At 61.4% G+C, this 56,109-nt stretch carries 56 protein-coding genes, 4 tRNA genes and 1 pseudogene (2 of these 61 cut by a window edge); 17 read left to right on the forward strand and 44 right to left on the reverse strand.

Annotated elements, in window-relative coordinates; genetic code table 11:
- From kdsB to HU806_RS11765, 6 genes are all read right to left on the reverse strand, one after another.
- Positions 1-701, reverse strand: partial view of a 3-deoxy-manno-octulosonate cytidylyltransferase gene (gene kdsB / locus HU806_RS11740; RefSeq protein ID WP_186611532.1) — the 5' portion only. The gene continues 64 nt to the left of window position 1, outside the view; the window shows 701 of its 765 coding nt (coding positions 1-701); the start codon lies at positions 699-701; its stop codon lies off the left edge, out of view.
- Positions 698-883 (reverse strand): Trm112 family protein, encoded by a 186-nt coding sequence (locus HU806_RS11745; protein WP_007945752.1) that lies wholly within the window; start codon positions 881-883, stop codon positions 698-700. Before HU806_RS11745 ends, kdsB begins: the two co-directional genes overlap by 4 nt.
- Before the next feature lie 22 nt (positions 884-905).
- The gene (lpxK, locus tag HU806_RS11750; RefSeq protein ID WP_186611533.1) at positions 906-1,916 is read right to left on the reverse strand and encodes a tetraacyldisaccharide 4'-kinase; all 1,011 of its coding nucleotides are present in this window, start codon (positions 1,914-1,916) and stop codon (positions 906-908) included.
- Complete coding sequence (gene pocB / locus HU806_RS11755; RefSeq protein ID WP_186611534.1) at positions 1,916-2,344, reverse strand: flagellar polar localization protein PocB; 429 nt, start codon at positions 2,342-2,344, stop codon at positions 1,916-1,918. The genes lpxK and pocB overlap by 1 nt, the downstream gene beginning before the upstream one ends.
- Positions 2,341-2,976, reverse strand: a complete 636-nt coding sequence (gene pocA, locus HU806_RS11760; protein WP_186611608.1) for a flagellar polar localization protein PocA — start codon at positions 2,974-2,976, stop codon at positions 2,341-2,343. The genes pocB and pocA overlap by 4 nt, the downstream gene beginning before the upstream one ends.
- Before the next feature lie 95 nt (positions 2,977-3,071).
- Complete coding sequence (locus HU806_RS11765) at positions 3,072-5,318, reverse strand: DNA internalization-related competence protein ComEC/Rec2 (protein ID WP_186611535.1); 2,247 nt, start codon at positions 5,316-5,318, stop codon at positions 3,072-3,074.
- Between the two features lie 144 nt (positions 5,319-5,462).
- On the opposite strand from HU806_RS11765, the gene HU806_RS11770 reads away from it, so the two are divergent.
- A complete protein-coding gene (locus tag HU806_RS11770) occupies positions 5,463-5,978 on the forward strand; it encodes a DUF2062 domain-containing protein (RefSeq protein ID WP_186611536.1) in 516 nt (171 codons plus the stop codon).
- A gap of 71 nt (positions 5,979-6,049) precedes the next feature.
- On the opposite strand, the gene HU806_RS11775 is transcribed toward HU806_RS11770, so the two are convergent.
- The 3 genes from HU806_RS11775 to HU806_RS11785 all read right to left on the reverse strand — a co-directional run bounded on the left by HU806_RS11775 (position 6,050) and on the right by HU806_RS11785 (position 8,515).
- Positions 6,050-6,829 (reverse strand): ABC transporter permease, encoded by a 780-nt coding sequence (locus tag HU806_RS11775; RefSeq protein WP_186611537.1) that lies wholly within the window; start codon positions 6,827-6,829, stop codon positions 6,050-6,052.
- A complete protein-coding gene (locus tag HU806_RS11780; RefSeq protein ID WP_186611538.1) occupies positions 6,826-7,758 on the reverse strand; it encodes an ABC transporter ATP-binding protein in 933 nt (310 codons plus the stop codon). Before HU806_RS11780 ends, HU806_RS11775 begins: the two co-directional genes overlap by 4 nt.
- A 133-nt stretch (positions 7,759-7,891) precedes the next feature.
- A complete protein-coding gene (locus HU806_RS11785; protein WP_186611539.1) occupies positions 7,892-8,515 on the reverse strand; it encodes a glutathione S-transferase family protein in 624 nt (207 codons plus the stop codon).
- Between the two features lie 296 nt (positions 8,516-8,811).
- On the opposite strand from HU806_RS11785, the gene HU806_RS11790 reads away from it, so the two are divergent.
- From HU806_RS11790 to HU806_RS11810, 5 genes are all read left to right on the forward strand, one after another.
- Entirely contained in the window at positions 8,812-11,259 is a 2,448-nt protein-coding gene (locus HU806_RS11790) for an acyl-CoA dehydrogenase (RefSeq protein WP_186611540.1), read from the forward strand.
- A gap of 88 nt (positions 11,260-11,347) precedes the next feature.
- The gene (locus HU806_RS11795) at positions 11,348-11,755 is read left to right on the forward strand and encodes a PA2817 family protein (protein ID WP_186611541.1); all 408 of its coding nucleotides are present in this window, start codon (positions 11,348-11,350) and stop codon (positions 11,753-11,755) included.
- A 360-nt stretch (positions 11,756-12,115) separates the two neighbouring features.
- Positions 12,116-13,339, forward strand: a complete 1,224-nt coding sequence (locus tag HU806_RS11800) for a type II and III secretion system protein family protein (RefSeq protein ID WP_186611542.1) — start codon at positions 12,116-12,118, stop codon at positions 13,337-13,339.
- 56 nt (positions 13,340-13,395) lie between these two features.
- Entirely contained in the window at positions 13,396-14,109 is a 714-nt protein-coding gene (locus HU806_RS11805; RefSeq protein WP_186611543.1) for a tetratricopeptide repeat protein, read from the forward strand.
- 21 nt (positions 14,110-14,130) lie between these two features.
- Entirely contained in the window at positions 14,131-14,400 is a 270-nt protein-coding gene (locus HU806_RS11810; RefSeq protein ID WP_186611544.1) for a DUF3613 domain-containing protein, read from the forward strand.
- A 241-nt stretch (positions 14,401-14,641) separates the two neighbouring features.
- On the opposite strand, the gene HU806_RS11815 is transcribed toward HU806_RS11810, so the two are convergent.
- The 12 genes from HU806_RS11815 to HU806_RS11870 form a co-directional block, all read right to left on the reverse strand.
- Positions 14,642-15,607, reverse strand: coding sequence for a type II secretion system F family protein (locus HU806_RS11815; RefSeq protein WP_186611545.1), 966 nt, complete (start codon positions 15,605-15,607; stop codon positions 14,642-14,644).
- Positions 15,608-15,634: 27 nt separating this feature from the next.
- A complete protein-coding gene (locus HU806_RS11820) occupies positions 15,635-16,621 on the reverse strand; it encodes a type II secretion system F family protein (protein ID WP_186611546.1) in 987 nt (328 codons plus the stop codon).
- The gene (locus HU806_RS11825; protein WP_186611547.1) at positions 16,618-18,060 is read right to left on the reverse strand and encodes a TadA family conjugal transfer-associated ATPase; all 1,443 of its coding nucleotides are present in this window, start codon (positions 18,058-18,060) and stop codon (positions 16,618-16,620) included. Before HU806_RS11825 ends, HU806_RS11820 begins: the two co-directional genes overlap by 4 nt.
- A gap of 3 nt (positions 18,061-18,063) precedes the next feature.
- A complete protein-coding gene (locus HU806_RS11830) occupies positions 18,064-19,284 on the reverse strand; it encodes an AAA family ATPase (RefSeq protein WP_186611548.1) in 1,221 nt (406 codons plus the stop codon).
- On the reverse strand, positions 19,278-19,772 hold the full coding sequence (locus tag HU806_RS11835; protein WP_186611549.1) for a TadE family protein: 495 nt from the start codon (positions 19,770-19,772) through the stop codon (positions 19,278-19,280). The genes HU806_RS11830 and HU806_RS11835 overlap by 7 nt, the downstream gene beginning before the upstream one ends.
- On the reverse strand, positions 19,772-20,236 hold the full coding sequence (locus tag HU806_RS11840) for a TadE/TadG family type IV pilus assembly protein (RefSeq protein WP_186611550.1): 465 nt from the start codon (positions 20,234-20,236) through the stop codon (positions 19,772-19,774). The genes HU806_RS11835 and HU806_RS11840 overlap by 1 nt, the downstream gene beginning before the upstream one ends.
- Positions 20,237-20,244: 8 nt before the next feature.
- A complete protein-coding gene (locus HU806_RS11845) occupies positions 20,245-21,561 on the reverse strand; it encodes a TadE/TadG family type IV pilus assembly protein (RefSeq protein WP_186611551.1) in 1,317 nt (438 codons plus the stop codon).
- Between the two features lie 71 nt (positions 21,562-21,632).
- Positions 21,633-22,448, reverse strand: coding sequence for a Flp pilus assembly protein CpaB (gene cpaB / locus HU806_RS11850; protein ID WP_186611552.1), 816 nt, complete (start codon positions 22,446-22,448; stop codon positions 21,633-21,635).
- Positions 22,449-22,463: 15 nt separating this feature from the next.
- The gene (locus tag HU806_RS11855) at positions 22,464-23,792 is read right to left on the reverse strand and encodes a DUF8689 domain-containing protein (RefSeq protein ID WP_186611553.1); all 1,329 of its coding nucleotides are present in this window, start codon (positions 23,790-23,792) and stop codon (positions 22,464-22,466) included.
- 2 nt (positions 23,793-23,794) lie between these two features.
- Positions 23,795-24,325: an A24 family peptidase gene (locus tag HU806_RS11860; RefSeq protein WP_186611554.1), complete on the reverse strand. Its 531-nt coding sequence runs from the start codon at positions 24,323-24,325 to the stop codon at positions 23,795-23,797.
- Positions 24,326-24,351: 26 nt separating this feature from the next.
- Positions 24,352-24,546, reverse strand: a complete 195-nt coding sequence (locus HU806_RS11865; protein WP_186611555.1) for a Flp family type IVb pilin — start codon at positions 24,544-24,546, stop codon at positions 24,352-24,354.
- 154 nt (positions 24,547-24,700) lie between these two features.
- Entirely contained in the window at positions 24,701-24,895 is a 195-nt protein-coding gene (locus HU806_RS11870; RefSeq protein WP_008070254.1) for a Flp family type IVb pilin, read from the reverse strand.
- Positions 24,896-25,196: 301 nt separating this feature from the next.
- On the opposite strand from HU806_RS11870, the gene HU806_RS11875 reads away from it, so the two are divergent.
- Positions 25,197-26,066 carry a response regulator transcription factor gene (locus HU806_RS11875; protein WP_186611609.1) on the forward strand — a complete coding sequence of 290 codons (870 nt, stop codon included), beginning with the start codon at positions 25,197-25,199 and terminating at the stop codon, positions 26,064-26,066.
- Positions 26,067-26,131: 65 nt separating this feature from the next.
- On the opposite strand, the gene HU806_RS11880 is transcribed toward HU806_RS11875, so the two are convergent.
- The 4 genes from HU806_RS11880 to HU806_RS11895 form a co-directional block, all read right to left on the reverse strand.
- Positions 26,132-26,207: transfer RNA gene (locus HU806_RS11880), tRNA-Gly, on the reverse strand.
- A 3-nt stretch (positions 26,208-26,210) separates the two neighbouring features.
- Positions 26,211-26,286: transfer RNA gene (locus HU806_RS11885), tRNA-Glu, on the reverse strand.
- A gap of 105 nt (positions 26,287-26,391) precedes the next feature.
- Positions 26,392-26,467, reverse strand: a tRNA-Gly gene (locus tag HU806_RS11890).
- Between the two features lie 2 nt (positions 26,468-26,469).
- Positions 26,470-26,545, reverse strand: a tRNA-Glu gene (locus HU806_RS11895).
- A 371-nt stretch (positions 26,546-26,916) separates the two neighbouring features.
- On the opposite strand from HU806_RS11895, the gene HU806_RS11900 reads away from it, so the two are divergent.
- On the forward strand, positions 26,917-27,675 hold the full coding sequence (locus tag HU806_RS11900) for a VHS/ENTH/ANTH domain-containing protein (RefSeq protein ID WP_186611556.1): 759 nt from the start codon (positions 26,917-26,919) through the stop codon (positions 27,673-27,675).
- Positions 27,676-28,082: 407 nt separating this feature from the next.
- Here the strand turns inward: HU806_RS11900 and HU806_RS26825 are convergent, their stop codons facing one another.
- The 4 genes and pseudogenes from HU806_RS26825 to HU806_RS11915 form a co-directional block, all read right to left on the reverse strand.
- Positions 28,083-28,964 (reverse strand): methyl-accepting chemotaxis protein, encoded by an 882-nt coding sequence (locus HU806_RS26825; RefSeq protein ID WP_527251146.1) that lies wholly within the window; start codon positions 28,962-28,964, stop codon positions 28,083-28,085.
- 27 nt (positions 28,965-28,991) lie between these two features.
- Positions 28,992-30,050: pseudogene (locus tag HU806_RS26830) on the reverse strand (methyl-accepting chemotaxis protein); the annotation flags it as partial.
- Positions 30,051-30,160: 110 nt separating this feature from the next.
- Entirely contained in the window at positions 30,161-31,558 is a 1,398-nt protein-coding gene (locus tag HU806_RS11910) for an aminotransferase-like domain-containing protein (protein WP_186611558.1), read from the reverse strand.
- Between the two features lie 197 nt (positions 31,559-31,755).
- Positions 31,756-32,517 (reverse strand): SDR family oxidoreductase, encoded by a 762-nt coding sequence (locus tag HU806_RS11915; protein WP_186611559.1) that lies wholly within the window; start codon positions 32,515-32,517, stop codon positions 31,756-31,758.
- Between the two features lie 226 nt (positions 32,518-32,743).
- Here HU806_RS11915 and HU806_RS11920 point away from each other — a divergent pair, with 226 nt between their 5' ends.
- A complete protein-coding gene (locus HU806_RS11920; protein WP_186611560.1) occupies positions 32,744-33,748 on the forward strand; it encodes an NADP-dependent oxidoreductase in 1,005 nt (334 codons plus the stop codon).
- A 54-nt stretch (positions 33,749-33,802) separates the two neighbouring features.
- On the opposite strand, the gene pyrF is transcribed toward HU806_RS11920, so the two are convergent.
- Complete coding sequence (pyrF, locus tag HU806_RS11925; RefSeq protein ID WP_186611561.1) at positions 33,803-34,501, reverse strand: orotidine-5'-phosphate decarboxylase; 699 nt, start codon at positions 34,499-34,501, stop codon at positions 33,803-33,805.
- 285 nt (positions 34,502-34,786) lie between these two features.
- Here pyrF and HU806_RS11930 point away from each other — a divergent pair, with 285 nt between their 5' ends.
- Both HU806_RS11930 and HU806_RS11935 read left to right on the forward strand, forming a co-directional pair.
- Positions 34,787-35,548 carry a response regulator gene (locus HU806_RS11930; protein ID WP_186611562.1) on the forward strand — a complete coding sequence of 254 codons (762 nt, stop codon included), beginning with the start codon at positions 34,787-34,789 and terminating at the stop codon, positions 35,546-35,548.
- A complete protein-coding gene (locus tag HU806_RS11935; RefSeq protein WP_186611563.1) occupies positions 35,548-36,597 on the forward strand; it encodes a sensor histidine kinase in 1,050 nt (349 codons plus the stop codon). The genes HU806_RS11930 and HU806_RS11935 overlap by 1 nt, the downstream gene beginning before the upstream one ends.
- 8 nt (positions 36,598-36,605) lie before the next feature.
- Here HU806_RS11935 and HU806_RS11940 read toward each other — a convergent pair whose 3' ends face one another.
- The 8 genes from HU806_RS11940 to HU806_RS11975 all read right to left on the reverse strand — a co-directional run bounded on the left by HU806_RS11940 (position 36,606) and on the right by HU806_RS11975 (position 42,823).
- Positions 36,606-37,643, reverse strand: a complete 1,038-nt coding sequence (locus HU806_RS11940) for an AI-2E family transporter (RefSeq protein ID WP_186611564.1) — start codon at positions 37,641-37,643, stop codon at positions 36,606-36,608.
- A gap of 62 nt (positions 37,644-37,705) precedes the next feature.
- Positions 37,706-38,524, reverse strand: coding sequence for a DUF4892 domain-containing protein (locus tag HU806_RS11945; protein ID WP_186611565.1), 819 nt, complete (start codon positions 38,522-38,524; stop codon positions 37,706-37,708).
- Positions 38,525-38,653: 129 nt separating this feature from the next.
- Positions 38,654-39,505, reverse strand: coding sequence for an alpha/beta hydrolase (locus HU806_RS11950; protein ID WP_186611566.1), 852 nt, complete (start codon positions 39,503-39,505; stop codon positions 38,654-38,656).
- Entirely contained in the window at positions 39,502-40,293 is a 792-nt protein-coding gene (locus tag HU806_RS11955) for an alpha/beta fold hydrolase (RefSeq protein WP_186611567.1), read from the reverse strand. Before HU806_RS11955 ends, HU806_RS11950 begins: the two co-directional genes overlap by 4 nt.
- 184 nt (positions 40,294-40,477) lie before the next feature.
- Complete coding sequence (locus tag HU806_RS11960; protein ID WP_186611568.1) at positions 40,478-40,921, reverse strand: hotdog fold thioesterase; 444 nt, start codon at positions 40,919-40,921, stop codon at positions 40,478-40,480.
- 52 nt (positions 40,922-40,973) lie between these two features.
- The gene (gene sixA, locus HU806_RS11965; RefSeq protein WP_186611569.1) at positions 40,974-41,426 is read right to left on the reverse strand and encodes a phosphohistidine phosphatase SixA; all 453 of its coding nucleotides are present in this window, start codon (positions 41,424-41,426) and stop codon (positions 40,974-40,976) included.
- Positions 41,423-41,770 carry a DUF4389 domain-containing protein gene (locus HU806_RS11970; protein WP_186611570.1) on the reverse strand — a complete coding sequence of 116 codons (348 nt, stop codon included), beginning with the start codon at positions 41,768-41,770 and terminating at the stop codon, positions 41,423-41,425. The genes sixA and HU806_RS11970 overlap by 4 nt, the downstream gene beginning before the upstream one ends.
- A gap of 27 nt (positions 41,771-41,797) precedes the next feature.
- Complete coding sequence (locus tag HU806_RS11975; protein ID WP_186611571.1) at positions 41,798-42,823, reverse strand: NAD(P)H-dependent glycerol-3-phosphate dehydrogenase; 1,026 nt, start codon at positions 42,821-42,823, stop codon at positions 41,798-41,800.
- Positions 42,824-43,022: 199 nt separating this feature from the next.
- Between HU806_RS11975 and HU806_RS11980 the strand changes: the two genes are divergently transcribed.
- The 5 genes from HU806_RS11980 (at position 43,023) to fabB (ending at position 49,975) form a co-directional block, all read left to right on the forward strand.
- Positions 43,023-45,146 (forward strand): TonB-dependent receptor domain-containing protein, encoded by a 2,124-nt coding sequence (locus HU806_RS11980; RefSeq protein WP_186611572.1) that lies wholly within the window; start codon positions 43,023-43,025, stop codon positions 45,144-45,146.
- The gene (locus HU806_RS11985; protein ID WP_186611573.1) at positions 45,147-46,079 is read left to right on the forward strand and encodes an ABC transporter substrate-binding protein; all 933 of its coding nucleotides are present in this window, start codon (positions 45,147-45,149) and stop codon (positions 46,077-46,079) included.
- Entirely contained in the window at positions 46,076-47,977 is a 1,902-nt protein-coding gene (locus HU806_RS11990; RefSeq protein ID WP_186611574.1) for an ATP-binding protein, read from the forward strand. Before HU806_RS11985 ends, HU806_RS11990 begins: the two co-directional genes overlap by 4 nt.
- 250 nt (positions 47,978-48,227) lie before the next feature.
- Positions 48,228-48,743 carry a 3-hydroxyacyl-[acyl-carrier-protein] dehydratase FabA gene (gene fabA / locus HU806_RS11995; protein ID WP_003204400.1) on the forward strand — a complete coding sequence of 172 codons (516 nt, stop codon included), beginning with the start codon at positions 48,228-48,230 and terminating at the stop codon, positions 48,741-48,743.
- 11 nt (positions 48,744-48,754) lie between these two features.
- The gene (gene fabB, locus HU806_RS12000; protein WP_186611575.1) at positions 48,755-49,975 is read left to right on the forward strand and encodes a beta-ketoacyl-ACP synthase I; all 1,221 of its coding nucleotides are present in this window, start codon (positions 48,755-48,757) and stop codon (positions 49,973-49,975) included.
- 72 nt (positions 49,976-50,047) lie between these two features.
- On the opposite strand, the gene HU806_RS12005 is transcribed toward fabB, so the two are convergent.
- Together HU806_RS12005 and HU806_RS12010 are read right to left on the reverse strand one after the other, a co-directional pair.
- Positions 50,048-50,512, reverse strand: coding sequence for a DUF3859 domain-containing protein (locus HU806_RS12005; protein ID WP_186611576.1), 465 nt, complete (start codon positions 50,510-50,512; stop codon positions 50,048-50,050).
- 209 nt (positions 50,513-50,721) lie between these two features.
- The gene (locus HU806_RS12010) at positions 50,722-51,738 is read right to left on the reverse strand and encodes an amidohydrolase family protein (RefSeq protein ID WP_186611577.1); all 1,017 of its coding nucleotides are present in this window, start codon (positions 51,736-51,738) and stop codon (positions 50,722-50,724) included.
- A 121-nt stretch (positions 51,739-51,859) separates the two neighbouring features.
- Between HU806_RS12010 and HU806_RS12015 the strand changes: the two genes are divergently transcribed.
- The gene (locus HU806_RS12015) at positions 51,860-52,720 is read left to right on the forward strand and encodes a pirin family protein (protein WP_186611578.1); all 861 of its coding nucleotides are present in this window, start codon (positions 51,860-51,862) and stop codon (positions 52,718-52,720) included.
- A gap of 58 nt (positions 52,721-52,778) precedes the next feature.
- Here the strand turns inward: HU806_RS12015 and HU806_RS12020 are convergent, their stop codons facing one another.
- The 4 genes from HU806_RS12020 to HU806_RS12035 all read right to left on the reverse strand — a co-directional run.
- Positions 52,779-53,507: a dienelactone hydrolase family protein gene (locus HU806_RS12020; RefSeq protein ID WP_186611579.1), complete on the reverse strand. Its 729-nt coding sequence runs from the start codon at positions 53,505-53,507 to the stop codon at positions 52,779-52,781.
- A 68-nt stretch (positions 53,508-53,575) separates the two neighbouring features.
- Positions 53,576-55,480, reverse strand: a complete 1,905-nt coding sequence (gene htpG, locus HU806_RS12025) for a molecular chaperone HtpG (RefSeq protein ID WP_186611580.1) — start codon at positions 55,478-55,480, stop codon at positions 53,576-53,578.
- Between the two features lie 87 nt (positions 55,481-55,567).
- Positions 55,568-56,029 (reverse strand): PaaI family thioesterase, encoded by a 462-nt coding sequence (locus HU806_RS12030; protein WP_186611581.1) that lies wholly within the window; start codon positions 56,027-56,029, stop codon positions 55,568-55,570.
- Positions 56,026-56,109 carry the final stretch of a PaaI family thioesterase gene (locus HU806_RS12035; protein WP_186611582.1) on the reverse strand. 393 nt of this gene lie beyond the right edge of the window, so the window shows 84 of its 477 coding nt (coding positions 394-477); its start codon lies off the right edge, out of view; it ends in the stop codon at positions 56,026-56,028. Before HU806_RS12035 ends, HU806_RS12030 begins: the two co-directional genes overlap by 4 nt.

The raw sequence follows: 56,109 nt of genomic DNA on the forward strand, positions 1-56,109 counted from the left end.
GCGATCAGTGCATCGGCCACGTGGATTCGTACGCCGTGCCACAGGGCACGCAACTGTTCCAGCGCTTCGGTGTTTTCCAGCCAGCACGGTCCCCAGGCCACGAAGTCGTGGAGGAAGCCGGCGCGGTAGGCGTAGATGCCGATATGGCGGCGGTACGGCACGCCTTCGGGCATCACGTCGCGGCTTTGCGCGAAAGCATCCCGCGCCCAGGGCAATGTCGCGCGGCTGAAGGTCAAGGCCAGGCCATTGAGGTCGCTGATCACCTTGACCACGTTGGGATTGAACAACGCTTGCACGTCGTCGATCGGCTCAGCCAGGGTCGCCATGCGCGCTTCGGGATGGGCCGCCAGGTTAGCCGCGACCTGATCGATCACGCTGGGCGGGATCAACGGCTCGTCGCCTTGTACGTTGACCACGATGGCGTCGGGCTCAAGGCCCAGTTTCGTGGCGACTTCCGCCAGGCGATCGGTGCCGGAATTATGATCTTCGCGGGTCAGCACCACTTCGGCGCCAAACGCCTCGCACGCTTCGACGATGCGCGCATCGTCGGTCGCGACCACCACGCGCTGGGCGCTGCTTTTGCTGGCCTGTTCCCAGACGTGCTGGATCATCGGCTTGCCGGCGATCAACAGCAACGGCTTGCCCGGCAGGCGCGTCGAGGCGAAGCGCGACGGAATGACGACGGTGAAGGCTGTGGTCATTTATCCAGGCGCTCGTCAGTGGTCAGGGTGCGGGCCTCGGTCTCGAGCATCACCGGGATGCCGTCCCGAATCGGATAGGCCAGGCCGGCACCCTTGCTGATCAGCTCAGTCTTGTCGGCGCTGAGCTTGAGCGGGCCTTTGCAAACTGGGCAGGCCAGAATATCGAGCAACTTGGTGTCCATGGTTTTCCCCTGGTAAAGATTTCTAAGGCAAGAGCCGATCCGGCAACAGGCGCATCAACTGCGTATCGAGCCAGGCCGCGAAGGCTGGCGACGGTGCGGCGTCCACCGCCAGGTACCACCAGTGTGGCTCGGCGAAGGCACGGCACTTGACCGCGTCCTTTTCCGTCATGACCACTGGCAGGGCTGGCGTGAAATTCAAGGCCTGGGCACTGTATTCGGCGTGATCGGCAAACCCGTGCGGTATAGGCCGCCAGTGTAGCGTTTCGAGGGTCTTGAAGAAACGCTGCGGATTACCGATACCGGCCACCGCGTGCAAGGCCTGGCCGGCTGGAAAGTGGTCGAGCGGGCGCCGTTCTCCACTGGCGAGGTTCACCAGGGCGGTGGGCCGCAATTCGAAGCCGAAGCCGTCTTCGCGGTCGGCGCCGGCGCCGTTGTACAACACCGCATCGACCGATTGCAGGCGTTCGACCGGTTCGCGCAACGGACCGGCCGGCAGGCACCGGCGGTTGCCGAGGCCGCGGGCGTTGTCGATCAGTACCAGTTCAAGGTCCCGGGCCAGGCGGTAATGCTGCATGCCGTCGTCGGACAGGATCAGGTCCAGCGGTTCGGCTTCCAACAGCGCGCGGACTGCGCGACTGCGATCAGGGTCGATCATCAACGGCACCCCGGTGCGCTGGACGATCAACAGCGGCTCGTCACCCGCGATGTCGGCGCCCTGCTCGGCCTGGACCCGCCAAGGCAGTTGCGGCGGCTTGGCACCATAGCCACGGCTGACCACGCCAACCCGCAAGCCGCTGCGCTGGCAATGTTCGATCATCCACAAGATCAACGGCGTCTTGCCGGTGCCGCCAACGGTAATATTGCCGACCACGATCAGCGGCACGGGCGGTTGGTAGATCTCGCCGTCGCCCGCCAGGAAGCGTTCGCGCTTGCTCACCACCACACGTCGATACAGCCATTCCAGCGGTCGCAACAGCGTCAGGGCCGGGTGACCTTCGTACCACGCGGCAAGCAATCGATCGGACATGGCCATCAGGGTGCCGGCGCCGCCTCGACCGTCGTCATGCGCAGGTGGCTGAAGCCGAGCTTGCCGGCTGCGTCCATGGCAGTGATAACGGATTGGTGAGGGGTCTTGCCGTCGGCGCTGATGGACAACGGCAGGCTGGTGTCACCGCCGGATTCCTTCTGCAGGGCCTCGATCAGGCTCGCCAGGTCGCTTTTGGGCAGCAAATGGTTATTCACCGAGAACGCGCCTTCGGCGCTGATGGTGACTTCCAGGTTCTTCAACTGCTGGTCTTCGGCGGGCGAACCACTGACCGCTTGCGGCAGTTCGACCTTGAGCTGGGTCTCCCGGGTGAACGTGGTAGTCACGACGAAAAACAGCAGCAGGATGAACACCACGTCGATCAGCGACGCGAGATTGATCTCGATGTTTTCCCGTGGTTTGCGGCGGAATTTCACTGCTTGCCCCCGGCCAGGTCCACGTCACGGTCGCCCTGCACCACCTCGACCAGCTTGATGGCTTCCTGCTCCATGCCCACCACCAACTCGTCGACGCGGCGTTGCAGGAATCGGTGGAAGAACACGGCTGGGATACCGACCATCAGGCCTGCGGCGGTGGTGATCAGGGCCTTGGAAATACCCCCTGCCAACACCGCGGCGTTGGTGGTCATGCCAGAGCCGGTAAAGGCACTGAAAATATCGATCATGCCCAGCACCGTGCCCAGCAGGCCCAGCAATGGGGACATGGCCGCGATGGTACCCAGGGCGTTGAGGTAGCGCTCCAGATCATGAATGACCCGCGCGGCAGCTTCTTCAATACATTCTTTCATGATCTCGCGACCATGCTTGGAGTTTGCCAGGCCCGCCGCAAGAATCTCTCCCAAAGGCGAACTGGCTCGCAGCTCCTTGAGCTTGTCCTTGTTCAGTTGTTTGTCCTTGATCCAGACCCAGACCTGCCCGAGCAGATGCTCCGGGGTCACGCGACTGGCCCGCAGGGTCCACAGGCGTTCGGCAACGATACCCAGTGCCGCGATGGAACTCAGAATGATCGGCAACATCATCCAACCGCCGGATTTGACCAATTCCCACACAGTGACTGCCCCCTCGAAAAAGTGCGCCACTTTATCATACAGACTCGCCGTGCAGACCCGTCCGGCCGACAACACGGCAAGAACGATGAGCCAGATCAATGCCGCGTCGATGGGCCAGCGGGTGGCGGCTCACGCCAGTAGCGACGCTCGCCGGCCTGGATGTGCGCCGGCCCGAACGCGCCCAGTTGCAGACGAATGGCACCCTGTTCGGCACTGTCATAGATTGTCATGCCCAACCTTCGATACCGCTCGATCACCCACGGATGTGGATGGCCGAATGCATTGTTTCGACCTCGGGAGATCAATACCGAATGAGGCTGCAGGCGCGTCAGCAACGCCATCGACGATGAGCTGCGGCTGCCATGATGCGGAGACGCCAACCATTGGGTCGGTACCCCCAGCGGACCGTCGAGCAAGGCGCGCTCGGCAGGGGCATCGATGTCGCCCGTCAGCAACAACCGCTCGCCGCCGGCCTCCACCAGCAAGACGCAGGACGTCTGGTTACTCTCGACAGCCGACGCCCATCGCCACAGCTCGAACCTGACCCCGTCCCATTCCCAGCCCTCACCGCTATCGCACGGGCCCGCCTGCAGATCGACGGGCAGCGCAGCGGGGTCGCCGCTGATCACCCGAGTCGTCGGCAGCCCGTTGCGGACGGCGCGAGCACCGCCAGCGTGATCTGCATCCGCGTGGCTGAGCAACATCAGGTCCAATCCGTGCACGCCGAGTTTGCGCAACGTCGGCACCACCACACGTTCGCCCGCATCGGCGTCGCCAAAGCGCGGCCCCGCGTCATATAGCAAGGCATGGCGACGGGTGCGCACCAAGACCGCCAGCCCCTGGCCAACGTCCAATTGCCAGATTTCGGCCTGCCCCCGGGGCACTTCTTCCCGTGGAGGAAAAACGATCAGCAACAGCATCGGCCAACCCAGGATCCGCAACGGCAGGCCCTTGGGCAACAGCAGCAACAAAGCACCGAGCGTCGAAAGGGCCCAAGCCCACAACGGCAAGGCGAGAGGTGCCCAAGCCGGTATTCGCCCGGCTGCCAGGGCTAGCCCCTTGAATAGCAGATCGAGCAATCCACCGGCGATCCATAAAAGGCTTTCACCCATGAACGGGACCGGCAGCAACGCCGTGCCAAGCAGCGCCGCAGGCAATACCAACAGGCTGATCCAGGGCACCGCCAGCAAGTTGACCAACGGACCGCTGAGACTGACCGGCAAACCCAGTATCAGTAACAACGGGCAAAGGCCGAGCGCAATCAGCCACTGGGCGCGGGTCCAGGTCTGCCACCAGCGCCACGGCCCCAGGCGAGCGCCAAAAGTGAACATCAATATGGCCACGGCGGCAAACGATAACCAGAACCCTGGCCGCAAGCTCGCCAGCGGGTCCAGCACCAGCACTCCAACGAAGGCCAACAGCCAAGCCCACCAAGGCTTCGCTTGTCGGAAGCGCAAGCGCCACAACAGCACCAGCCCGATCATGGCGCAAGCCCGCCGCACCGGCACCTCGAACCCGGCGAGCAAGCCGTAACCCAGGGCAGCGGCAAAAGCCAGCGCACAGGCCCAGGGCAACCACGGCAGACGCGACGGCCATGCGCCATAACGCGCCGCGCCGGCCACCAGCAGATAAACCAGGCCGGCAAGCAAGCCGATATGCTGTCCGGAGATCACCAGTAAATGGACAGTGCCGGTGTCTTGCAGCACCTGCCAATCTTCCCGGGTCAGACCGGCACCGTCGCCGAGAACCAACGCCATCAGCGCGCCGGAGCGACCCTGGGCATCGACTTTTGCCAGCGCCTGGCGCACCCCATCGCGCCAGGCGCCTTGGGCCGGCTGCACCAGCCAACCATCCTTGACCGAGCCGGTCGCGCCAATGCCCCGGCTCAGCAACCATGCTTCATAGTCGAAGCCGTGGGGATTGAGCAGCCCGGCGGGCCTTTTGAGCTTGACCGCCAGGCGCCATCTTTCACCGCTGTTGACCGCCGGCCCGTCGTACCAGGCCAGGCGCATCAACGTCGGCAAGCGTGTGCGTCGGGATTGAGCGTCGGCCAGTTCGAAACGCACCACGCCATCACTCTGTTGCGGCAAGCCGACGACACGCCCCTCGACCCAGCGGGTCTCACCCTCCAGCGCGGCGGGTAACCGGTCGTCCAATGCAAGCTGCGCCGAGAAACAGGCCCAAGCCAGCCCGAGGAAAAAGAAGCCCACCGGGTAAAGGCGAAATGGCAACACCATCAATGCCAATATCGACATGGCTGCGATCAGCCACAGCGGCGGCAATACCGGTAGAAAAATCGGCGCCAGCAGCCCCAATGCAAGCGCGACCATTGCTGTGCGCATAAGCTCATCCTTGAGAGTTCTCTCTCAGGCTTAGCTGGTTCATGGCACCGCGCGCGTTATCAATTGTCACAAAGTCTGAATCTGCCGGCCGTAGAATCCGGACATACTTGCGACCTGACTGCTTTGATCCCACCGAGAAGCCTTATGCCCCGGCGCCTATTCAAACGTTACATGCCTGACCCAGCGAGCATTCGGGAACACAAGTCCTTACGCTTTCTCGGTACTCTGCTTCACGATCCCAACCTTTGGCACCTCAATCGCCATTCAGTGGCACGGGCGATGGCCGTCGGCCTGTTCGCCGCGTTTCTGCCGATCCCTTTGCAAATGCTGCTGGCCGCGGCGCTGGCCGTCACGGTGCGTGGCAATATTCCGATTGCGGTGAGCCTGGTCTGGTTGACCAACCCCATCACGATGCCTGCGGTGTTCTTCTGCACTTATCAAACCGGTGCCTGGCTGATGGACGTGCCAGCCCGGACGTTGCCGGATGAGCTGACCTGGGAGTGGATCACTAACCAGTTGTCGACATTGTGGCAGCCGTTTTTGCTGGGGTCTGTGGTGACGGGATTGGTGCTTGGTGCGTTGGCGTATTTTGTCACCATGGCGTATTGGCGATGGTGGGTTGCCAGGCAGTGGCGGCGGCGTAAGAAAAGCCGGATGTGAAATGCAAAAGGCCTCCAACAATTGGAGGCCTTTTCGTTCCGCTCGAGACGGTGGCGCATGAAACTACCGACTCAGGTCCGCATCCCCCGCCCACTCACCAACAACCGCGCACACCCCACATAAAGCACCACAGTCGCCACCACCATGAACGTAATCGCAATGCTGATGCGAATGTCCGAAACCCCAAGGATCCCGTAGCGGAAAGCGTTGACCATGTGCAGCACCGGGTTGGCCAGCGACACGGTCTGCCAGAACGGTGGCAGCAGGGAGATCGAGTAGAACACTCCGCCCAGGTAGGTCAATGGCGTGAGCACGAAGGTCGGGATGATAGAAATGTCATCGAAGTTGCGCGCAAACACGGCGTTGATGAAACCCAGTAGCGAAAAGATCGTCGCAGTCAGTACCACAACCAGGATCGTCAACCCCAGGTGATGCACTTGCAGGTCGGTGAAGAACAGTGACAACAGCGTCACGATCAAACCCACCGCCAGCCCTCGCAGCACGCCGCCCAAGGTGAAGCCGATCAGGATCGTGTGAGGCGAAACCGGCGAGACCATCAGTTCTTCGATCGAGCGCTGGAACTTGCTGCCGAAGAAACTCGACACGACATTGCCATAGGAGTTGGTGATCACCGACATCATGATCAGTCCAGGCACGATGTAGTCCATGTACGTGAAGCCGCCCATGTCGCCGATCTGCCGGCCGATCAGGTTGCCGAAGATGACGAAGTACAGAACCATCGTGATGGCCGGCGGCAGCAACGTTTGCGGCCAGATTCGCATGAAGCGTCGGACTTCTCGGTAGACGATGGTATTGAGAGCGATGAGGTTGGGGCGCAATTCGGAACTCATACCGCCACCTTCGCCAGGTTTTTCTCCACCAGGGACACGAACAACTCCTCAAGGCGATTGGTTTTGTTACGCAGGCTCAGCACTTCGATGTTCTGCAGGGCCAATTGGGTGAACAACCCGGTGATACCAGCGGCTTTGTCGACCTGGACTTCCAGTGTGTGGCGGTCCACCAACCGGGCGGGATAGCCAACGAGCTGCGGCACGACATTCAGGTCATGCTTGAGGTCGAGCAGGAAGGTTTCCACATGCAACTGGCCCAGCAACTGGCGCATGCTGGTGTTTTCGACGATGGTGCCGTGGTCGATGATGCCAATGTTGCGGCACAGCTGCTCGGCTTCTTCCAGGTAGTGCGTGGTGAGGATGATGGTGATGCCTTTCTGGTTCAGCTCGGTCAGGAAGGTCCACATCGAACGGCGTAGCTCGATGTCCACACCCGCGGTCGGTTCGTCGAGGATCAGCAGGCGCGGCTCATGCACCAGCGCGCGGGCAATCATCAGGCGCCGCTTCATGCCCCCGGACAACGAACGGGACGGCACGTCGCGCTTGTCCCATAACCCTAGTTGGGTCAGGTACTGTTCGGCGCGCTCATTGGCGACCTTCGGCGGGATGCCGTAGTAACCGGCCTGGGTCACGACGATGTCGAAGGTCTTTTCGAATTGGTTGAAATTGAATTCCTGGGGCACCACGCCAATGCAACGCTTGAGCGCGGCGGGTGAGCGGTCCAGGTCATGACCGAAGACATTTACCGTACCGCCGGTCTTATTCACCAGGGTAGAAAGAATACCGATGGTGGTGGACTTGCCTGCACCGTTGGGGCCAAGCAAGGCGAAGAAATCACCTTCGGCAACGTCCAGATCGATACCACTCAGGGCCTGGAAACCGTTGCCGTAGGTTTTGGTTAACTGCCGTATGGACAGAGCGGAACTCATATCGGATTACGCACCAAGAAGGGGAGGAGAAAAATAGATAAGGGCATGCGGCGAGCAATACAACCACGGCGCACGAAGGCAATGGTGCGTGGCGTCGCCGCACAAGTACAGTGAAGTGTGTCGATAGTAAGTATTAAGTCAACGCGGTCATGACGGCTTTTCGATAGGCTGGACGCTGCGTAAGCCGTGCGTACCAGGCCTTCAGGTGCGGCAGGTCGGCGCGCTCGATAGGCATCTCGAACCAGGCATAAATGAAGCTGCCCAAGGGAATGTCGCCGATGCCGATTTCATTACCCGAGAGGTAAGGCTGTTCGGCCAAGACCTGCTCCACCATTGCCAGCAAGTCGCCGCATTCCTTGATTCCTGCGTTGATGGCCGCCCAGTCCTGTTGCTCGGGTGGAGTGCGCAACACGCCCCAGAATACCGTGCGAAACGGGGCAGCGAAGCTGGACGTGGTCCAGTCCATCCATTTTTCAGCCCGGGCTCGGGCCTGAACGTCAGCGGGGTACCAGGCCGAACCCGGGGCATGACGAGCTGCCAGATAACGGACGATGGTGTTGGATTCCCAGAGCACGAAGCCGTCCTCCTCGATCATCGGGACGCGGCCATTGGGATTCTTCGCACGGTACTCAGGCGTGTCCACCACACCGAACGCCCCGCCCGCGTCGATGGCCTGGTAAACCAGGCCCAGCTCTTCGGCGCACCATAACGCCTTGCGCACGTTCGATGAATTCTTCCGGCCCCAGATCTTCAGCATCACGGCTTCCTCATTGGATAAATGCCGCAGCAGCATACGCCGGATCAGCCGTGACTCAAATCGCCCTGCAGGTTCCCAATCCATAACAGCCCTGGCTCGGCGATAACGACGTTTCGGCCAGACAATGGCGTTTTCTCACGCTGGCAACGAACGATTTCCCACGGCTGTTGCCAACCAGACTGGCGCAATGTGTCGAGGGTTTCCCACGAAATCAATCACATCGCGCCTACCGCCGGTTTTGCAGGGGCCGTCTAAGCTCTGAAGGTCGGTTTGCCTTGGTTCACGGAGGATCACTTATGCTGTTGTTGTGGATACTGGTGCTGGTCGTTGGGATAGCCTGGCTGGCGCACCGTCGCACCGCCCCGCTGCCCGCGCTGGGCATCGTCGCGGTCTATTTGCTCGTCATGGGTGCTTCCAGCCGCGCCCCCGGTTGGCTGATGCTGATTCTGTGGCTGGCGCTCGCCGTCGTCGCTGCCCCGCTGTTGCTGCCAGACCTGCGCCGCAAATATTTCAGCGCGCCGATGTTCGACTGGTTCCAGAAGACCTTGCCGCCCATGTCGCAGACCGAACGCGATGCCATCGACGCCGGCACGGTGTGGTGGGACGGCGAACTTTTCAGTGGCCGCCCGAACTGGGACATGTTGCTGGCCTACCCCAAGGTGCAATTGACCGAAGAAGAGCAGGCATTCCTCGACGGCCCTACCGAAGCGCTTTGCGCAATGGTCAGCGACTGGCAGATCGGCCAGGCCATGGACCTGCCACCGCAGGCCTGGGCCCATATAAAGGAACACGGTTTCTTCGCGCTGATCATCCCCAAGGAATATGGCGGCAAGGGATTCTCCGCCTATGCCCATTCCCAGGTGGCGATGAAACTGGCGACCCGCAGCGGCGACCTGGCCTCCACCGTGATGGTCCCCAATTCCCTCGGCCCGGCCGAACTGCTGCTGCACTATGGCACCGATGAACAACGCAACCATTACCTGCCGCGTCTGGCCCGTGGTGACGATATTCCCTGCTTCGCCCTGACTGGGCCACTGGCCGGCTCCGACGCCGGAGCGATGCCCGACACCGGCATCATTTGCAAGGGCGAATGGGAAGGCAAGGAAACCCTGGGCCTGCGCTTGAACTGGGAAAAGCGCTACATCACCCTCGGCCCGGTCGCCACCCTCCTCGGCCTGGCCTTCAAGGCCTACGATCCTGACCACCTGCTCGGCGACGAAGAGGACCTCGGAATCAGCCTGGCGCTGATCCCGACGAATACACCCGGCGTCCAGATCGGTCGCCGTCACCTGCCCCTCGGCGCCGCCTTCATGAACGGGCCGAACTGGGGCAAGGACGTGTTCATCCCGCTGGACTTCCTCATCGGCGGCCAGGCCATGCTCGGCAAAGGCTGGATGATGTTGATGAATTGCCTGTCGGTCGGACGCTCGATTTCCCTGCCCGCGGTAGGCACCGGCGCGGCGAAGTTCACCAGCCTGGTGACAGGCCAATACACTCAGGTGCGTGAACAATTCAACGTACCGTTGGCCGCCTTCGAAGGTATCCAGGAGGCCATGGCGCGGATTGGCGGCAACGCCTGGTTGATGGACGCCGCGCGCATGCTGACCGCCAACGCGGTAGACCTCGGCGAGAAACCCTCGGTGCTGTCGGCGATCCTCAAGTATCACCTGACCGAACGCGGTCGCGAGTGCATCAGCCACGCCATGGACGTGCACGGCGGCAAGGGCATCATCATGGGCCCGAACAATTACCTGGGCCGCAGCTGGCAAGGCGCGCCGATTTTCATCACGGTCGAAGGGGCGAACATCCTCTCGCGCAATCTGATGATCTTTGGCCAGGGTGCCATCCGCTGCCACCCGTTTGTACTCAAGGAAATGGCCCTGGCGACCCGTGAAGATAAGGACCAGGCGCTGATCGAATTCGATGGATTGCTGCTCAAGCACATCGGTTTTGCGCTCAGCAACGCCGCCAGCACCCTGGTGCTGAACCTGGGCCTGGGACATTTTGACAATGTGCCGGGCAATGCCTTGAGCCAAGGGTATTTCCGCGCCCTCAATCGGCAGGCGGCAGCATTCGCCCTGCTGGCGGATTTGAGCATGATGTTGCTCGGCGGCGAACTCAAACGTCGCGAACGCCTGTCCGCACGCCTGGGGGATGTGTTGAGCAACCTCTACCTGGCATCCGCGGCGCTCAAGCGTTACCACGACCTCGACTCGCCAGACCATATGGCGCCGCTGTTCCAATGGGCCATGGAAGAAAGCCTGGGCCAGTCGGAGCGGGCGTTGGACGAACTGCTGGCGAACTTTCCGAACCGCGTGCTGGGTTGCCTGCTGCGGGTGGTGGTGTTCCCTTTCGGCCGGCGCCACAAGGGCCCGAGCGACAGATTGGACGCCGAGGTCGCCGCCGTGATCGGTCGATCAAAAGGAGATCCGACCCTGGAAGAACTGCTGCAGGGATGTTATCGCCCGCAGTCGGAGGAGGACCCGGTGGGCGCCCTGCAACATGCCGCCGACCTGCTGGCCGCCGCTCGTCCGCTGCACAAGAGACTTCACGAAGCCCTCAAGCAGGACCAACTCAACCCGGCGCCAGGCGAGGACCTCATCGAAGCGGCGCTGGAAGCGGGTGTGCTCCAAGCCGGTGAGGCACTGACCCTGCGCGCAGCCGAAGCTGCACGACGTAAGGTGATAGACGTCGATGATTTCGACAAGGAAGAGCTGACGCTCGCCGAAGCCAAGGTTCGCTGATCCTGGCAGCGATCTGATCGATAGCATGTAAAAGCGGGCGCAAGAGCTTTATACTCCTGCGCCCGTTTTGCTCTTGAGGACTTATCTCGTGTCCAATGTCGTTGCCGATCACCTCGTCTTGCTTGACCACTTGCGCAGCATCCTGGTCGCCGTGGGTGAGGCCGAACAGGTTCCCGAAGAAAGCCATGCGCTGTTCCTGGAGCGCTTCGACGAATTGCGCGCGCAATTGCCTGTCGACCCGATCGAAAGCCAGTACCTGGGACAGGACCTGCTATGCCAGGTCATCGTTCGTTATCCACAGATCGCTCATTTGGTGCCGCGCGATCTGCTGTGGTACTTCGCCGGTGATTGCCTGCACTACATGCCTGACGAAGAAATCAGCCTCTACCAAGCCTTGGAGGAGCGTCGTTTCGAAGCCGAACAAAACGACGAGCCCTTCGATTGGAACCAGGAAAAGCAATTGCTGGCGATGTCAGATCAGGACAGCAAGCACTGATTGCACCCGTCACGCAAAGGCCCGCACGGTGTTAACCGCGCGGGCCTTTTTCATGGGCGAGAGAACGCTCGGTTCCAATTTTCTGTCATTGATCGCCGGCTCGATATGACGTTTTGTTGACGCGAAATCCAGGCAATCTCCCCTTCCGTCAGATTTAAGTCACAAAGTCCGTTTTTGATATGGCGCTTTGCCATGGGTGAACTACCGTCACAAAAGCAGGACTCGGGGTGGGCATTTCTACCGCCTCCGAGACCACCTGATCAAAACAATCAGGTGAAATGAAGAGGGGCAGCCCGGGCCTCTTAAGTGATCCGAGGCAATGATTTGCCTAGGGATGGCCTCTCTATCGAGGATCACTTCATGACTCATCGCACCGTGCCCACGTTGAAACGCTTCATTCATGGCTTGTTCTGGATGGGACTCGGCCTGGATGCAGCCCATGCTGTTCCAGCCAACTGCTCGCAACTGGACAATCTGCCGGCGACCTTCGAGGTTGGCCAAGGGCTACAGAATGAACTTCGCATCCTCGCCCCCGTGACCAAGCTGGCAGTAGGCGACCCGAAGATTGCCGACGTACAACCCAGCGGCAGCGATGCCTTTATTCTTACTGGGCTGATGCCCGGCGCCACCAGCCTGATGGTCTGGACCGAATGCTCGAGAATACCGCGCCAGAGCATGGTCTTCGTGACAGGCCGGGCCACCGCGGCGCTGACCAGCGTTGCCAACGTGCCATCGGAAGACCCGATGTTGCTCGCCCAGGTCCAGACCGACATCCGCTTCGTCGAGGTCAGCCGGACCAAGCTCAAGGAAGCCTCGACTTCGATTTTCGGCAGCCGTGGCAACTTCCTGTTCGGCTCACCAAGGACGCTGCCCACGATCGGCGGCGTGGTCCGTCCTTCCTTGCCGGTCAATAACGACATGTTCAACCTGTCGTTCGCCACTGGACAGACGTTGCTGATGATCAACGCGCTGGAAGGCAGCGGTTTCGCCTATACGCTGGCACGGCCGAGCCTCGTGGCGCTCAGCGGACAAAGCGCGAGTTTTCTCGCCGGGGGCGAGATACCGATTCCGGTGCCGAGTGCCGGAAGCGACAACGTCTCCATCGAATACAAGGAATTCGGGATCCGCCTGACGCTGACACCGACCGTCATCGGCAAAAACCGCATCGCTTTGAAAGTGGCGCCTGAGGTCAGTGAGCTGGACTTCACCAACGCCGTGAACATTGCCGGCACGCTGGTCCCGGCGCTGACTGTGCGTCGCACCGACACCAGCATCGCGCTGGCAGACGGTGAAAGCTTTGTCATCAGCGGACTGATCAGCACACGCAACGCGTCACAGGTGAACAAGTTCCCAGGCCTGGGCGACGTGCCGATTCTTGGTGCATTTTTCCGCGACAACTCCGTCAACCGCGAAGAGCGCGAACTGCTGATGATTGTCACGCCGCACCTGGTCCAACCTCTGGCCGCCGACGCTCAGTTGCCGACGCTGCCGGGCGAACAACTGCGTAACTACGACCCGAACTTCTACCGCATGTTTTTCCTGGAAAACGGCGAGTTCGACAACCGCAGCGGGCTTTCCCAATGAGCCGCTACCTGACATTCGAGGCGTCACGCATCCAGACGGTTGCAAGGGGACATTCAATGAAAGCAGTCATCGCAATGGCGGCGGCTTTGATACTGAGCGGTTGCGCCAGCAACGGCACCTTGGCCTCGCGCCCGGCCAACTGCGCCAAGCCCGGCTCCGATCAGGAGCTGGCCCTCAACCTGGCCGATGACATGGCCAATGATGGGCGCTTGTATGCCAGCCTGGCGAACCTTGAAGGTTTGCCCGAGGACCTTGTCCAGGTTCGCCTGCGCAAGGCTCGGGTGCTGCGCTTGATGGGGCGCAGCGAGGCGGAACCGCTGTACAAGAGCCTGCTCGGGACGTGCCTGGCCGCCGACGGCGAACATGGCCTGGGCCAGTTGGCCGCCGCTCGAAATGACCATGCCAGCGCCACGGAACACCTGGAGCGCGCGGTCAGAATGGCGCCCACCGAAGGCAAGATCCGCAACGACCTGGGCGTGGTCTATCTCAATCAACGCCGGATTCCCCAGGCCCGCTTCGAGTTCATGACGGCCATGGAGCTCCAGCGATCAGACTCGCTGGCAGCGCTCAACATGGTGACCCTGTTGATTTACCAGGACAACTGGAAGCAAGCAGCCGAACTCGCCAACATGGCCAAGCTGAGCCCCCGGCAGATAGCCGATGCCCAAGCCCGCGCGGAAAAAATCAGGGGCTCGGCGATTAATCCCCTGACGACACAAGCGAACCGCCTGAACGAGGTCGTCGACGCCTCAACCGACGCGGCCAAGTAGAGCATTCGAGGAGTCAAGACAATGAAAACCCAACAACTGATGATCGTATGCGTGGCCTGCCTCTCCAGTACCGCCTGGGCGATCGAGCCGGGCCCTTCTTCAGCGGCGCAACAAGGCACCGAGAGCTGGATGCAATTGCAGATCCGCGGTGTCGTGGCGTCGACCAACCTGCAGACCGTCTCGGCCACCGAACGCGAGCTGGCCATGCAGCGCTGGCTTAACAGTTTCAACTACCCGATCCCGGATTTTTTTGACCAGGACTCAGGCGGAGAAATTACCAGCAGCAAATGAGGCATCACACACGCAAAGACCGCAGCCTCCAACAGCCCTACGCTCAACGTAGATGCTGTTGGAGGCTGCGGTCTTTTGGCTTCAAGGCTGCGGCGCGGGAGCGTGATCCCGCTCGGCCAGGCTGACGTTCCAGGTACACAGCAGCCTCAAGGCACACGGCGGCTACGCCGAGACGTCGGACTAGCCCAACGGGAGCAAGCGCCCTCGCCACAGGTGCGGTACGTTGGCGGGAAGGCGCGATCTACATATTCCCAAAGGCCCTGAACACACCAATCATGGCCGGGCCGATGGCGACCAGGAAAAAGCTTGGCCACAGGCAGAAGATCAGCGGAAAGATCAGTTTGGTGCCGATCTTGGCACCCATTTCCTCGGCGGCCTGGGTCCGCCGGTCACGGAATTCGTCGGCATAGATACGCAGGGTATCGGCCACGCTGGTGCCAAAACGGATACTTTGCGCCAACAGGCTGACCAGGCCCTGGATGTCTTCCAGGCCGGTGCGCACGGCCAGTTGCTTGAGCGCCTCGGTGCTGGTGATGCCCGCGCGGATCTGCGCATTGACCAGGGCCAGTTCCTCGGCGAGTTCGATCTGGCTGACCGACATTTCTTCAGCCACCCGTTCTATCGTCGTGGGCAAGGCCAGGCCTGACTCGACGCAGACGACCATCAGGTCCAGCGCATCCGGGAACGCCGCGCGCAACCGGGTTTGTCGTGCCTGCTTGCGCTTGCCGACATAGAGCGCCGGCAGCAGCCAGCCGATGCCCGCCACGAGCGTCGCGACCAGCAAGCCGATGGCCACTGAAACCTTGATCATCGGCAACAACACCAGCGCAAGGCCAAGCATCAGCAGCGGCAAAATCAGGCGCACCGCCCAATACATCTGGACCGCCGAGGCAGAACGGTAACCGGCATGCGTCAGCAGCATCTGGGTCGCCGAAACCTGCGCCGGGTCGGCCGAAGCAAAGCGCTGGCCGACCCGCTCCAGCAAAAGTTGCAAGTTACCGGGCGCCTCCTGCCCCGCCGTGCCGCCCGAATAACCTCGCTTGATCAGCGCCAGGCGCCGCTGGACCGGGTCCTGCAGGCCCAGCAGAAGCAGGATGACGGCGACGGCTGCCAGCACCGTGCTGAGGCCGATCACCGCAATGAACAGCAGCCGGGCGAGTTCCTCGCTTCCGGTAAATCGACTGAACAACCCGAGCAAAAAATCCATGACTGACACCTCTGGGCGCAACAGCGCTTATACCTGGATCCGGATGATCTTCTTGATCCAGAAAATCCCGATCAACATGGCGCAGAAGGCGCCGATGATGAGCTTGTGACCGATGGGATCGTTGATCAGTACCGGCATGTAGCTGGGACTGGTCAGTACGATGGCGATCGCCAGCACGAACGGGATCGCCACCAACACCCAGGCCGACATGCGCCCTTCGGCCGACAGCGTCTTGATCTTGCGCTGGAAGCGGAAACGCCCGCGGATCAAACGGCTCAAGCGCTCCAGCACCTCGGTCAGGTTGCCGCCGGTCTCGCGGTGGATGAGGATCGAGGTCACCAGCATCATCACCGTCATGCTGGGCATGCGTTCCAGCAGGCCGAGCATGGCCCGGCGCACGTCGTTGCCGTAGTTGATGTCGGAGAAAGTCATACCGAACTCCTGGGCGACCGGCCCCTTGTGCTCCTCGGCGACCAGGCGCAGGGTTTCGTTGAACGGGTGCCCGGCGCGCAAGGCCCGGCACATCGCGTCCAGTGCATCTGGCAAACCTTCCTCGAACGCGGCGAAACGTTTGTTGCGGTCACGGAGGATTTTCAACACCGGTATCCAGGTCACTGCAAATGCCGCCAGCAGCGCCATCCACCAGACCGGCGAGACCATCAGCACCAAAGCGCCGACCGCCGCCCCCAGGATCAGGCCGAGCAGCATGACCCGATAAGCCCGGTATTCATGGCCGGACTGTTCGATCAGTTGCGTCAGGTTGGCCATGAACGGCAGCTGCTCCAGCCAGGCTTCCAGCGGGGACAGGCGCGTCAGGTATTTCTGCCGGAGCACGGTCTGCATGTTGGGCAAATGGTTGGCCTTCTCCAACACATGCAGGCGCCCGCGAATGCGCTTGCGCATCCTGCCGGCCTCGCCGAACACCGGCACCACCACGCCCTGGGACAGCAGGAACACGGCGATGAACACCATGCCCAGGAACATCAGGATGAACTCGCCGGGGATATTGTTCATGAGGTCCGGCCCTCCATCCACTCAGGGCGAAACAGCGTCAGCGGCAGTTCAATGCCACGCTTGGCCAGCACATCGCGAAACGCCGGGATCATGCCGCTGGGCCGGTATTCCCCGAGCACCTCGCCGTGCTCGCCGATGCCTTGGCGCACGAAAGAGAAGATTTCGGTCATGGTGATCACCTCCCCTTCCATCCCGTTGATCTCTTGCATGCTCACCACGCGGCGCTTGCCGTCTTCTTGACGCTCCAGTTGGATGACCACATCGATGGCCGAGGCAATTTGTTGACGCATGGCCTTGATCGGAAAAGTCGCCCCGGTCATCGACACCATGTTCTCGATTCGCCCTAGGGCATCTCGTGCGGTGTTGGCGTGAATGGTGGTCAGCGAACCGTCGTGGCCGGTGTTCATCGCGGTGAGCATGTCCATCGCCTCGGCGCCACGCACCTCGCCGATGACGATGCGGTCCGGACGCATCCGCAGGCTGTTGCGCACCAATTCTCGCTGGCTGACCTCGCCACGCCCCTCGATGTTCGACGGCCGGGTTTCCAGGCGAACCACGTGGGGTTGCTGCAGTTGCAGCTCGGCCGAATCCTCGATGGTGACGATGCGCTCGTTGTGGGGGATGAAACTGGAGAGCACGTTGAGCATGGTGGTCTTGCCGCTGCCGGTCCCACCGGAAATCAGCACGTTCAAGCGCCCGCGAACAATGGCCTTGAGCAGCAAGGCAATGGCCGGAGTCATGGTGCCGACCTGGATCAAGCTGTCGGTGTTGAGCAGGTCCACGGCGAAGCGCCGGATCGACATGCTCGGGCCATCGATGGCCAGCGGCGGAATGATCGCGTTGACCCGCGAACCGTCCTTGAGCCGAGCGTCCACCAACGGCGAGGACTCGTCGATGCGTCGCCCGAGGCTGGAGACGATGCGGTCGATGATGTTCAGCAGGTGCTGGTCGTCGCGAAAGCGCACGTCGGTGCGTTGCAGCTTGCCAAAGCGTTCGACGTAGACCGACGCAAAACCGTTGACCAGAATGTCGGACACGCTGTGGTCGGCCAACAACGGCTCCAACGGACCAAGGCCGAGCACTTCGTCGGTGATCTGCTTGATGATCAGCTGCCGGCTGGCGGTACTCACTGGCGCCGAATGCTCTTCGAGCAAGCGCTGGCAGATATCGCGTATCTGCCGCGCGGCCTCGGCTTGCTCAAGAGCATCGAGCAATGACAGGTCCATGACCTTGAGCAGTTGCTGATAGATCTTTTCCCGCCATTCGGCCTCCACCGGCGTGACGTGGCTGCGGGTTTCGTACAGCACATCCGGGATGGCCTGCTCCCAGGCCATCAATGCGTCTGTCGGGTCCGGCAGGCCGTCGTCGGATTGGGCACCCACTGAGGCGCCTGGTTTGGCGGGCTGTTTGCGCAAGCGGTTACGAAAGTCGCTGATCATGGGTCATCCCCCGAAAAAACGGTTGAAGGCACGTTTAAGCAGGCCCTTGTCCGTGGCCATCTGGTGACCGACCAGGTCTTCGGTCAAATCGCGCAAGGCGACGGTAATGGCCGCCTTCGGCGCGTGCAGCCCCAACGGCACGCCAGTGTTCTGACTCTGGCTGACCAGGTTGAAGTCATTGGGCAATTTCGACAGGTTCGCGCAACGCAGGGCCTCGCCGATGTCCTTGAGGCTGACGGCGGCGTTTTTGTCGTAGCGGTTGATCACGATCTGCAACTGGTCCCCGCGCACACCGAGGTCTTCGCGAAGGATCCGCACCAGGGCGCTGGCATCGCGCAGGTGGCTGACGCTTTGCTGCACCACGACGTAGATCCGGTCCACTTGTTCCAGCACCGAGCCGGTGAGGTGATCGATCTGCCGTGGCAGGTCCACCACCACCCAGTCATAACTGGCGCGGGCCAATTGCAACAAGGCGTCGAGCTGCTCGGGTTGGGCGTCCTGGGGCAGGCACAACTCGCCGGCCCGGCCACCCAGTACGTGCAGGGTCGGGCTGAAGTGGCTGCAAAAGCCCCGCAGCGCGACGCTGTCCATTTCGTCTATCTGCTGCAGCACTTCCAGGTGACTGTGGGACTGCGCCACGTCCAGGTAATGGGTCACGCTGCCAAATTGCAGATCCATGTCCAACAACAGGGTATTGCCTGCCCGGGCACTGAGCTGCTGGGCCAGGTTGCACGCCACCAGCGTTCCGCCGGAGCCGCCCTTGGCGCTGATCACCGCGACCAGCTTCCCTTCGTTGCCGTTGCCGAGACGGACTTCCATCACCAGGCGATTCAACGCCGCCACCAATTCCGTATCGGCGATGGGTTCGGGCAGCACATCCCGGGCACCGGCCTGCATCGCCAGGCGCATGCCTTCCTGCTCACCCAAAGGACCGCATACCAGCATCGGTGGCCGTTCATGGGCCGGACGTTGCAGCAACGCCGACAGTTCCTCGCGCCACAAATGGCTGACCCGCAGCAGCAACAGATCGGGCATACGGTCCAAGCCGTAGAGCGGATCGACATGCCCGTTGCTGACCAGGCGCGTGCTGACCTCAAGGCCCGGCATGCGCTGGCAGACGCATTGCAGGTCGCGCAGTGCGGTGGCATCGCGACTGCTGATCAGTATCCGCAGCCCGGCTCTGCCAGTGGTGGTCGAAAGCGGATTTTCCCTGGTGTTCAGCATGGTGTGATCTCCGCGGAATCGGAATGACGCCCGAGGCTTTCGCGTGGCAAGGTTGCCCGGAACGTGGGCAACGTAATGGGCACGCCCAAGCCGGGAATGAACAGGTTGAACACGAAGTTCTGCACGCTCAGCCGCACATAGCGGATGGCACGAAAGCCGGTAGTGCCGGACGTGTTGGTGGGGTTCGCCACCACGGCGCCGTTGACGTCCAGATAGGTCAGCGCCAGGTTCGAGGTCGCCAGGTTGCTGATCAGTTGACTGGTGCCAGCGTCCGTCGCGGCGTTGAAGATGGCCCGGCGCAGGACCACCGGGTCGCTGACATTGCACACCGCCGCCAGCCTCGCGCCACGGCGCGCCGCTTCATCCAGGGCATTGACCGTGAAATACAGCCGGCCCATTTCCACCACGCCGAACAGCAGGATGAACACCAGCAAACCGACGAAGGAGAACTCCACGATGTAGGTGCCACGCATGTGTTTGCAATTCATCACAGCGCCCTCATGACGGTGGTCGCCACCAGTTCGATGCCCAAGACGGTGGACGCACCGAAAAAACCAGGGATCACCGTGCCGATTACCGGAGAGAAGGTGTGCTTGATGGTGACGCGCACATGATCGATGCCCTCGGTGACGACCTCCACGTCCGCCGTGGTGAGCCCAGACACCACGGCGTCGCCGGTAGCGCTGGGCACGCCATACACCGCCACGTTTTTCGTCTGGGTCAGCAGCGTGTTGTTCAGCGTGATGCCGCCCAGGGTGGTATTCCACGCCTGGCTGGCGACGAAGCGATCGGCATCGCGGCTGGCCTGAAGCAGTACGTTGTACTGGTAGAGCATCCGGCCGAACTCGCCGAAGGCCAGCAGCAGCAACAGCAGCAACGGCAACACCAGGGTGAACTCCACCAGCGCCACGCCTCGCTGGGCCTGCGCGGGCTTGAAATGCGAAAGTCCCATGACGCCTCCTACGAGTCAGTGCTCGGCGTGCCGTTGCCGTTGAGATAGGTTTTGTAGAGCTGGATGATCTGGGGGCCGGAGTCGCTGGACGGCGTGGGGCCGGGCACGTTGTCGCCTTCGCACTCCTGGACGAACTGGCCGAAGATGATCGACTCCGAACCACCACCGTTCACCGGCTGCAGGACGAAATAGCAACCGAACCCCAATACCGGAATCGACGTCGAGCCACTCAGTTTCCCGGCGCAATCGCCGATCACGATCTTCAGCATCCTGCGTTCGAAAACACCGTTGCTTTCACAGCCGCTGGCGCCCCCCGCCACACAGGCAGCGACCTGGGCCCGCCAGTCGTTGTAGTCCTGTATCGCCTCGCCGCCCGCCGAGAGATCGCCGTTGCTCGAGGTGATGGACTGGCTTTTGTATTCCGGCTGGGAAAGCGCATCGTTATAGGTGATCGCCGGGGTGCCTGAGGACGTGATCAGGTCCGGTGGATAGTCCGACGCGCTGACCGGACCGTTGTAGACACCGAAACGCGTATTCAAGCCTTGGGAGGTCGGGCCGGCTTTATTACCCGGTGAAGTCTGGACATTGTCGCCAACGCTGCGGCAGACCGAGCCTCCGCCCGCCAGGTCCTCTCGGACCGCACTGCCGCCGGAGCCGAAATCCAGCAATTGGAAGTTGCCCGGACCGATGGGCGAAGTGTTCCCCGCCGCGGTTTTCAAGACTTCCAGGTCGCCAAATTGATATCCCCAGAAGTTGCCGGCGGCCGGGTTGTATTGAGTGGGATCGCCACAAACCATCAACGGCGCCAGATCACACGGCGAGGTGGGGCTGGGGCCCGCCGTGGCAATCGCCGCCACGCGCTTGTTGCCAAGCCCGGCGCTGCCCATGGTTTGCACGAAGCTCCAGAAAAAACCGTCCAATTGATAGCTGGCCACCGACACCCGCACGTATTTGGCATCGGCCGGCCCGGGATAGGAGAACGGGCCATAGACGCTGCTGGCCAGTTCCACCACGGCGAACGCGCCCGGGTTGCCGGCAACCGCAGTGGCCAGCTCGGTGTTGCCCACGGCGCTGGCATTTCTGTTCAACGTATCCAGGGCCGCCGCGCGGGTGGTGCTGGCCATGTTGATGCCGCCACTCACCTGGCTCAGGGTCTTGGCGCCGCCCAAGGCCGCGGCATCCACCGCATTCTGCAGGCGCGTCTTGTTCAGCAACATGTGCCCGCCATCGAGGGCCAAGGCCGCCATCATCGAGATCGCCATCAGCGCGATCACCATCAGTACACTCACCGCCCCTCCCTGGCGCCGGATATTGGCATTCATCATCGAGCCCTCACCTACAACGTTTGAGGATCGGCATTACCACGGCCCTCAGGGGCCTGGCATGGAGGGGTCACTCAGCGGACATTGATCACGCTGCTTTCAACCCCGCGGATCAGCGTGATTGCCCCGCCTTGCGGCTTGGCACTGCGCTGCACCAAGGGTTTGGGCAGTGGCGCGGCGGCCATGGCCATGACTGGCGCAGGGACTGGCGGCGCAACGGCGACAGGTTTTTTCTCCAGGTTCAACGGGTTGCGCAGCGCCAATTGCAGCTTGCCTTCGGTCTGCGCGGTGACCAACGCTTCCGCTTCGGTGACCGACATTTCCAGGGTCACGGCCCGCACCACCACCGGCTGGGTCTTGTCGGTGCCCGCCGTCTGGTCCACCGCCAACACTCGCAAATTTTCCAGGATGGTCCGGGACGTGGCGCTGTTGCTGCCGGCGCTGGTGGTCTTGGTCGCCAGCACATCGACCCGGTTACCCGGCAAGAGGAAGCCACCCACGCCGACCACATCGTCCACGCGTACCGAAATGGCCCGCTTGTCCGGCGCGATCAGCGAAGCCAGGGTGCTGCCGCCCAGATGCTCGCTCAAACGCGCACCGCGCACGATGTCGCCGCGCAGGATGTCAAAGGTGGCGATCTTGCCCACGGCCTGTTCGCTGGCATCGAAGGCATCATCCGGAATTGTGTCCATGGGCATGCGCACGGTCGTGACCTGCTGGGCCTCGACCATCTGCCCGAAAGGAATCTCTACCGTCGCGACCACCACGCTTCGCAAGTGATCGTCAGGGGTCGCGTTGAGTCGCGCGCTCAGCCAGGAGTCAGCCATCCATGCGGCACCAAGGCCCATTACCAGAGAAACGCCTATCAGCGAAAACGTGCGGGAGCTCATGTCGGTATCTCCAGATCAAAGGAAGTCGAGCTGAACGAAGTAGTTGTGCCAGGCCCATTCCAGCTCTTGCGGCGACAAAGGCCCGGAACCGCCCAGGTAACGCTGGCGGTCGAGCGCCATGTTCAACAAGTCACGGGGATGGCAAGGCACCAGCGGCATGCCTTCGCCGCCATACAACCGCTGCAACACATGACGCACCAGCAGCGGGTCGTGGGGGATGCCCAGGCGTTCGCACTCCTGGCGCCAGATGCGCTCGTATTCGTCCGGCTTGAGGTAGCCGAACTGGACCTTGTAGCCGATGCGCCGTAGGAAGGCTTCGTCCGCCAGCTCCAAGGGGTTGAGGTTGGTGGAGAACACCAGCACCAGGTCAAACGGCAGCTCGCAATGCCGGCCGCCGCCCAGGTTGATGAAGTCGCGCTTTTCTTCCATCGGCACGATCCAGCGGTTGAGCAACTCAGCCGGGGCCATGCGCTGGCGGCCCATGTCGTCGATGATGAACAGGCCGTTGCTGGCCTTGAGCTGCAATGCGGCCTGGTACTGCCGGGTGAACGGGTCGTAGCGCACATCCAGCTGTTCCATGCTCAACTCGCCGCCAGTGATGACGATTGGGCGTTTGCAGCACAGCAGTCGGCGGTCGATGCCTTCGTTGAGCATCAGGTTGTTGGTTTGGCTGTTGTCATCCAGGCGCTGGTGCACTTGCGGGTCGTAGATTTCGATCACCGACTCGTTGATGACGATGGCATGGGGCACCCAGATGGCCTCGGCGAACAACCGGATCAGCCGGCTGCTGACGTAGGTTTTGCCGGTGCCCGCCGGGCCGTAGATCATGATCGCCCGCCCGGAGTTCAGGGCGACACCCAACTGGTCGAGCATGCCCTGGCTCAGCACCATCCCGGCCAAGGCTTGATTCATGTCCTTGGCGGTGATGCGGCCGTGGTGGATGGTCTGGATCTTGATCAGCGAGCGGTAGGTGCTCACCGGGAACGGCGCCGCGCCGATGTAACCGCTGCGGGCCAGGGCATCACGGGCGGAGCTGCGACCGCGCTCGGTCAGGCCATAACGCAACGTCTGCCCGCCGGTCTGGCCCAACTGACCCAGCACTTCGACGCGACCGTCCTTGCGCAGGAACGCCAGGACTTCTTCTAGCACCGCGCCGGTCAGGGCCAGACGCTCCGCCAACCGCGACATATCCAGTACACCGGCATCGTGCAAATGTTTGCACACCAACTCGCCAAGGAAACTGTCCGTCAGGCCCGTGTCGCGAATCGAACTGGGCTGCGGCGCCAGGCGTTGTACCGCTTCGCGTTCACTGGGGTAGGCATCGCTATCGTTGATGACGTGCATGACTAGACTCCCCAGCCGCCGGCAACCAGTTGCCAGTAGACGCTGTTCAAAGTGCCGATCAGGATCGCAATCGAATAAGGAAAGGGTTTGCCGGCCACTTCATCCGACGTCGGCGCCAGGTAGGACTGGGCGCGCACTATCAACCAATAGCGTCCCAGGGTCTGGAGCAGTTGGCCGCGGGCCAGGACGATCAGGAAACCGCACACACCGCCAGCGATCAGGCTGAACAGCGCCGCCCACAGTGCGTAGTGAAAAGGCAGGAAGCTGCCAACCATGGTCATCAGCTTGACGTCGCCAGCAGCCATGCCACCGACTGCGTACATGGGCAGGAACAATCCGAAACAGATCAGCATGCCCAGCAGGCTGTCGCCCAGGCCACCGATCCCGCCGGTATAGACCTGGCCAGCCAATCCCAGGGAGATACCCACCAGGACCAGCGTGTTGGGGATGCGATGGCGACGCAGGTCGCTTGCCACCGCCACGCCCAGTAGTCCTAGCAGCAGTACCGTCGACACCAGCAGTTCCATGGACATGATGCGTCTCCTGAGGGTGGTTTTCGTTAGCAGGCGACGTTGCTATTGACGACCTGGCACAGCGCCCGGATCTTGGTATCCACGGCACCGCCCAGGAGGACGAATGCCGCCGCGACCAACACCGTTATCAAGCCACCCGCGACCGCGTATTCAACAATGGTCAGGCCGTCTTCATCTTTGGCAAACGTGCTGATCGCAGTTTTTATTGTCTGGAAAGTCATCTCATCCACCTCACGCTGATAAGAAGTACTGCCAAGAACCTGGTTGGAGGGGACAGCGCCAGTCCATTTGTTGGATTCGTTGTACTCACTGCAAAAGAGTCGCAAGCGTTATTCCTTGAAGTGACCGTGTCCCCTTCATCGCAAGTTCCCGCCGTCAGCAGGCAACGTTGCCGTTGACCGCCTGGCACAGTGCACGGATCTTGGTATTCACGGCACCGCCGAGAAGAACGAACGCTGCGGCCACCAATACGGTGATCAACCCACCGGCCACGGCGTATTCCACAATGGTCAGGCCGTCTTCATCTTTGGCGAACTTCAGTACCGAAGCCTTGATAGTTTGAAGAGTCATTTCGCACACCTCATCGGGGTAGTTTGCAAAGGGGCAGTACATTGCGAACTGCCTGATGCAACCCTAGTCAGCAGGTGGCCATGGCCGTTAGGAGGATTTTGCACATCGCTAGGATTTTTTTGCGCCGCATGGAAAAAGAACTTTGGGTCGCCAATTCGGCCCCGAAACAGCGGATACGGGCGTCCCGCTAAGGAGATAGTCGTAATGATTCGAATTTTTATAAAAAATTATTCGGCGAAGTGATAGCACAGTGACAATACTGCTAGCTAAAGGGCAGAAAGAACCTGTGAGTAGTCGTCCTATGGCACCCAATCCGACTGGAAAGCCAAAGCTGTTATGGGTCGATCTGACTCATGATCGGTCCACCCAGGAACTCGCCTCCGAGTTCAAGGACGCGTGCGATTGCACGCTGGCAAAAAATGCCATGCTGCCCAGCGGGGAACAGGTCGATATGATCTGCATCCACTTCGACCGCCCAGACACGCCGGGCCTGCGGCGCCTGTTGGAGATCAAGCGAACCGTTCCCACCATCCCCATTACCATGTTCACCGTGCAGCACTCCGAGGAATTGGCGGTGTGGGCCATGCGCTCCAGCGTCTGGGAATACATGGTGCTGCCCCTTTCAGGCGCCGAGAGGAAGCGCTACCTCACGGCCGTGATGCAACTGTGCGAACTGCGCCGCAACGCCAACGGCCGAGGAAAGACTTCGCAGATCGACCACTCCCCCACCCTGCCGGACAGCATTCGCCTGACCTCCGGGCACCAGAAACATCAGGCCCTCAGCCACATCATGCTGTACATCGATCAGCATTTTCGCGAAAGCATCGATCAGCGTGACCTGGCCAAGCGTTGCGGCATGACCACGTTTCGCTTCAGCCGCGTGTTCAAGGAGGCCAATGGGCTGGGCTTCACCGATTATGTACTGAATAAACGCATGAGCTTCGCCAAGGAACTGCTCGACAACAGCCAGATGCCCATTACCAGCATTGGCTACGACGCCGGCTTCAAGGACCCGTCCTACTTCGCCCGGGCCTTTAAGCAATACGCCAATTGCACGCCCAGCGAGTATCGTCTTGCATACCAGATGCGTTGCGCCAACCCCGCACCACTACCGCCTGATGAGGCGGTTCTGGAAGCGATTGAAAGTCTGGTGCACAGCCTTGAAGACTGAGATTGGAGCGATTTTTCATACGCGCATAAAAAAACGCCGCTCAATGAGCGGCGTTTTTTTGAATTTGGAGCGGGAAACGAGACTCGAACTCGCGACCCCGACCTTGGCAAGGTCGTGCTCTACCAACTGAGCTATTCCCGCAAATGGCGTCCCCTAGGGGACTCGAACCCCTGTTACCGCCGTGAAAGGGCGGTGTCCTAGGCCACTAGACGAAGGGGACACGCTAACTGAAATACATGGTGTGTATTCCAGTGCCCAAACCCGCACCCTAAGATGTCGGCTCTGGCTTCACTCAGCACTGCTCGAAAGCAATGCTGCTTAAAATTGGAGCGGGAAACGAGACTCGAACTCGCGACCCCGACCTTGGCAAGGTCGTGCTCTACCAACTGAGCTATTCCCGCATTGGCGTCCCCTAGGGGACTCGAACCCCTGTTACCGCCGTGAAAGGGCGGTGTCCTAGGCCACTAGACGAAGGGGACACACGTACAACATTCACTGCTTATCGCGTTTGGCTGAGTGCTTTACGCTGTAAGTGGCGCGCATTCTATGGACGGATTGGAGGGTCGTCAACCCCCAGATATAAATTTATTTAAATCAATGACTTCCTCGGATTTGGGGCGGATTTGCGGATTTTGCCCGCCCGGTCTCTGACGCCTATATTCTGTCGCCCGCCAAGACGTTATAGTCGCATGCGGCAAATGATGGCAATGTGCAGCCACCGCGCTCGCACCCCATAAGCAGCACGACGCCCGTCTAATCGCATCGTTCGGGCCTATGCGCTTAAAAGCCAAGCCACTACACTCATGAACATGCAAACGCTAATAAAGAGGTCTTACCGGTGACACCACTCATGATCACCCTGCTCGTCGTAGCCGGGATCGCGCTGTTGATCGCCATTGGCTACATGAACCATGTGGTGGAAAACAACAAGCTGGAAAAGGCCCGCACCAAGGTTGAACTCAACGATCGTTTGCGTCGTTGCGGCGAGCTGACCGAAACCTTCCCCGGCCAACTGATGACTCCGGCCCTGAAATTGTTGATCACGCGCCTTGAACTCAACGTTTGCCAGCGCTTGCTCAATCTGGACAAGACCAATGCTGCGGTCAAGGCACGCCTGGATGAACTGACTGCACTTGCGGCCCAAGGTGAATCGATCCCGGTGAGCAACCCGCCGGCACCGATCCAGACCGAAGCCAAGGCCAAGGATGTACGGTTTTTGCTCGAGGCCTTGCACGGCCAGATCACCCGCGCAGCCCAGGACGGTTTCCTGCCGTCAAATGAGGCCAAGCGTTGGATCCGCGAAGTGCGGCATATCCTGGTGCTGTTGCACATCGAGTTCTTCAACAACCTTGGGCAGCAGGCTTTGCAACAGGAGCAGCCGGGGCAGGCTCGCCTGGCGTTCGAGCGTGGCGTGCAGTATCTGCGCAAGCAGCAGGAGCCTCAGCTCTATGCCGAGCAGTTGGCTTATCTGGAGAAGCTCCTGGCTCGGGCCAATGCCCAGGTCCTGGCCAGCACTCAGCCGGTCGAGGGTGAGGTGAATCAGCTGACGGAAGGCTTGAAGGACGACGAAGCGAACGACGAGTGGAAGAAGAAGAAGGTTTACGATTGAGTTTGGGATTGGGGTTGGGGTTGGGGTTGGGGTTGGGTGTATATCCGTTGCTGCGGTAACGGCTGCTTAGGGTTCCGCCCTTACGGCGGGTCACTTTTTTCAGACGCCAAAAAAGTAACCAAAAAGGCTTTGCCCCACCACTCGGTACCTCGCCTAGGCTCGGCATGCCCGAACGCAGGCATTGCTCCGTGGGCCCGCTGCGAAGGGCCATCCATGGCCCAGCGCAGCTATCCCGGCATCCATGCCGGGATGCCCACTCCACAATACCTGCGTTCGGCCAGCGTGGTTAACGGGGCGCCGAAATCAACATCCACCGCGAGGCGGCCTGATAGCCGACCTGTTTCTGGGTGACCGCGTTCCTCCAGTAGGAGCAAGCTTGCTCGTGATGGCGGCAGGAGCAGCCCCATTCACAACCTGAAATGCCCCACCATCCCCTTCAATTCAGCGCCCAGCTGCGCCAGTTCAATACTGGACGCGGCGTTACCTTGCATGGCCACGGATGACTGATCGGCACTGGCCCGGATGCTGGTGACGCTGCGGTTGATTTCTTCGGCCACTGAGCTCTGTTGTTCGGCGGCGGCGGCGATCTGCTGGTTCATTTGCTGGATGAGCGACACCGCGGCCGCGATGCTGCCGAGGGCGCTTTCGGTCTGTAGCGCATCGCTGACGGCCATTTTCACCAGGTCGCCGCTGCTCTGGATCTGTTGTACGGAAGTTTGAGCGGCTGAGCGCAAGGCACTCACCAGTCGCTCGATTTCCTCGGTGGACTGTTGCGTACGCTTGGCCAAGGCCCGTACTTCGTCGGCCACCACAGCGAATCCCCTGCCCTGTTCGCCCGCCCGAGCCGCCTCGATCGCGGCATTGAGCGCCAGCAGGTTGGTTTGTTCGGCCACGCTCTTGATTACGCTCAGGACCTTGCCAATGTTTTGTATTTCGGCGCTCAGGCTTTCGATGCTGGTGCTGGCCAGTGTGGCCGAGTCGGCCAGTTGCTCAATGCGTACCATGCTCTGGCGCACCACGTGCTGGCCGCTTTCGACCTTGTCGTCAGCCGTCTGAGCCGCTTGCGCCGCCTCTTCAGCATTGCGGGCAACGTCGTGCACGGTGGCGGTCATCTGGTTCATGGCCGTCGCCACTTGCTCGGTTTCCTCCTTCTGGCTGCTGACCTCCAGGTTGGTCTGTTCGGTAACGGACGACAGCGACTGGGCCGAGCTGGCCAGTTGCTCGATCCCGGCCTGCAACCCACTGACGATGCTGCTCAAGCCGGCGGCCATCTGTTGCATCGCGAGCATCAACTGGCCGATCTCGTCCCGACGCGTCACTTCAACCTTTGCGCTCAAGTCACCCGAAGCAATTTGCTGCGCGACACGAATGACACTGCGCAGCGGCGTGACGATCAACCGAGTGATGACCCAGGCGGCGATCAATCCCACCAGCAGCGCCAGGGCCGACGAGCCAATGATCATCAGCGAGTTTTTCTTCAATTCCCCCTGCATGGCACTGTCTTCGGCGCCGTAGGCTTGGTTGACCCGCGCCACGACCTGGTCGGCGCGCTCGTGCAACTGCTGGTATACAGTCTTTTCCTTGTCCAACAGGCCGGTGTATTCGGCCAATTGCTGGTTGAACCCGCCAATATGCCCGGCCACTTCGTTGAGCACGGTCTGGTAGCCTGGATCCTTGACGGCGCTCTTGAGCCCTTCGGCCAGCTTCATGGCCTGCTCGGCCTGTTCTATATTGCCTTGCCCGGCAGCTTCATCGCTGCCTTTGCGGCTCTGATCAAGGCGAACGCGCGCTTCGTTCATTGCCTGCAACATCATCCGCGACACTTCGCTGACCTGATTGGCCTGTTCGATGAACTCGGCACCCTCCTTGCCTTCGGACTCCTTCAACGTGTAGGCGCCGTCATCGGCCAATCCAGCCTGCAACACATCCAGATTGTTGGCGACGCTGGAGACTGACCAACTGGCCATTTCGAGGGCCAGGTCCTTGCTCTGGCTCAGCTCGACGAACTCATCGAATGCTTTGCGATAGGCCGCCAAGGCCTGTTCCACATCGTCCATCACTGGCACGTTGGCAGCCGATTGTGCCTTGAGCTCGTTTGCCCGGGCCACCAGCCCGTCAACACCCTGGCGCAAGGCATCGGCGGTCTTGGGATCGGAGCGCAAGGCGTATTCCTGCTCAAGCAGCCGGACCTTGAGCAGCTCGCTGTTGAGGGACGACATCTGCTTCAAGCCATCGAAGCGAAAACTGATGGTTTGCAGGGACCAGACGCCAATAGCCGCCACTACTGCGGTGAGCAGCAATACCAGGACGAACCCGATACCCAGTTTCTTTGCCATACCCAGGTTGGCAAAACGTCCTTGCACGGCCGAAATCATTGCGCCCAATCCTCTGCCAGTGTGTGTTGATTGCAGGTTCGCAACGAGACGCCCCGCAACACAAGATGCTCGCGTCGGAATAATGGCAAAAAGCTACAGCCGCGTCGTTTTCAGGACACTTGAGGTCGATCCAGAGCCGTTGCGCGAAAGAACGCCAAGGCTTTGGGATCTCGGGCATAGGCCACGTTGATACGCAGCCAGTCAGTGTCCGCGCCCGAAGGGCTGAATGCGCTGCGCGACGACAGCTGTATACCGCACCGTTTGGCCAGCCGCTGCAACTCAGCATAGTCACACAATGGCGCACGCGCCCATATGAACAGGCCACCCGCCGGCTTGCCGAACACTTTCCAGTCGGCATCCTCCAGCAGTTGCAAAGCCATTGCCATATCGGCGCTCAGTCGCTGCCGTTGGCGTTGGACCAGTTTGCGATAGGCACCGTTGGCCAGGAGATTGGCCAGCACCGATTCGCAGAATCGAGAACCGCCCATGCTGGTGATCTCCTTGACCTCGCTCAAGCGCGCGATAGTGGCCGGCCCGGCGACCACGAAGCCGACTCGCAGCGAGCTGCTCAGGGTTTTTGAGAAGCTGCCCAGGTAAACCACGTCGTCATCCAGCGCCGCCAGCCGCGGCCGCATCGAACTTTGAAAATCCGCATAGACGTCATCCTCGATAACCAGCATGGCGTGTTTTTTTGTCAGTTGGAGCAGCTGCTGGGCCACGGCCGGAGCCAGGCTGCTACCGGTAGGATTGTGGCAGGCGCTGTTGACGAACAGTGCGCAGGGCCGATGGATCGCCAGCAGGCATTGCAGGGCCTCGACGTCCGGTCCACGTGGGGTCCTGGGCAGTTCGATCATGTCTATCTTATGCAGCCTGAGCAGATCGAACAGGTTCGAATAGCCGGGACTCTCCACCACGACGCAACTTCCCGGTGGCAGAAGGGTGCGTACTATCAGGTCCAGACCGTGGGTGGCGCCTGTGGTTGTAAGGATCCGGTTCTTGTCGGCGTCGATATCGAACTGCTTCAGACGCCTGGACAGAAGCTCGCGCAGGGCCGGCAACCCCAGCGGCGTGCTGTAGTTGAACAGGCCCGCCATGTCTGTTCGGGTTACCTGACGGATCGCATACCCCAGGTCGTCGCTTTCGCGCCAACTCTCGGGCAGGCCACCACTACCCAGCTTCAGCTCTTGTTGCGCGTCGCTGACCGGGCGGGGCGGGGCCGACAGTGCGTCCTGGAGCCAGACGCTGCCTGCCGGCTCCCCCTCTGCCGAAGGGGCGAGGGCGACAAAAAAACTCGAGCCGTTACGGGATGCCAGCACGCCTTGGGCAACCAGGCGTTGGTAGGCGTCGTGAACACTGGCCTGACTGAGCAGGTTCTCCCGCGCCAGTTGCCGGATCGATGGCAGGCGAGTGCCGGGCTCAACCCTTCCTTGTCGAACCCAACTGGCCAGCGCATCGACAATTTGCTGCACGACAGGTACCAGTGCCTGCCGGTCGATTCTCAACTCCATGAGTAACCAAGCTCCTAAGCGTTTGTTTTATTTCCACAAACAGTTAAGCACAGGCCGCCGCTGGACGATGTACGACATCGACGCAAAACCACCTGATTCTCATTCTTTGAAATACATTGGCGGCCTTACCAAGGGAACCTTCGGCGCGAAAAGAAAAAGCCCGCAGACAATGCGGGCCCTATCTTACGTAATTGGCGTCAGAACGCAGTGACCCCACCGTCCACTGCCAAGGAATGTCCCGTGGTGAATGCAGCGCCATCGCTGCACAGATACAACACCGCGCTGGCAATTTCCTCGACCTTGCCAATGCGCCCGACCGGGTGCATTGCGTTGGCGAAATCGGCTTTTTTCGGGTCCGCCTCGTAGGCTCGACGGAACATGTCCGTGTCGATCACTGCCGGGCAAACTGCATTCACGCGAATTTTCTTCTTGGCGTACTCAATGGCCGCCGACTTGGTCAGGCCGATCACGGCATGCTTGGACGCGGCATAGATACTCATTTTCGGCGCCGCCCCGAGCCCTGCCACCGAGGCGGTATTGACGATAGCTCCACCGCCTTGGGCCAACAGCAGTGGCAATTGGTACTTCATGCACAGCCACACGCCCTTCACGTTGACGCTCATGATTGCGTCGAATTCATCCAGCGTACCGTCAGCCAACTTGCCCTTCTCGATCTCGATGCCCGCGTTGTTGAAGGCATAATCGAGGCGTCCATAAGCATTGATCACTGCGCTCATCAGATTCTGCACGTCGCTTTCCAATGTCACGTCGCAACGCACGAACACAGCTTCGCCCCCCGCCTCGCGGATCGACTGCACCGTGCCCTCGCCGCCCGCCACGTCAAGGTCGGCAACGACAACTTTGAGGTTTTGCGCCGCGAATGCCTGAGCCGTGGCGCGGCCAATGCCCGCCGCCGCGCCCGTCACCACCGCAACCTGTCCGGAAAACGTCATGCTCATTGTCAATACCTCGAAGAATTACCGCTGATTGCCGCATATAGCCACCGATCGCAACGGCACGGCAGCACTATCCAACCGCCGGTTGGCGTCGCATGAGCGCCAGTGATAATAGCGCCCGTCGCACTATCACTGGGTTGGATCAACCTGCATTCGCTGTATCGGCAAACCTTGCGGCGCAGGCCTGGAGGGTCTATCAACAAGGCTTCATTCACTTTGAGTGCCTGTCATGACTGCCCAGACCAACCGCCAGTTCCTGCTCGCCAAACGCCCGGTGGGCGCCGCGACCCGTGAGACGTTCACCTTTCAAGAAGTCCCCATCGGCGAAGCGGCAGCCGGCCAGATCCTGGTCAAGAATGAATACCTGTCCCTCGACCCGGCCATGCGCGGCTGGATGAATGAAGGCAAGTCCTACATCCCGCCGGTCGGCATCGGTGAAGTCATGCGGGCGTTGGGCGTAGGCCAGGTCATCGCGTCGAACAACCCGGGATTTTCGGTCGGCGATTACGTCAACGGTGCGCTGGGCGTGCAGGATTACTTCCTTGGCGAGCCGCGAGGTTTCTACAAGGTAGACCCGAAACTGGCGCCGCTGCCGCGCTATTTGTCCGCGCTGGGCATGACCGGGATGACTGCATATTTCGCCCTGCTGGATGTCGGTGCGCCCAAAGCCGGAGAAACCGTGGTGCTTTCCGGGGCCGCCGGTGCAGTGGGCAGCATTGCCGGGCAGATCGCCAAGATCAAAGGCTGCCGCGTGGTGGGCATCGCCGGTGGGGCCGATAAATGCAAGTTCCTGATCGATGAGCTGGGCTTCGACGGCGCCATCGATTACAAGAGCGAAGACGTCCACGCGGGCCTCAAGCGTGAGTGCCCCAAAGGCGTAGATGTGTATTTCGACAACGTCGGCGGCGACATCCTCGATGCGGTGCTCAGCCGCCTGGCCCTCAAGGCTCGCGTGGTGATTTGCGGTGCGATCAGCCAATACAACAACAAGGAAGCGGTAAAGGGCCCGGCCAACTACCTGTCGCTGCTGGTCAATCGCGCGCGTATGGAAGGCTTTGTGGTCATGGACTATGCGTCGCAGTTCGCCGCAGCCGGGCAGGAAATGGCCGGCTGGATGGCCAAGGGACAACTCAAGAGCAAGGAAGATATCGTCGAAGGGCTGGAAACGTTTCCCGAGACACTGACCAAATTGTTCAGTGGCGAGAACTTCGGGAAGCTGGTTCTCAAGGTCTGAAGCGAGACAATCGGGAGCGAGCTTGCTCGCTCCCGCACGATCCGCAGTGTTGGATCAGGCCAGTTCGGCCACCACCGCCGCCAGGGCCTTGGCCGGATCCGCCGCCTGGCTGATCGGGCGGCCAATCACCAGATAATCGGAGCCGGCGTCCAATGCCTGGCGCGGCGTCAGGATACGGCGTTGGTCGTCCTGGGCGCTGCCCGCCGGACGAATCCCCGGCGTCACCAGTTGCAGCGACGGATGGGCCGACTTCAGGGCGCTGGCTTCCAGGGCTGAACAGACCAGACCGTCCATGCCGGCTTTCTGGGCCAGTGCCGCCAGGCGCAGCACTTGTTCCTGAGGCTCGATGTCCAGGCCGATCCCCGCCAAGTCCTCACGCTCCATACTGGTCAGCACGGTCACGCCGATCAACAGCGGTTTCGGACCGCTGCGCTGATCGAGCACTTCACGGCACGCGGCCATCATGCGCAAGCCACCGGAGCAATGCACATTGACCATCCACACCCCCATCTCCGCGGCAGCCTTGACGGCCATGGCAGTGGTGTTGGGGATATCGTGAAATTTGAGGTCCAGGAACACTTCGAAACCCTTGTCACGCAAGGTGCCGACGATTTCCGAGGCACAGCTGGTAAACAGCTCCTTGCCGACTTTGACCCGGCAAAGCTTAGGGTCCAACTGGTCGGCCAGCTTCAGGGCGGCGTCACGGGTGGGGAAATCCAGGGCGACGATGATGGGCGTCTGGCAGGCGGACATGAGTGGGCTCTCAGGCAAGTCGAAATCGGCGCGCATTGTAGCGGAACCAGCGCCCGTGCGGGACCCGATGATCGGTAAATCATCATCTGCTCCAACATGGATCCTGCGGGCCTTTGTGTCGAAACCGATACACTCGCGACATGCGCACTACACGCCGACACGTTACTGTCCGACGCCGCACCCGTCCTTCCAGCACTTCACGGCCTACCGACCGGAGCTTATGCTGGAATCATTACCTCGCCGCCTTCTTTGCGGTTGGCAGCCAACTTGGCAGATGAAGCACCTATGCAGACCCCCTTTATTGCCAATGCCGACGATCAGAAAAAAGCGTCTGACGATGACAAACGCTGGAACACCCGGGCACTGATCGTCGATGACGACGTGCCGATCCGTGAGCTGTTGATCGATTACCTGGCCCGCTTCGGCATTCGTGCCAGCGGCGTGACCGATGGCGCCGCCATGCGCCAGGCGATGCAGGCCGAGCATTTCGACGTAGTGGTGCTGGACCTGATGCTGCCAGGTGAAGATGGCTTGCAGCTGTGCCGGTGGTTGCGGGCCGAATCGGACATTCCGATCCTGATGCTGACTGCGCGCTGCGAACCCACCGATCGCATCATCGGCTTGGAACTGGGAGCCGATGACTACATGGCCAAGCCTTTCGAGCCCAGGGAACTGGTGGCGCGGATCCAGACGATCCTGCGCCGCGTGCGTGATGACCGCACCGAGCAACGGGCCAACATTCGCTTCGATAACTGGCGGCTCAACAGCGTACTGCGCCAACTGATTTCCGCCGAAGGGCTGGTGGTGCCGCTGTCCAATGCGGAATTCCGGCTGTTGTGGGTGTTCATCGAACGGCCCCGCCGAGTACTCAGCCGTGAGCAACTGCTGGACGCAGCCCGTGGTCGCTCGATCGAGGCATTCGACCGTAGCATCGATTTGCTGGTGTCGCGCCTGCGCCAGAAGCTGGGCGATGATCCAAAAGCCCCGCAACTGATCAAGACAGTACGCGGAGAAGGCTATTTGTTCGACGCGCGGGACATCGGTTGATGCGCCTGCGCCTCGACACCCTGTTCGGCCGCCTGTTCGGCGTGCTGTTGCTGGCAATTGTCCTGGCGCATCTGCTGGCCTTCGCCTGGTTTTCCTACTTTGCCCCGCCGCCTCCGCCTCCGGGCTCAGCGCCGGAGTTTTCCCGGCAAGGCAAGTTCGCCCAAGGCTCGGATTCGACGCCCGGCCGCCCACCGCGCCCCTGGTTCGGTGGCCCGGTAGTGCCGCTGACTTTTCAATTTGTATTTCTGATCGTGGCCGCCTGGTACGGTGCCAAGCTGCTGACCCGCCCTATCCAGCGCCTGAGCGATGCCGCCGAACGGTTGAGCGAAAACCTCGACAGCCCGCCGCTGGACGAAAGCGGCCCCCGGGAAGCGCGCCAGGCAGCCTATACGTTCAACCTGATGCAGCAGCGGATCCGTGAGCAAGTGCAACAGCGCTCGCGCATGCTCGGCGCGGTTTCCCATGACCTGCGCACACCGCTGTCGCGGCTCAAGCTGCGCCTCGAACAGATTGACGACCGCAAGCTGCAAGGCCAGATGCGCCAGGATCTGGACGACATGATCGGCATGCTCGACGCCACGCTGACCTATCTGCACGAACAACGCACCAGTGAAACGTTGCAATGGATGGACGTGCAGGCCTTGGTGGAATCACTCAGCGAAAATGCCCAGGACCAGGGCGCCGATGTGCAGGTTGGCGGCATTTGCGCCCCGCTGCAGGTGCAGCCGATGGCGCTGCGTTCCTGCATCAACAACCTCATCGACAATGCCCTGCGCTACGCCGGCCATGCGTTGATCCTCTTGGAAGACCAACGCCACCAGCTATTGATCCGTGTCATCGACCATGGCCCCGGCATCGCAGCAGAAAAACGCGAGGCCGTGTTCGAGCCCTTTTATCGCCTGGAAGGCTCGCGCAACCGCAACTCCGGCGGCGTCGGCCTGGGCATGACGATTGCCAGGGAGGCCGCCGAACGCCTGGGTGGGCAATTGACCCTGGAAGAAACACCGGGAGGCGGGTTGACTGCGGTCATCAGCCTGCCTCGCGCCTGACTACGGGCCTATCGTGACTGACTCTTGCTCCAATCGTTCAGCAAGCTGTACGCCACCGCCAGCAAGGTTGGACCGATGAACAGCCCAATGAAACCGAATGCAATCAGCCCGCCGAATACGCCCAGCAATACGATGACCAGCGGCAGGTTTCCGCCACGGCTGATCAGGTAGGGCTTGAGCACGTTGTCCACGCCGCTGATGATGAAAGTCCCCCAGATGCCCAGGAACACCGCCATCCCGTACTCGCCCTTCCATGCCAGCCAGGCGGTGGCGGGGATCCAGACCAATGGCGGCCCCATGGGAATCAGGCTGAGCAGGAAGGTGACGATCCCCAGCACCAAGGCACCCGGTACCCCGGCGATCAGGAAGCCGATCAGCGCCAGCACGGCCTGGGCCGCCGCGGTCCCGATCACTCCATTGACCACGCGTTGCACCGTACCGGCTACCAGTTCGACGTAGTAGCCGGCGCGGTCGCCGATCAGCCGCTCCAGCAGCCCTTGGACAAAGGCCGCCAGTCGCGGGCCGTCGCGGTAGAAAAAGAACACGAACACAATGCTCAGGGTCAGTTCGAGGATCCCGCCGCCGATTTGCGCACTGCGGGCCAGCAACCAGTTGCCCACCCGTCCCAGGTACGGCTTGACGGAAGCCATCATCGCCGCACCTTGCTGGTCGATGCCATCCCAGAGCGTCACCAGCCGTCCGCCGACCAATGGCACACCGGCCAGCCACTCGGGTGCTTCGGGCAGGCCGTCGACCTGGACGTCCTTGATGAAGGCCGTGGCATCGCGCACATGATCAGCCAGGTTGAACCCCAGCCACACCAGCGGAACCGCCACCAGTAACATCCAGCCTACCGTCAGCAACGCCGCCGCCAGGGATTCACGGCCATTGACCCAACGCGTCAGCAAGCGCATCAACGGCCAACTGGCAAACGCCAGCACGGCGCCCCAGAACAGCGCCGACCAGAACGGAGCCATTACCCAAAGGCTTGCTCCGAACAACACCAGGAGCAGGATCTGCACCAACAGCCGATCGTTATTGAGCATGGAAGGTCCCGAAAAATGAACAAGGCCGGGATAAGGTCGTCAAGCGCACTCCCCCAGATAGCTTATCGCAGCAGTTCAAGGTGCAGGCCAGTGGCGTCACTCCTGGTCGCCTCCATTCTTGCCGCGCGGACACCCTGATCGACCAAGGCCTGGTGCCAAGCCTCGGCGTGCGGGCCGGCGATGCTCACTCGCAGGCCCGTGTCCAGGTTCAGGGCCCGGGACAGCAGGCGCAACCAGGCGTCATCCGGCTCGCCGGCCAGACGCGGCAGATCCAGCACACCGGTGTCCTTGAGCTGGCGCAGCAGTGTCGCCGATGTCGGCAGGACGTTCCCCAAGGGCGCGCCCGCTTCGAACTGCTCGATGTGCAGGTACGCCTTGCGGTTGCCACGGGTTATCGCATACAGCGCGATCAGTGTGTTGTCCGCAGGCGGCGCCAGGCGCAGCAACAGGTAGGCCTGACCGTTATCGGCGCCATAGAGCTTGGCGTTGCCGAATACATCGTTGGCCCACAGGCTGCTTTCGCCGCAATCGCGAGCCTGGCACCAGAACAACAGCTCGGCGCCCTGCTTTTGCAAGGCTTCGCGCGCAGCGGTGAAGGCTTGGGTGGCGGAATGTTCCGGCGGCAGTTCGTAGGTCACTGACGTCGCGTTGCCACGGGCATCGACCTGCCCGTCGAAACGCAACTGGCCGCTGATCCTGCGGATCGACCCCATCGGGTAGATACGCTCCAGGTCGCTGGTTTGCCGGTAATCGACGATCTGCGCGTCGGGCATGCGTGGCACGCGTTCCAGGTCCCGACTGCCGGGCACATCGGCGGCCAGCGATGCCGGGCTGAGACAGGCCAGCGCCAGCAGGACGAATGAGTGAATGGTCGGTTTCATCGGATGGACTTGGCCTGGATCCGCGCGACGCAAAGGCGTTCGTCAATGCGCAGCAAGGCGAGTGGATGGTTGTCTGTCATGGTTGGCTCCCTTTCAACCCGCCCAGCCTCGGCACTTGCCCGGCGCAAGTCAAGAAACGCTGAAGAACCGATTGAAACAGTCTGCTACAAGCGCGGCACCGACCTCGTCGTTCAGGTGCAAATGATGACCGCCAGGCAGCTGTTCATGACTGAAGGGTAGACGCTCCAGCAACTCGGGATGCTGGGCAAGCATGCCGTCAGCCGCCACCACCAGATGAGCAGGGCAAGCGACCCGAGCCACGAAGGCCATGGCTTGTTCATCGGTCAGGCGCAGCGGTGAGGGCAAGGTCAGTCGGTTGTCGGTGCGCCAGGTGTAGCCCCCCGGTACCAGCATCAGCCCGCGCTGGGCCAGCAGCTCGGCGGCTTCGCGACTGACCGCCACCAGCCCTTTCATGCGGGCTTCGATGGCCCGGTCGAGGGTTTTGTAGACCGGTTTGCGTTTTTGTTGCAGCTCCATCTGCGCCTGCAACGCCATGCCCATGCGCTCCGCCGCATTATCGCCTTTGGCCGTAGGGGGAATCACTCCGTCAATCAAGCCCAAGTGCGTAATCCGCTCGGGCAACGCGCCGGCCAACACCAGCGAAACAATCGCGCCCATGGAATGCCCCAACAAGGCAAAACGCTTCAAGCCCAGTTGCTCGGCGACTTGCAGCACGTCATGCGCGTAGTCCCACAGGGCGTAGCCGGCGCCAGGCGGGCGGTGCCCGGAATGACCGTGACCGGCCATGTCCAGGGCAATGACTCGGACACCCTTCAGTCGGGGTGCCAGCCGGGCGAAACTGTTGGCATTGTCCAGCCAGCCATGCAAGGCGACCACCGGTCGGCCATCTTCCGGCCCGAACAGGTGGGCCGCCAGTTCAATGTGAGGCAGGCTCAGGCGAACCTCTTCGACGGCATTCATGCTCGCTGCCCTTCCCAGCGCTGGAGCAGGTCCTTGATCAGGGTGGCCGTGTCTTGGGGGTATTCGAGAGGAAACATGTGGCCGCCCGGCATGGTCAGGGATTCGCCCAAGGGCATGCGTCCTACCGAACGGGTGTGATGACGCATCACCACCCGGCTCTGCCGGCCTCGCACCACCGCCAGCGGAACTTGCAGCTTTAGAGCCCGACCTGGGCTGGTGTGCGGCACGCCGCGGTAGATGCTGATTTCCGTGGCCGGGTCGAAGCGCAGTCGCAACCGATCGCCGACGGGCTGCAAGCCATGCTGCAGGTACGCTTCGAAGCACTCTGGATCGAAACCGCGAAACAGCGTCTTGCCGGCAAAATAGGCCCGCGCCGATTCCAGATCGTTGAACTCCTCGCGCCGGCCCAGGGTCCGCCCGGCCGGGGTCAGGCGGTCGATGAAGCCCAGGCGCTTGGCGGCGAGGATCACCCAACGGTCCGCGCGGGTGAGCACAGGCGAATCAAGCATGACCACGCCGCGATACAAATGAGGACTGCGTAACGCCGCGTGCAGATGCAGCACGCCGCCTAGAGAGTGGCCCACGCCCCATACCGGCTCCGGTTGGTGTTCGAGGTGATGAATCAGCTCGTCCACCAAGTTGTTCCAGTTGTCATCCACCGGAAACCGCGGGTCATGGCCGTGCAGCTCAAGGTGAGCGACGGCGTATTGCGGCGCCAGCGCGGCGAACAGCTTGCCGTAGGTGGCCGAGGGAAAACCATTGGCGTGGGCGAAAAACACCTGGGACATGTAGGCCGATCCATTGCGAGAACTGCAACCGATTGTGCGCACAACCCCGTAGCGCGGCAATGACCGTAACTGACAGGAATGATGACAGCTGGATTCAAGCTGCAAGCTGCAAGCCTCACGCTGCCAGTAAACGCAGGCCTGCTTCGCTTGTAGCTTGTAGCTTGTAGCTTGTGGCTTTTAGCTTTTAGCGCCCCGGCGGCTGCTCACCCACCGGGACCACCGCCATGGTCAAGCGCGATACGCAGTTGACCTTGCCGTCATCGTTGACCAGGCGGATGTCCCAGACCTGGGTGGTGCGGCCCAGGTGAACCGAGCGGGCCGTGGCCGTGACCCGCCCGCTGCGCACGCCGCGCAGGTGATTGGCATTGATCTCCAGGCCCACGCAGTAGAACTTGCTGGTGTCGACGCACAGGTAGGCGGCCATGGAGCCGACCGTTTCGGCCAACACCACCGAAGCACCGCCATGCAGCAGGCCGAACGGCTGGTGGGTGCGGTGATCGACCACCATGCTGGCGGTCAGGGACTCGTCGTCGAACGACTCGAAACGGATGTCCAGCACTTCGCTGATGGTGTTCTTACCGGCAGCGTTCAACTGTTCGATGTTCGGGATGGTGCGCCACAGACTCATTGTTGCCCTTCCTTTGTGATTTTTGTTTTTTCTGTCCGGCAAGCAGCCTGATTCAGGGGTGGCTGAGACGCTTGAGCGTCATCGCACCGGCCAACGGCAGGTCGCCTTCCAGCTCGGCCAGCCCAGCCGTTTGCACTTGCTCGGGCTGCTGCAGGTGACCGTGCTGCAACAGGCCCAGCAAGCTACCCACCAGCGGGTTGTGGCTGACCAACAGCACGTCATCCTGATCCTCCAGATGTTTCAGCACATCGGTCGGTCGGGTCTCGGGCGTCAACCAGTCCACGGTAATCAGCTCAGGCTCGAATCCCAACGCTTCACGCACCAGTTGGGCGGTCTGCTGGGCGCGCACGTAGGGGCTGGCGTAAATGGCCCGCAACGGCTCGCCCATCAACCGACCGGCGCTGAGCAGCACTTCTTCGCGACCATGCACCGTCAACACCCGCTCCGGATCGGGACGAACGCCGTGGGGCTCGGCCTCACCATGACGCAATACCCATAGTTTCATAGCTTTGGCTCCTCGTCGCGGACTGGATGCGGCGCCGGCGCCACGGTGTGAGGCGCTTCGCCTTCGGGTGTCCGTGGAGTCGGCCAGTCGGCGAACGGCCAGGGTTTCTGGTCGCTGTGGAACGTGCCAAAGCGGCCGATCTGTGCCAGGAACTGGCTCAGGCTGTCGCCGAAGTTCATCAGGCTGGCGCTGGGTGCGCCGTAGATCAACCGATAGATCAATTGCACCAGTACCACGACGCCGAGAATGAATTGCGCCACCTGCCAGACCAGCAGGTAAATGACCATCCACAGCACACGCAGCAAGATGGATTCGTACTGAGGCTGCCCTTTTGGATCGTTCATGGTTCGCTCCTGCTTGCGGTCAAATAATCAGTTGAAGCCGCTGGTGGAAATGAAATCGACGTCGGTCTTCGGTTCGCCACGCATCAACAGTTCGATCACCTGTTCCAGCGTCCGCCCTTCGAACAGAATGGCGTGCAGCCCGGCGACCAATGGCATGTAGACGCCGGCCTCCTGGGACTTCGCCTTGAGCACCTTGAGCGTATTGACCCCCTCGGCCACTTCGCCCAGGCGCGACACCGCCTCATCCAGGCTCAGCCCTTGGCCGAGAGCAAAACCCACCTGGTAGTTGCGGCTCTTGGGCGAGGAACAGGTGACGATCAAATCGCCCACCCCGGCCAGCCCGAGGAAGGTCATCGGGTTGGCGCCCTGGCTGACGGCAAAGCGAGTCATTTCCGCCAGCGCCCGGGTGATCAGCATGCTCTTGGTGTTCTCACCCATGCCCAACGCGACCGCCATGCCGGCGATGATTGCATAGACATTTTTCAACGCCCCGCCCAACTCCACGCCGAAACGGTCAGCACTGGCGTAGACCCGGAAGGTGCGCCCATGCAATGCCGCCTGGACCCGCTGGCACAATTCTTCGTCTTCACTGGCGACCACGGTGGCGGTCAGTGCATGTTCGGCGATCTCGCGCGCCAGGTTCGGCCCGGAAATCACGCCGATACGCGCCTTGGGAGCGATCTCTTCGAGGATCTCGCTCATCAGCTTGAAGGTCTGTGCCTCGATGCCTTTGGTCAGGCTCACCAGCAATTTGCCGCTCAAGCGTTCGGCATGCGCCGCCAATACCGAGCGCAAGGCGCTGGAGGGCAAGGCGACAAAGAACAGATCGCTGCCCTCAAGTGTCGCCTGCAAGTCAGTAACGGGCTCCACTTCAGGTCGGACCTTGATGCCTTTGAGATAACGCGGATTCTCCCGGTTCACGCGGATGGCCTCGGCCTGCGCCGGGTCACGCATCCATTGGCGTACCGCGTGGCCATTTTCCGCCAGCAGGTTGGCCACGGCGGTGCCGAAACTCCCGCCTCCCAGGACCGCAATCGGGCGCTGTTCAGTCATATGCAATCCGCTCTTCCATACCAAGTGGCAATGCCGGGCATTATACGGAGCGGCCAGATCGCGACCAGCCCCGTCAGTAAATAGCCACAGCCGTAGGAGGCAGACCATCAATTTCCAGGAAAATGCTGTCAACGTGAATGGAAAAGTCGTTCGGCTCGGTTAACATGCCCGCCACCCTTCCGTTATCAGAGGCTGTGCCGTGCTCGTCGGCCCTTCCCGTTCAGGTTCACCACTGCTATTGGCGCTGATCATCAGCCCGCCAGTGGTGGCCGACGACTTGTTCGTGGACAACCAGCCCTTGCCCCAGGTACTGACCGCCACGCGCCTGAAACAATCGCCAGCGGCGGTGCCGGGCAGCATGACGGTGCTCGACAGCGAACTGATCAAGGCCAGCGGCGCCCGGGACATCAGCGAGTTGTTGCGCCTGGTGCCGGGCATGATGGTCGGCAATCTCAGCGGCAACCAGGCCACGGCAAACTACCACGGCACCAGCGCCAGCGAAGCGCGACGCATGCAGGTGCTGATCGACGGCCGCTCGGTGTACCGCGCCGGCCTCGCGACGGTGGACTGGAGCGATATTCCGGTGGCCATGGAAGACATCGATCGGATCGAAGTCTTCCGCGGCCCCAACACCGTCAGCTACGGCGCCAACGCCCTGATGGCGGTCGTCAACATCATCACCCGCGCCCCGGCCGACAGCCATGGCACACGCTTGAAAATAACCCGGGGCCAGCGCGGGATCGGCGACTGGTACGCGAGCCAGGGCAGCGGCTGGGAGAACGGCGATTGGCGACTTTCACTGTCGGGCCAGGAAGACGATGGTTTTGACAGTGACCGCAACGGCGCAAACTACCGCGACAGCCGACGCCTGGACCGCTTCAACCTGTCGGTCAGCCAGACCCTGGACGAACGCCAGAGCATCGATTGGCAGTTGAACGCCAAGGACGGGACCAATCAACGTCCCTATACCTATCGCCCGGTTTTCGCCGGGATTACCGAGGCCGGGGATAACTCTGACGTCATTGCCAAGGATTACGCCGGTTCGCTGCGCTGGAACCTGGACCTGAACCCCAATCACAGTCTTTATGTGCAAGGCTCGATCCAGCATTGGGATCGCCAGCAGACCTGGCGCGCCTGTGACGCCGAAGTATCCTTCAGTCCGCAACTGACAGACCTCTGGCAACTCAACCCGTATTACGCCGAGAAGCTGGCCCGCAACATTCCCAGCTTCCTTGGCACAGGCGCGCCTGCCGGCACGCCACAGGAACAGGCCTTGGCCAACCAGGTGCTCGACCAGTGGCGCAACGGCGCTTCGCAGACCCTGTGCGGCGACATCGACCAGAGCGCCCGGGAGTCGCGCTATGACTTGGAAATCCAAGACACTCTGAGCCTGTCCGACAGCCTGCGGCTGGTCACCGGGGCGAATTATCGCTACGACCGCGCCGATTCCGAAACCTACTTCAACGGCACGCTCGACGACACCACCTGGCGCTTGTTCGGCCAGCTCGAATGGCGGGCCAGCGAGCACTGGCTGTTGCAGGGCGGTGCAATGTTCGAAGACACGCGGCTGACCGGCAGCTCGCTGACCCCGCGCATGGCGGTCAACTACCTGATCACCCCGCGACACGGACTGCGGGCGGTGTACTCCGAGGCCGTGCGCTCGCCGGACATGTTCGAGAACAATGTCAATTGGAGCTACCAGGTGACCAACCTGCGGCCCGCCGCGTTCGGCCAGGACAGCGCCCGTTATTTCGTCCGCACCCGCGGCCCGGGCAACCTGGAACAGGAACACATGCGCTCCCGGGAGCTGGGCTACAACGGCTATTTCATGGACCTGGGCCTGGCGGTCGATGTGAAGCTGTTCCATGACGAAATCACCGGCATGATCAGCGAACCGCTACGCAACAATCAGTACATCGCCAGCAACAGCAACGAATCGCAATTTACTGGCGCCGAGACCCAATTGGACTGGCGCGTGACCCGCACCGATCGCCTGCGCCTGACCTACGCCTACGTTGACGCCCTGGCGAGCAACCCCCTCGATGAACAACTGACCGCCCGCAACAGCGGTTCGGCCGGCTGGCTCCGTGACTGGGGCCGAGGCTGGAACAGTGCGGTCTTCTATTACGCCGCTGATGCCCTCAATGGCTACCGCTACGAGCGAGTCGACACCCGCCTCGCCCGGCGCATCCCCTTGGGCAAGGCCAGCCTGGAGCTGGCGGGCATCCTGCAACAGCGTCTCGACGATCAGCCGACCACGTTCGTCGACAACCGCTACGACTCCCGTCATGTGCTGTATTTCAGCGCGGAGTTGTCCTTCTAGATGTTCCGCGGCCAACCGAGCAAGACGCCCTTTTGTGGCCGCCTGTGGTGGCTACTGTGCCTGGCGTTCGCCAGCCTGCTGGGCACCCTTGAGGCGCGGGCCGCCGAGATTCTGTTGACCGGCGCCCAGGACAGCCCCGGCGTGCAATCGTTTACCCAAGCCTTACAGGCCCGGCGTCCCCAGGACCGCGTGCGGTTTGCACGCCTGGACAGCCTGCCGGCACCGGACCGTTTGCCCGCCGACATGCGCTTGGTCCTGCTGGACCTGCCGGGCCTCGACTGGCGCCTGCAAACGCCCAACGGGCCGGCCACCCTGGTGCTGCGGATCAGCCGCCAACAAGCCCGCGAGCGCCTCGGCGAGGCGACGCCCGATCAACTGAGCCTGCTCTGGAGCGATCCGCCGATGGCCCGGCAATTGCGCCTGATTCGCAAGGTCCTGCCGCAAGTACGGCGGGTCGGCGTGCTGTTCGACAGGCACAGCGAGTTCCTGCTCAAGGACCTTCGCCAGGCCGCGACGCCCCTGGGCCTGGAAATCGTCAGCGAACGCTGGGACGACACCAACGACAGCCGCCCCTTGCAAAGGCTGTTGGGCCAGAGCGATGTCTTGCTGGGCCTCGATGACCCCGACCTTTACAACCCCAAGACCGTGAAGAACGTGCTGCTCAGCAGTTATGCCCGCCAACGGGCGCTGATCGGCCCAAGTGCCGCCTTCGTCAAGGCCGGCAGCCTGGCCAGCACCTACAGCGACCAGGAAGACTGGCTGGCGATTCTTGACGACCTGCTCGACCGCCCCACCGCCACTTGGCCACGCGCCTTGTATCCGGCCCGTTTCAAGATTCTGAGCAACCAGCAGGTCGCCCGCTCGCTGGGGATCGAACCGATTGACGCCGAATCCGTTGCTACGCAGTTGGCAGAAGGAGAACATCGCCCATGACCTTGCGTCGCCGTTGGGACATCAATACCCGCACCCAGCTCATTGCGCTTGGCCCGGCTTTGTTGCTGACCGTGCTGTTGATCAGCTTTTTCACCTTCGTGCGAATCCAGGACCTGCGCCAGGAACTCAACCACACCGGCCAACTGATCGCTAACCAACTGGCCCCGGCGGCGGAATACGGTGTGATCTCCGGCAACAACGAAGTACTGGAAAGCCTGCTCACGGCCACGCTCGCCACGCCACACGTGCGTTTCCTGGAAGTCCAGGATCGCTCGGAGCGGGTGCTTGTGTACGTCGAGCAACCGGCACAAACCGGCGGCCATTCCCGGCAGGTGGAGGTGTTCCAGGCCCCGGTTCGCCTGCAGCGCATTGCCCTGAACAATGATTTCCTGCAGAGCGCTGGCCCGTCCATCGAGATGCCCGGGGAGGATTATCTGGGCCGTGTCATCGTCGGCATGTCCAGTGACGCCTTCAGCCAGCGCCAACAGGAAATTCTGCTCAAGGCAGCGATCCTGGCCCTGTTCGCCCTGTTGTTCACCTTCCTGGTGGCGCGTCGCCTGGCGGCGAGCCTGTCGCAACCGATTCGCGACATCGGCAACGCGGTCAAGGCCATCCAGCAAGGCGACTACAGCACCCCACTGCCGATCGTCGACGATGGCGAACTGGGCGCGTTGTCGCGGCACATCAATAATCTGGCGGACGGCCTGGAACAAGCCAGCCGCGAACAGCACCAGGCCATGGCGCAACTGATCAAGACCCGGGAGGAAGCGGAAAAAGCCAACAGCGCCAAGTCGGAATTCCTGGCAATGATGAGCCATGAACTGCGTACGCCGATGAACGGTGTGCTGGGCATGCTGCAACTGCTGGAAACCACGCAGATGACCGATGAGCAGCAGGAGTACACCGCGCTGGCGTCGGAATCCACCGAGCACCTGTTGAAGGTGATCAACGACATCCTCGATTTCTCGCGCATCGAACGTTCGGCGCTGGAACTGGAACATATTCCCTTCAACTTGTCTGAACTGGTCGGCAGCTGTGCCCAATCGTTCCAGCACAGCGCCGCGCAACGCAAGCTCGGCCTGGACCTGCTGATCCCTGACGACATGAAGGTGCTGCGGGTGCAAGGCGACCCGACGCGTATCCGGCAGATCCTGGTGAACCTGATCGGCAACGCACTGAAGTTCACCGACCAGGGGCGCGTCACTGTGCAATGCCAATGGCAGGCCCTGGATCACGAGTTACTGTGGTTCACCTGCACGGTGCGCGACAGTGGCATCGGTATCCCAGCCGAGAGCCTGGAGCGGATGTTCGATGCTTTCCAACAGGCCGACAGTTCGATTTCCCGGCGCTACGGCGGCACGGGCCTGGGCCTGCCGATCGCCCGCACCCTGGCCGAACGCATGGGCGGCACGCTGCGTGCCCAGAGCCAGGAGGGCCAGGGTTCGGTGTTTACCTTGGAAATCCCGTTGGCCCTGTCGCGCCTGGCCCCCCCGATCCTGGTCCCGCGCCTGCCTGCTGGAAACGGCGATGGAGAAGGCCGCAACATCCTGCTGGTAGAAGACAACCCGGTGAACCAGACCGTGATCGAAGCGATGCTGCGCAGCCTGGGCTTCAAGGTCAGCGTTGCCACGGACGGCGCCCAGGCGGTACGCAGCGCCGAGAGTCTGATTTTCGAAGCGATCCTGATGGATTGCCGGCTGCCGGTGACCGATGGCTACGAAGCCACGCGCCAGATTCGCCAGTTGCCCGGCTGCGCCGAGGTGCCCATCATCGCGCTGACGGCCAACGCGTTGCAGGGCGACCGCGAAGCGTGCCTCGCGGCGGGCATGAACGATTACCTGGCAAAACCCTTCAAACGGATTGACCTGCAGCAGATTCTGCAGCGTTGGGTGGGATGAATGCGGTCTCTTGGACTATCTGTGACTGGCGTGAAAGGCGAAAGTGCGGCAGTCTTAGGCACCCGGACACGCCTCGATCGGGAAAGGAATAACCATTTCAGTGCACAGGTGTACATTCATTTTCCCGTGTGCTGTGACTTTCACTACAACGCAATAGTCTATGAGTAGGCTGCCGACTCGAGGCATGAACGCTTCGATCGGCCGGGAAGATTTGCCCCACCCTGCCGCATGGGACTATTGAGGAGCTCGCATGACCAAACAAAACGCCTTTACTCGGGAAGATCTGCTGCGCTGCAGTCGCGGTGAGCTGTTCGGCCCAGGTAACGCGCAACTGCCCGCCCCGAACATGCTGATGGTGGATCGCATTACCCATATCAGCGAAGAGGGTGGCAAGTACGGCAAAGGTGAATTGGTCGCCGAGCTGGATATCACTCCGGACCTGTGGTTCTTCGCCTGTCACTTCGAAGGCGACCCGGTGATGCCGGGCTGCCTGGGCCTGGATGCCATGTGGCAACTGGTCGGCTTCTTCCTCGGCTGGCAGGGCCTGCCGGGTCGTGGTCGCGCCTTGGGCTCGGGCGAAGTGAAGTTCTTCGGTCAGGTTCTGCCGACCGCCAAGAAGATCACCTATAACATTCATATCAAACGCGTCCTCAAGGGCAAGCTGAACATGGCCATTGCCGATGGTTCGGTGGCTGTCGACGGTCGCGAGATCTACACCGCCGAAGGCCTTCGGGTCGGCGTTTTCACCTCCACTGACAACTTCTAAGGGTTATCCGCATGCGCCGCGTCGTTATCACTGGTCTGGGCATCGTTTCGTGCCTGGGCAATGACAAAGAGACCGTCTCCGCTAACCTGCGTGCAAGTCGCCCTGGCATCCGGTACAACCCGGAATATGCCGAAATGGGTCTGCGTAGCCAGGTTTCCGGCTCCATTGACCTGAACCTCGAAGAGCTGATCGATCGCAAGATCTACCGCTTCGTCGGCCATGCGGCGGCTTACGCCTATCTGGCCATGAAGGACGCCATCGCTGACTCCGGCCTGACCGAAGAGCAGGTATCCAATCCGCGCACCGGCCTGGTCGCCGGCTCCGGCGGCGCCTCGACCTTGAACCAGATGGAAGCGCTGGACATCCTGCGCGAAAAAGGCGTCAAGCGTGTTGGCCCGTACCGCGTCACGCGGACCATGAGCAGCACCGTTTCCGCCTGCCTGGCCACGCCGTTCAAGATCAAGGGTCTGAACTACTCCATCGCTTCTGCCTGCGCCACCAGTGCCCACTGCATCGGTACCGCCATGGAACAGATCCAGATGGGCAAGCAGGACATCGTCTTTGCCGGTGGCGGCGAAGAAGAACATTGGAGCCAGTCCTTCCTGTTCGACGCGATGGGTGCCCTGTCCAGCAAGCGCAACGACACACCGGAAAAAGCTTCTCGTGCCTACGATGCCGACCGTGACGGTTTCGTCATCGCTGGCGGTGGCGGCATGGTCGTGGTCGAGGAGCTGGAACACGCCCTCGCCCGTGGCGCGAAGATCTACGCGGAAATCGTCGGCTACGGCGCCACTTCCGACGGCTATGACATGGTTGCGCCAAGCGGCGAAGGCGCCGTGCGTTGCATGCAAATGGCGATGTCCACCGTCGATGCACCGATCGACTACCTGAACACCCACGGCACCTCGACCCCGGTCGGCGACGTCGCGGAGATGAAAGGCGTGCGTGAAGTGTTCGGCGACAAAGCCCCGGCCATCAGCTCCACCAAGAGCCTGTCGGGTCACTCCCTGGGCGCCGCCGGCGTTCACGAAGCGATCTACTGCATGCTGATGATGGAAGGCAACTTCATGGCCGGGTCGGCCAACATCGACGAACTGGACCCGGAAGTGGCCGACCTGCCGATCCTGACCAAGACTCGCGAAAACGCCACCATCAACACCGTGATGAGCAACAGCTTCGGCTTCGGTGGCACTAACGCCACCTTGGTGATGAAGCGCTGGCAGGGCAAGTAATTCCCGCCGCTACGCCGCACACAAAAACGCCCCGACTGGTTCGGGGCGTTTTTTTGCCTGCTCAGTTCAAGTTCAGCGCACGACAAACCGCTGCTGCGTCAGCAGTCGATCACCCTGGAACACCATGAACCGCCATTCCCCCGGCACCACTTCATGGCTTTCGGTGAACTCATACGCCATCACGTCCTGAGGCGCGCCGGGCACCAGTTTCTGGATGACTTCGAACTTGTCATGCCGCACGCCATCGGGAGTACGAATGCCTGGCGTGAAGTACAGCAGCGTCAACGGTTGGTCATCCGCGACCTTGCCCGCCAACTGGTAGCGCATGCCAAATTTGGTGCCCAGCTTGGCGGGCACACTTTCGGTCTGGCGGATCTGTTCGTTGCTGCGACGCAGGACCCGCTCGCCCGATTGCAGCTCAGCTTGTGGCCCTTCGAACACACCGTACTCCACCGGGCCTTCGACACGGACTTCCGCCTGGGCCAGGCCACAGGTCATCAACAGCGCGAGCAGCGCGCTTGGACGGGTGAGATGCATATTGCGCTCCTTGATTGAGATGAGCGCGAGGGTATGACGCGGGGGTGACAGGCTGATGACAAAGCCAATGCACCCTGCCACCGATAACTCGGGCAAATGGCTAACCTGTGGCGAGGGAGCTTGCTCCCGCTCGACTGCGCAGCAGTCGCCAGACTTTAGGGCTACTGCGTAGCCCAGCGGGAGCAAGCTCCCTCGCCACAAGAGCGGGCTCAGCGGGTCACTGAGCGAGGCAACACCGCGAGGAAATTATCCCGCGCCACTTTCCTCGCCACGTCTTCCGGCAAGGCATCCAGGAACGGGTCAAAGCTACGCAACTCCTTACCCAGTTTGTTGAAGCGTCCTACCACATCAGATCCCAGCATGAAGCGCTCCGGAAAGCGTTCCACCAGCTTTACCCATTCAACCCTGGGCTTGCCCGCCTCGTCGAGCAAATACGGCGTGAGCATGCTCCAGGACAGGTCGATGAACAGGTTGGGGTAGGACTCGAGCATTCGCGTCAGCGTGGGCAGCAGGAAATCCAGCTGAGTCTGGTGCCGATGAATCTCCATGCTGGTGCCGGCATGGGCCCAAATGAACCGCGTGTGCGGATGATTACGCAACGGCTCTTCAATTTCCGCCAGGTAAAGCGGATTTCTCTCACGCTTGGAGGTGATATTGGAATGCAGCATCACCGGCAGGTCGTTCTCGGCGGCCAGGTGATAGATCCGGGTCATGGCCTCGTTGTTAGCGCGGGGAGTGTCGCCGGAGGTCAGCGCCGTCAAGTCGTCATGGCGAGTGAACACTTCGCCGATGCCTTGCCACAGCCCAGGGTACAGGTCGAGCATGCGCTGGATATGCGCAGCGGAATTCTTGTCGTTGGGATTGAAGCCTGACAGGAACGGATGGAAATACTGGCGTTGTTCGGCGGGTAGTTTGTCCACCGCCGCGGCGACTATCACGTCGGTGGCGCTGTACCAATAGGCGTCCGCATCGTCACCGGCGTAATAACGGGGACGCTTGGGCTCGTCCTCATGCCATTTCTTAGCCACCGGCACGCCGGAAATCATGACGTGCTCGATGCGATTGTCGGCCATGGCCTTGAGCAGCTTGGGCATGCCGGCGGTTTCCTGGAAGAAATCGACGTAATGCAGGTGCGCATCGCTGTAGGCATATTCGCGAGCGACGGCGCCGCTGCTGGAAACGGCCAGCAGCCATGCGAAGATCAGACGGGTCGAGGGCACGGGCACTCTCCAAAAGCCATGAGCAAGCATAGACCCCATCCGTCTCGCCTGGGTTCAAGCCGCCGCTGCCGCTCGTTATGAGCTCGGGTTATGCTTTGCGCACTCGTCGTTCAACCTGGAAGCCCTCATGACCGCTCCCCTGATCGTTCGTCCTCGTGCAGAAGATGTGGAAGGCCAGCCCATTCTGCGGCCGCTGCCGTCCGCCAAATGTCGCAGCGTCGGACCCTTCGTGTTTTTCGACCACATGCTGCAAACCTCCTACCCGGCCGATAAAGGCATGAATATCCGCCAGCATCCGCATATTGGCCTGTCCACCCTCACCTACCTGTTCGAGGGATCACTCCAACACAAGGACAGCCTGGGTTCCGATCAGGTGGTGCGTGCCGGGGACGTGAGCTGGATGACGGCGGGCAGCGGCATCGCCCATGTCGAGCGCACCCCTGATTCATTGCTGGGCAGCGCTTTCGTCATGCATGGCCTGCAAGTCTGGTTGGCTTCGCCCAAGTCCCATGAGCAAGGGCCAGGGCACTACAGCCATCATCCGGCCCAGACCCTGCCGGTCAGCAATAACCTGGGCGTCAGCATCCGCATGATTGCCGGGTCAGGCTTTTGCCTGGAGTCGCCGGTCCCGGTACTGTCGCCTACGCTGTATGCCGAACTGAACCTGCAAACCGCGACGACACTGCTGATCCCGACCGAGCATGAAGAACGCGCACTGTATGTCCTGAGCGGCGAGGCGCAGCTGGACGGTGAACCGCTGGAGCCTCATTCGCTGGTGATACTGCCCGCGGGGGAAGAGATGGCACTGTTTGCCGACAGCGATTGCCACGCCGTGCTGTTCGGCGGCGCTCCGCTGGATGGGCCACGGCGGATGAACTGGAATTTCGTTTCCAGCGACCCGGCCCGCATAGACGAAGCCCGCCAGCGCTGGGCGGCCGGGGACTGGCCGACGGTGCCGGGGGAAAGCGAGCGGATCGAATTGCCCTAGATTCACACCCATCCCGTGGTGAGGGAGCTTGCTCCCTTACCACAGTTATTGGATGCATTCAACCCTTGAACACTTCATCCAGCAAATTATGCATCGACCGGAACGCGCGTCCGGCGACCTTGGCGTTGTACATCATTTTGCCAGGCACATTGGCTTGTGGATCGGTGAAAGAGTGCACCGCGCCGCCATAACTGAGCAATTGCCAGTCCACACCAGCGGCGTTCATCTCATCTTCGAACGCCGGCAGTTGTTCCTTCGGCACCAGCGGGTCGGACGCGCCGTGCATCACCAACACCGCGCCGTTGATATTTTTCGCATCGGCCGGGTCCGGTGTATCCAGGGTGCCGTGAAAGGAAATGGTGGCCTTCAGCGGCGCACCGCTTCGCGCCAGTTCCAGGGCGCAGCAGCCACCGAAGCAAAAGCCGAACGTGGCCAGCCTGGAAGCATCGACCTGCGCGTCGTCCTGGCTTTGCAACTGCTCGAACGCCGCCTGCATGCGCTTGCGCAACAAGGCCCGGTCGCTCTTGAGGGGCATCATCGCCGCCCCAGCCTCATCGGCATTGCTCGGTCGCACCGTTTGCCCGTAGAGGTCGGCGATCAACACCACATAACCATTAGCCGCCACCGATCTGGCGATGTCTTCGGCACCCGCCCCGACACCCATCCAGTTCGGCGCCATCAGCAAACCCGGACGCCGGCCCTGCTGGTTGACGTCGAAGGCCAGACGACCTTCATAACTTTGACCATCGATCTGATAGACCAGCGAACGAACCGTAACCTCACTCATGACGGACTCCTTTTTGACTGAACACCAGAAATGACAAAACCCGCCGAAGCGGGTTTTGTCTCACTTGATCAAGCTGACAGCTCAACCAGCAGCTTGTTCAGGCGACGGACATATGCCGCCGGGTCCTTCAAGCTGTCGCCGGCCGCCAGGGCCGCCTGGTCGAACAGGATGTGCGACAAGTCGCCGAAACGCTCTTCGCTCTGCTCGTTATCGAGTTTCTCCACCAGCGGGTGAGCCGGGTTGAATTCGAAGATCGGCTTGGAGTCCGGGACTTTCTGGCCGCTGGCTTCGAGGATCTGGCGCATTTGCAGGCCCAGGTCCTGCTCACCGATGGCCAGGATCGCCGGGGAATCGGTCAGACGGTGCGAGACACGCACTTCGCTGACGGCGTCGCCCAAGGCGGTCTTGATCCGCTCCACCAGGCCCTCCTTGCTCTTGGCGACTTCTTCGGCGGCTTTCTTGTCTTCTTCCGAGTCCAGGTTACCGAGGTCCAGGTCACCACGGGCCACATCGACGAAGCTCTTGCCGTCGAACTCGTTGAGATAGCTCATCAGCCACTCGTCGATGCGGTCGGTCAACAGCAGCACTTCGATGCCTTTCTTGCGGAAGACTTCCAGGTGCGGGCTGTTCTTGACCTGTGCATAAGTTTCGCCGGTCAGGAAGTAGATCTTGTCCTGGCCTTCCTTGGCGCGAGCCAGGTAGTCGGCCAAGCCAACGATCTGCTCGCCATCGTCACCCTGGGTGGATGCAAAGCGCAGCAGGCCGGCGATTTTCTCTTTGTTGGCGAAGTCCTCGGCGGGGCCTTCTTTCATCACCTGGCCGAAGTTCTTCCAGAAGCTCTTGTACTGCTCGGGCTCGTTCTTGGCCAGTTTTTCCAGCATGTCCAGCACGCGCTTGGTCAGTGCCGACTTCATGGAGTCGATGATCGGGTCTTTCTGCAGGATTTCCCGCGAGACGTTCAGCGACAGGTCATTGGAGTCCACCACACCCTTGATGAACCGCAGGTACAACGGCAGGAACGACTCGGCCTGGTCCATGACGAACACACGCTGCACGTACAGTTTCAGGCCGCGTGGCGCTTCTCGTTGGTACAAGTCGAACGGCGCACGGGCCGGCACGTACAACAGCGAGTTGTATTCCAGCTTGCCTTCGACCTTGTTATGGCTCCAGCTCAGCGGGTTCTCGTAGTCGTGGGCGATATGCTTGTAGAACTCCTGGTATTCCTCGTCCGTAACCTCGGTGCGCGGACGGGTCCACAGGGCACTGGCGCGGTTGACGGTTTCCCATTCCACTTCCGGCTTTTCTTCACCTTCGGCAGCGGTGACTTCCTTCGGCAGCTCGATCGGCAGCGCGATGTGGTCGGAGTATTTCTTGATGATGTTGCGCAGGCGCCAGCCATCGGCAAACTCGTCTTCGCCGGACTTGAGGTGCAACACGATGCGAGTACCGCGATCTGCCTTGTCGACGGTGGCGACTTCAAATTCGCCCTCGCCCTTCGACGACCAATGCACGCCTTCGCTCGCCGCGAGGCCGGCACGGCGGCTGAACACTTCGACCTGATCGGCAACGATGAACGCGGAGTAGAAACCGACGCCGAACTGGCCGATCAGATGGGAATCTTTCTTCTGGTCGCCGGACAGGTTTTTCATGAAGTCGGCGGTGCCCGACTTGGCGATGGTGCCCAGGTGCGTGATCACCTCTTCGCGGCTCATGCCGATGCCATTGTCTTCGAGGGTGACGGTTTTCGCGTCCTTGTCGAAGCTCACACGGATCTTCAGCTCAGCGCCGCCTTCCAGCAGCTCTGGCTTGGACAGCGCTTCAAAACGTAACTTGTCGACAGCATCAGAGGCGTTCGAAATCAGCTCGCGAAGGAAAATTTCCTTATTCGAATACAGCGAGTGAATCATCAGGTGCAGCAGTTGCTTCACCTCGGTCTGGAAGCCCAGGGTTTCCTTTTGAGTTTCCACGCTCATGGTCATCAAACTCCAAGTGGATGGTGGTGTCCGCCTCGCAGAGATTGGCGGCGGGATGTCCTGAAGGTTGGGGCAGCGTTGATGATTTCAAGGGCCGGTCGGCTTGGAAGGTGCAGGGATCTTGAAATGGGCCCGGGCCGTTGCAATAGGCTCGGCCTCACTTTCCTGCCAGGCGGTGATCGCGACGTTGGCGACGCGCCGGCCCTGGCGCCAGACCTGGCATTTGGCATAGGTGTCGCGAAACTGCCCGGTGCGCAGGTAATCCAGGGAAAAATCAATGATCTTCGGCACGCCCGGCGCACGGGTGGCGATCAGCAGATGAACAGCAGCCGACAACTCCATGAACCCGGCGATCACACCGCCATGGATGGCTGGCAGCAAAGGGTTACCAATGTTGTCCTTGTTGGCCGGCAGGCAAAACAGCAGTTCGTCGCCCTGCTGCGTGCATTCAACGCCAATCAGTTGCGCATAGGGAATCGAAGCGAGCAGCAGCGCGTAGTCGCCCTGCTCGCAGGCGCGGCGCAATTGTTCCTCGGTGATGTCGGTCATGGCTGGTCCACGGCGGCCATCGAGCCGCCCTTCCCTATTCCCCGGGCATGCTCGCCCAGGCGCATGAACGTGCCCACCAC

It is taken from the genome of Pseudomonas sp. SWRI154 (assembly GCF_014268645.1).
Lineage (GTDB): Bacteria > Pseudomonadota > Gammaproteobacteria > Pseudomonadales > Pseudomonadaceae > Aquipseudomonas > Aquipseudomonas marvdashtae.

Bases quoted from the DNA above. Each gene is read 5' to 3' on its own strand.
- HU806_RS11745 (WP_007945752.1), bottom strand. From the start codon at position 883: ATGGACACCAAGTTGCTCGATATTCTGGCCTGCCCAGTTTGCAAAGGC.
- lpxK (WP_186611533.1), bottom strand. From the start codon at position 1,916: ATGGCCATGTCCGATCGATTGCTTGCCGCGTGGTACGAAGGTCACCCG.
- HU806_RS11765 (WP_186611535.1), bottom strand. From the start codon at position 5,318: ATGCGCACAGCAATGGTCGCGCTTGCATTGGGGCTGCTGGCGCCGATT.
- HU806_RS11770 (WP_186611536.1), top strand. From the start codon at position 5,463: ATGCCCCGGCGCCTATTCAAACGTTACATGCCTGACCCAGCGAGCATT.
- HU806_RS11775 (WP_186611537.1), bottom strand. From the start codon at position 6,829: ATGAGTTCCGAATTGCGCCCCAACCTCATCGCTCTCAATACCATCGTC.
- HU806_RS11780 (WP_186611538.1), bottom strand. From the start codon at position 7,758: ATGAGTTCCGCTCTGTCCATACGGCAGTTAACCAAAACCTACGGCAAC.
- HU806_RS11785 (WP_186611539.1), bottom strand. From the start codon at position 8,515: ATGCTGAAGATCTGGGGCCGGAAGAATTCATCGAACGTGCGCAAGGCG.
- HU806_RS11790 (WP_186611540.1), top strand. From the start codon at position 8,812: ATGCTGTTGTTGTGGATACTGGTGCTGGTCGTTGGGATAGCCTGGCTG.
- HU806_RS11800 (WP_186611542.1), top strand. From the start codon at position 12,116: ATGACTCATCGCACCGTGCCCACGTTGAAACGCTTCATTCATGGCTTG.
- HU806_RS11805 (WP_186611543.1), top strand. From the start codon at position 13,396: ATGAAAGCAGTCATCGCAATGGCGGCGGCTTTGATACTGAGCGGTTGC.
- HU806_RS11810 (WP_186611544.1), top strand. From the start codon at position 14,131: ATGAAAACCCAACAACTGATGATCGTATGCGTGGCCTGCCTCTCCAGT.
- HU806_RS11815 (WP_186611545.1), bottom strand. From the start codon at position 15,607: ATGGATTTTTTGCTCGGGTTGTTCAGTCGATTTACCGGAAGCGAGGAA.
- HU806_RS11820 (WP_186611546.1), bottom strand. From the start codon at position 16,621: ATGAACAATATCCCCGGCGAGTTCATCCTGATGTTCCTGGGCATGGTG.
- HU806_RS11825 (WP_186611547.1), bottom strand. From the start codon at position 18,060: ATGATCAGCGACTTTCGTAACCGCTTGCGCAAACAGCCCGCCAAACCA.
- HU806_RS11830 (WP_186611548.1), bottom strand. From the start codon at position 19,284: ATGCTGAACACCAGGGAAAATCCGCTTTCGACCACCACTGGCAGAGCC.
- HU806_RS11835 (WP_186611549.1), bottom strand. From the start codon at position 19,772: ATGAATTGCAAACACATGCGTGGCACCTACATCGTGGAGTTCTCCTTC.
- HU806_RS11840 (WP_186611550.1), bottom strand. From the start codon at position 20,236: ATGGGACTTTCGCATTTCAAGCCCGCGCAGGCCCAGCGAGGCGTGGCG.
- HU806_RS11845 (WP_186611551.1), bottom strand. From the start codon at position 21,561: ATGATGAATGCCAATATCCGGCGCCAGGGAGGGGCGGTGAGTGTACTG.
- cpaB (WP_186611552.1), bottom strand. From the start codon at position 22,448: ATGAGCTCCCGCACGTTTTCGCTGATAGGCGTTTCTCTGGTAATGGGC.
- HU806_RS11855 (WP_186611553.1), bottom strand. From the start codon at position 23,792: ATGCACGTCATCAACGATAGCGATGCCTACCCCAGTGAACGCGAAGCG.
- HU806_RS11860 (WP_186611554.1), bottom strand. From the start codon at position 24,325: ATGTCCATGGAACTGCTGGTGTCGACGGTACTGCTGCTAGGACTACTG.
- HU806_RS11865 (WP_186611555.1), bottom strand. From the start codon at position 24,546: ATGACTTTCCAGACAATAAAAACTGCGATCAGCACGTTTGCCAAAGAT.
- HU806_RS11870 (WP_008070254.1), bottom strand. From the start codon at position 24,895: ATGACTCTTCAAACTATCAAGGCTTCGGTACTGAAGTTCGCCAAAGAT.
- HU806_RS11875 (WP_186611609.1), top strand. From the start codon at position 25,197: ATGGCACCCAATCCGACTGGAAAGCCAAAGCTGTTATGGGTCGATCTG.
- HU806_RS11900 (WP_186611556.1), top strand. From the start codon at position 26,917: ATGATCACCCTGCTCGTCGTAGCCGGGATCGCGCTGTTGATCGCCATT.
- HU806_RS26825 (WP_527251146.1), bottom strand. From the start codon at position 28,964: ATGCTCGCGATGCAACAGATGGCCGCCGGCTTGAGCAGCATCGTCAGT.
- HU806_RS11910 (WP_186611558.1), bottom strand. From the start codon at position 31,558: ATGGAGTTGAGAATCGACCGGCAGGCACTGGTACCTGTCGTGCAGCAA.
- HU806_RS11915 (WP_186611559.1), bottom strand. From the start codon at position 32,517: ATGAGCATGACGTTTTCCGGACAGGTTGCGGTGGTGACGGGCGCGGCG.
- HU806_RS11920 (WP_186611560.1), top strand. From the start codon at position 32,744: ATGACTGCCCAGACCAACCGCCAGTTCCTGCTCGCCAAACGCCCGGTG.
- pyrF (WP_186611561.1), bottom strand. From the start codon at position 34,501: ATGTCCGCCTGCCAGACGCCCATCATCGTCGCCCTGGATTTCCCCACC.
- HU806_RS11930 (WP_186611562.1), top strand. From the start codon at position 34,787: ATGCAGACCCCCTTTATTGCCAATGCCGACGATCAGAAAAAAGCGTCT.
- HU806_RS11935 (WP_186611563.1), top strand. From the start codon at position 35,548: ATGCGCCTGCGCCTCGACACCCTGTTCGGCCGCCTGTTCGGCGTGCTG.
- HU806_RS11940 (WP_186611564.1), bottom strand. From the start codon at position 37,643: ATGCTCAATAACGATCGGCTGTTGGTGCAGATCCTGCTCCTGGTGTTG.
- HU806_RS11945 (WP_186611565.1), bottom strand. From the start codon at position 38,524: ATGAAACCGACCATTCACTCATTCGTCCTGCTGGCGCTGGCCTGTCTC.
- HU806_RS11950 (WP_186611566.1), bottom strand. From the start codon at position 39,505: ATGAATGCCGTCGAAGAGGTTCGCCTGAGCCTGCCTCACATTGAACTG.
- HU806_RS11955 (WP_186611567.1), bottom strand. From the start codon at position 40,293: ATGTCCCAGGTGTTTTTCGCCCACGCCAATGGTTTTCCCTCGGCCACC.
- HU806_RS11960 (WP_186611568.1), bottom strand. From the start codon at position 40,921: ATGAGTCTGTGGCGCACCATCCCGAACATCGAACAGTTGAACGCTGCC.
- sixA (WP_186611569.1), bottom strand. From the start codon at position 41,426: ATGAAACTATGGGTATTGCGTCATGGTGAGGCCGAGCCCCACGGCGTT.
- HU806_RS11970 (WP_186611570.1), bottom strand. From the start codon at position 41,770: ATGAACGATCCAAAAGGGCAGCCTCAGTACGAATCCATCTTGCTGCGT.
- HU806_RS11975 (WP_186611571.1), bottom strand. From the start codon at position 42,823: ATGACTGAACAGCGCCCGATTGCGGTCCTGGGAGGCGGGAGTTTCGGC.
- HU806_RS11985 (WP_186611573.1), top strand. From the start codon at position 45,147: ATGTTCCGCGGCCAACCGAGCAAGACGCCCTTTTGTGGCCGCCTGTGG.
- HU806_RS11990 (WP_186611574.1), top strand. From the start codon at position 46,076: ATGACCTTGCGTCGCCGTTGGGACATCAATACCCGCACCCAGCTCATT.
- fabA (WP_003204400.1), top strand. From the start codon at position 48,228: ATGACCAAACAAAACGCCTTTACTCGGGAAGATCTGCTGCGCTGCAGT.
- fabB (WP_186611575.1), top strand. From the start codon at position 48,755: ATGCGCCGCGTCGTTATCACTGGTCTGGGCATCGTTTCGTGCCTGGGC.
- HU806_RS12005 (WP_186611576.1), bottom strand. From the start codon at position 50,512: ATGCATCTCACCCGTCCAAGCGCGCTGCTCGCGCTGTTGATGACCTGT.
- HU806_RS12015 (WP_186611578.1), top strand. From the start codon at position 51,860: ATGACCGCTCCCCTGATCGTTCGTCCTCGTGCAGAAGATGTGGAAGGC.
- HU806_RS12020 (WP_186611579.1), bottom strand. From the start codon at position 53,507: ATGAGTGAGGTTACGGTTCGTTCGCTGGTCTATCAGATCGATGGTCAA.
- htpG (WP_186611580.1), bottom strand. From the start codon at position 55,480: ATGAGCGTGGAAACTCAAAAGGAAACCCTGGGCTTCCAGACCGAGGTG.
- HU806_RS12030 (WP_186611581.1), bottom strand. From the start codon at position 56,029: ATGACCGACATCACCGAGGAACAATTGCGCCGCGCCTGCGAGCAGGGC.